The sequence below is a fragment of the Methanosphaera sp. genome (assembly GCF_022768985.1).
GTDB lineage: Archaea > Methanobacteriota > Methanobacteria > Methanobacteriales > Methanobacteriaceae > Methanosphaera.
In genome coordinates this window covers 1-57,671 of the sequence record NZ_JALEKL010000006.1, presented here as the reverse complement: position 1 = coordinate 57,671, position 57,671 = coordinate 1, and the positions used below count along the sequence as shown (strand labels likewise).

Below are 57,671 nucleotides of genomic sequence, written 5' to 3'. Positions count from 1 at the left end.
CACATTGTCCTAACTGTCTACATCGTGAATATAGTTATGGGTATGCACCTCATCTTCCAGAATGCTGTCCTGAATGTGGTGAAAAATACGACATTGCAGGTCCTCTATGGCTTGGAAGTATATGGGATAAAGACTTTATTAAAAGAACAATGGATTCACTCGTTGAGTTGAAATTAAATAAGAAAGATGAAGTACTTAAATTACTAGGTCAATGTTATGATGAAGCAGAAGGTCCTGTAAGTTTCTATGATATCCATAAAATATGTAAGAAGTTAAAGATCAGTTCACCAAAAATTAATGATGTAATGGATGAAATTGCAAATCGTGGATATTTCATATCAAGAACACACTTTAAATTAACAGGTATGCGTACAGATATGCCACTTGATGAACTTAAGCAGTTAATTAAAGATATTAAAGAAGAAAAACTCGGATCTGAAAATTAGAAATTAAATTTTACATCTCACCTTCTTCCACTTTTTTTTAAATTCTCTCTTTTTTTTAATAAAATTATAAAAATAGTATAATAAATTCTCTTTTTAGGTGTATAATTGCTAATTTAATATTCTATAAAAAAATAAAAATAAAAAAAAATTTTGGAGGTTAAAGTTCTTTTGTCCATACATAGAAAGATTTTATTCATAGTTTAACATGTTATGTGTGTAGTAGTATTGTAATTCTGGTGCATGTTCAATTTCATATGCACGGTATGGATTATTAAAGTATGGGAATATTGATCCTGTTGCAGCATGCATAATTCCACCTAAGTGTCCAAATTCTTTACAACATACCTGGTAGTATAATGGGAATCCACAACCCGGATTTATAAATACACTTCCTTGACGTACTGTTCCATGCCATACCATAGGAATAGGACCTTCCTGTCCACGTTCTTTTGCCATTTCAAGTACTCGTGCCCATGCATCATCAAAGTTGTCATAGATTTCTCCATCAACCTTATAATTCCATTTATCATCAGGAACACCATTAAGACCATAGTCAAGAACCTGATTCCAGTCAATATTAACTTGTGCACCTGCTGTATCCATAAATGCCATCTCAATAATATAGATATTACCATTCATGAAATTCCTATAATTTGAGCTTCCAGCATAATGAAGAACTATAGCACATTTAGATCCATGTTCTTGTGCATATTCAGAAAGTAGATTTGAATGAACATGATTAGGATACATGTCAGGATTTGCAATCTTTACAAATGCAAGACGACCTAATGGCTGAACATCATCAGATTTCTCACTACTTACAAATAAAAATGCAATTCCTATAAGAATAATGATGATAAATACTGTATACCATTTCATTAGTTTTCACCGTATCTTTTTTTTAAGAATTTATATAGTTATATATTATTTTTCTCATAGTATTATAATATTTATATGAATTATTTTTTAAATAAAACTTTTCAATAAAAAAGCTTAATTATTGTAAATAATCTATTTAAAAGTTAAAAATTTTTATATATTTTCAAAAACTATATAAATTAATATAAGTATAATCTAATTTAACTTAACTAGATTTTATATAACTTAAGTATAACATCCTTTTTTTTAAGGATAAGTTAATTTTGATAGGTAATTTCAAAAAGACAGAATAAAAAATTCTAAAAACATTAAAAAAAATATTATGTAAATTTTAAAAATAAAAAAATGATATGAAGGGACATGATTATGGTAAATGATGGATATTCACAATCTAAAAGTTTAGATATTATAGGTCTTGAAATGGATGATTTAGATAAAAAAATCCTAGAACTACTTAGTGATGATGGACGTAAATCTTATAGGAAAATATCAAGAGAACTTGGAGTTTCTGTTGGTACAGTACATAATCGTGTAGATAAACTTACAAAACATGGAATAATAACAAAATTTGTACCCGTAATTAACCATGAAAAACTAGGATATAATTTAACTGCAATTATAGGACTTGAAATTAAGGGTGGAACAGTAGATTTCCTAGTTGAAAATGATGTATATCAAGATAATATTCTTGCAGTATATGGTGTAACAGGACAATTTGATGGTATGGTAATAGCAAAATTTAGAAATACAAAAGAATTAGATATCTTCATTAAACAATTACTAAATGAAGAAACAGTGATAAAAACATATACTCAAACTGTACTTGACATTGTAAAAGAAGAATTAAATACATCAACAATATCATTTGAATAGATAATTTGGGGGAGAATTTAGATAATGACAGTTCCAGAATTTCCAGATACACAAGATAAAAATCCAGATGTGGCAATATCACTTACAAAGGTAGGGGTAACAGGAGTTAAGAAGTTATTAAAACTTCCACGTGGAGAAAATAAACGTCCAATAGTATTACTTCCAACATTTGATGCATTTGTAGATCTTCCATCAACACAAAAAGGAGTTCATATGTCAAGAAATCCTGAAGCAATAAGTGAAGTAATTGAGGAAGCTACAAATGAAAATGAAACACATATTGAAAATATCTGTGCAAATATTGTAAAAAGACTACTTCAAAAACATGAATATGCAAAAAATGCTGAAATTCATGCAAAAGGAGAATATGTTATACATAAAAAGTCACCTGTAACACAGAAAGATACACAGGAAACAACACAGATAATTGCAAAAGCAATAGCACATAAAGATGATGATGGAAATATAACAGTTAAAAAGATGATTGGTGCTGAAGTTGTTGGAATGACAGTATGTCCATGTGCACAAGAATCAGTAGAGGAAGCATCAAAAGAAAAACTAGAAAAATTCCTTGATGAACAAACACTTATGAAAGTTCTTGATGCTGTTACATTTGCATCACACAACCAGCGTGGTATTGGAACAATACTCCTTGAGGTAAATGAGGATCAACAAGTAAATGTTGATGATTTAATTGAAATTATACAAAATTCAATGAGCTCACAGGTATGTGAAATTCTTAAAAGACCTGATGAAAATAGAGTTGTAATGAATGCTCATGAAAATCCAGTGTTTGTAGAAGATTGTGTACGTAACATGGCACTTGGAATTCTTGAAGTTTATCCTGATCTTGATAGTGACTCACAAGTTACAATAAAACAGGTAAATCAGGAAAGTATACACCAGCATAATGCATTTGGTGAGAAAATTACAACATTTGGACAGCTTAAAAGTGAATATATGGGATGATAAAAGATGCATGTAATGGAAATATCAAGAGAAATAATGGATTATTTAAATGCTTTTAGAGGATCAAAACCTGTTGTACATAATTCAGATTCAATGATTATTAAGGGTATTTGTGGAGATAAAATTGCAGCTGATGCAAGAGAAGCAAAACTTAAAGAATTACTTGAACATATTGACTTTAAAGAAATTAGTGCTGAATCTGAACGTGCAAATACAATAACACAGAAAATAGATCAAGTATTTAGAAATACAACTGGTGTTTTTGATCAGTCAAATGGTATTGGTGGTATTGAAAGACTTAAACATACCTTTGAAATTACAGGATTTGCAATAGATTACATCATTGGTCTTAAGGATAATATTGCAGTGTTTGTTGCAATGTGGTCTGATAAGTCAGGTGTAGGACCTATGTTTGTTGAGGCAATGGTTGTAAATATAGATGCAGCAGATGATGAGAAAATTATGGTGTAGAATATAATTTCTACTCTAATTAATTTTTTAATTTTCAACTACTTTTTTTTAATATTTTAAATTTTTACTTATTTTAGTGTGATTAATTATGATTTCAAAAAATGAAGCACGAAAGATCCTAGATTATGATATAGTTGATATACTAGATTTACTTAAAAAAATTAACATTCAAAGATCAAGCCATGAAATTACATATTCAAAGAATGTATTTCTACCTTTAACACATATATGTCAAAATAATTGTGGATATTGTACATTTAAACAAACACCAGAGGATGCATCATATATTCTTATGAATGAGGATGAAACAAAAAATCTACTAACTCAAGCACAAAAATACAACTGTACAGAAGCACTATATACATTTGGAGAAAATGCAGATACAAACAACTATGTAAAAGCAAAACTAGATGAATATGGATATGAAACAATGGTCGACTATCTATACCATCTATGTGAGGTAACACTTAATAAATACAATATACTACCACATACAAACATGGGAATAATAGACTATGATGATCTATATAAACTATCACAAGTTAATGCATCAATGGGACTGATGCTTGAAACAACAAATCGTAAACTACTAAAAACAATAGTACACAAAGACAGTCCTGGAAAAGATCCAAAGAAACGCCTAAATTACATAGAAAATGCAGGAAAACTAAATATACCATTTACAACAGGATTACTTCTTGGAATAGGAGAAAGTAAAGATGATCATATCGACTCACTCTTTGAAATACGAAAACTACAAGATAAATATGGACATATTCAAGAGATAATACTTCAAAACTTCAAACCCAAAAAAGGAATTGCAATGGAAGATCATCCAGAACCTGAAATTGTAGATCTAATCAAGATTGTAATAGTTGCAAAACTACTATTTAATGATGTAAGTATACAAATACCACCAAATCTAAACAGACAACTATTGCCCATATTTATAACAACAGGAGCAGATGATGTTGGTGGAATATCACCAGTAACAGAAGACTTTGTAAATCCAGATGCACCATGGCCTGAAATTAATGAAATACAAAAACAAGTAGAAAGCCTAAATTACACACTCAAAGAAAGACTTCCAGTATATGATAAATATATAGATAGAAAATATCTAAGTAAGAAAGTATATGATAAAGCACTGAAATTACAAAAAAAGATATAAAAAAAAATAGTAAAAGTAGGGTGTTGATATAAATAATTTAGTTTACTTTTATATCAACAACTGTGTGATGAACACCAGGTGAGTATTTCTTAATACTGCGTTTATTAAGTACTTCAATTGTTCGTCCACAGTTTTTTGCTGCCTGTTTTACACGTTCAACAGGTCTTTTAAATAATATTGGCTCTGGTGTTGATTCATGATAATGAATAATTCCACCCTCTTTAAGATAACGCATAGCATCATCAAGGTAATGATGGGTTGTTCCAATATATCCCATCATAATTCTATCTGCAACATGATCAAAGTCCTGCTTTGCACAGTCACCAAGAATAGGTTCAACGATATCTTCAACCTTATTTAATTTAATATTTTCACAAAGAAAATTATGTGATACAGGATTTATTTCAATTGCATGAATCTTTTTGACATTTGAATGTACAGCCATAGGAATTGTGAAATATCCAATACCAGCAAACATGTCAATAATAGTTTCACCATCCTCAGGAAGTGTACTCATTCTCTGTCTTTCTGCTGTATTTCCCTTAGACCACATTACTTTTGCAACATCAATTTTAAATTTACAATGATTTTCCTTATGTATAGTTTCTGTTCCCTCACCATATATCATCTCAATTTCAGGTTCTCTTTTTTGTCCATGAATATGTCCAATTTTCACAACCCTATTAATATATGGAAGTTCTACTAGTTCATCTAAGTTTTCAGGAACATTTTTAACAACAAGTATATCTCCAATTAATTTACCTTTCATTATATTTAAACCTCAAAAAAATAATAAAATAAAAAAAATCTAATTTTTTATAGGTACTCCCATGTAATTTATAAGTTCAATAAGATCCTCAAATGCCATTAACTCCTGTTTTAGTACGTCAGTTTTTGATAATGTTCCACTCATTTCACCATCAGCTGTAAGCATGTCAGGACCTCTATGAATAAGACGGAAACGTCCATCACTACGTAAAATTTCCTCAGCAACAAGGTCATGAACAAAACAACGACCAGGAATAATAACAGTATCTTTAACTTCACTAAGATCAATAGCACGAAGATCATCAGGTCTTATAAGACATGCAATTTCCTGTTCTGTTGCAACAACATTTACATGATCTGCACATCCAAGATTTTCAAAGATCTTCTCAATATATGGTGCAGAAATTTTACTTGTAATAATTGTAGCTTCAGCTTTAACTTCTGTTAATACTTCAAGGTACTCCATGTTTTTATCCTTTGCAAGAGCATATGGAGTGTCATTTTGTGGATCACACACTGGTGTTCCTGTAACACGGAGACTGTATTCTTTTGCTGTATCTTCAACAAGTCTTCTGAATTCATCAACACTCTGCTGTTGAACTGATGGTATGATAGGTTCACTATTAAGTATAAGTCCCTGATTTTGAGAATTTGCAAAACGCATCAAGATAAGTGCCTTTGCACCCCAACTTTCAAGATCTTCACAAGTTTTTCTTAAAACTTCACCATCATTAACACCAGGTATTATAATAGATGCTGCATGAACATCACATGATTCACAAAATCTTTTAAGTCCCTCAATTGATGCTTCAGGTGTTGGATCATGCATCCACTTATATCTTAGCTGTGGATCTGTTGCAAATGCTGTGTATGTTGTCTCTGTAACATTATTATTAATAAGCTTATCAACAACATCTGCATCATCAAATCCCTTACCACTAGTATATCCAAGGTGTGTTTTAAGACCCATATTATTTATTGAATCTGTAAGTTCAAGAAGATGTGGATAACAACTCACATCACCATCACCTGTAATATTTATAAGAGTATCTTCTGGTATTTGTGTTTGAAAAATATTAGTTTGTAGTGAGGATAATACCTGGAATGGTGGTATAAAATCACGTGTCATATTTGTATCAGTTGTACAATGAGCACATCCAATCTGTCCAGGAGGACAGTTTTTACACCCTAGAACTGTTGTACCTTTAACATTTCTAAAATAGCAGTATTCACAAAATCCTCTGCAATTTTTACCAGGTATTCCTCCAACATCAGCCATTATCTGCATAAATATTATATTTATCTGTGTTATTTAATTAAGTTTTTTAAGAGCAGTGTTAAAAAAATGGCTGATTTTTAATTATAAAAAAAATAATTTTTATTATCAAAATTATTATCAGAGTCTTTTTAAAAGAAATATAAATTACTAAATCATATATATAATTAAATAATAGGAGGGATAATTTTATGGTACAAAGTAACTTATTTAATTATAATCAACCTTCTAAAATTATCAATACACAGTATGAATCATTTAAATTTCCATCTACAAGATATCAGGGAAGTAAATTAAAACTTTGTGATTGGAAAAATGAAACAAAAGATTTGAATTTTACAACAGTATTAGATGCATTTGGTGGTACTGGTTGTGTTTCATATACTTATAAAAAGATGGGAAAAAAAGTTACATATAATGATTTATTAAATTTTAATCATCAATTTGGAAAAGCTTTAATAGAAAATAATGAAATCACTTTAAATGAAGAAGACCTTAATTTTATATTAAAAAAACATGATGATATAGAATATAAAACAATAATTCAGGATAATTTTAAAGATACTTATTTTACAGATGAAGAAAATAAATGGTTAGATATTACTATAGCTAATATAAATGAATTAAATAATGAATATAAATTTGCTCTAGCATTTTTTGCTCTTTGCCAAGCATGTATTATAAAAAGACCATATAATTTATTCCATAGAAAAAATTTATACATGAGAACATCAGATGTTAAGAGATCTTTTGGAAATAAGAAAACATGGGATACACCTTTTCAAGATTGGTTTTTAAAATTTGTTAATGAGGCAAATAATAGTATTTTTGATAATGGACAACAGAATATGTCATTAAATCTTGATGTGATGGATATTACCAACTTATCTGAGTATGACTTAGTTTACATTGACACACCTTATATTTCAAGTAAAGGTTCAACAGTAGATTATTATGGATTTTACCACTTCTTAGAAGGAATGTTAATTTATGATGAATGGGAAGATAATATTGACTATAAATCAAAACATAACAGATTAATTCCTAAAAAAATGTATGGAATGATAAAAAAGCCATTACTAATGAGTTTGATAAACTTATTAACAAATACAAGATAATACATTAGTTATTTCATATCGTAGCGATGGAATTCCCTCTAAAGAAAAACTTGAGGAAATAATTAGTCAATATAAATCTAATGTTAGTGTTAAAACTTATGGAAATTACAGATATGCTTTATCAAAAAATAAAAAATCTGAAGAATTATTATTCATAGGTGAGTAAAAATGTTTCAAAAAGAAGAATTTAGAAAAGATCTACTTGGATATTTTGATGAATTCAAAAAAGTTATCACAACAGAAGATAATGAATGGGTTGTAAAAGGTTTCATAGATATTTATAAAAATATTTACACTATATCATTAGATACAAAAGTAATTTCTAAAATTATAGAGCTCATGCTTTTTCCTAGTATATTAAAATTTGCATCAGAACATAATTATAAAGTCTTACCTGCACAACATCAAAACCATTATCCTGATATTACACTTATCACAGAAGATGATGAAAAAATAGCTGTTGATTTAAAAAGTACATATTATAAAAATAAAAATTCAGTAAATGGATTTACACTAGGTTCATTTACAGGATATTTCAGAAATAGAACATCAACTAAAAAATATCTTGTTTCCTTACAATGATTATTCAGCTCATTTTGTTTTAGGAGTCATTTATAGGAGAAGCAAACAAGAAGTTAATGAATATAAAAAATATACTATTGATGATTTAGATAGTATAACTTCAGTTGCTAATGATTTCACATTTCTACTCCAAGAAAAATGGAAATTAGCAACAGATAAACCTGGAAGTGGAAATACTAAAAATATTGGATCTGTTAAAAATATAGATAAATTAATAAATGGTAAAGGATCATTTTCAAATCGTAGTGAAGAGGTCTTTGATAATTATTGGATGAATTATTATACTAAAGATATGGCAAGAGCAATAGATTCAAAACCTCCATATACTAACCTTCAAGAATACGATGAATGGGTAAGGAATCTTAAAATATAAAATAAATTAATTATCCATTTTTTTTTGATAGAGCTTTTTTTAATATAGTAAAATATAATCTATGTTATAAACAAAATAAATAATATATATTTATAATTTAATTTAAATAGGAAGTTAAGATTTATGATAGGAAGACGAACACACATTGTTGATTGTAGGGAAACACGTGGAATAGGTGAAGGTGGAGGAATTGCACAGCGTGGAACATATGCAAAAAGTGGAAGTGAACTTGTAGCTGTTGCAATGTCCCCTGGACGTAGACATATTACAAAACCTGTATGTGAAATTACATTTGCACTTCGTGAAGCAAATATTGAAACAAGTACACTTGTATTAAATGCAGGATCTGGAGTTCCAAAAGATGCACCTGGTGGAGGAAACTCAGGACTTTTCGGTGTAACACCAAAAGAAATAGCACAGATGGAACGTCATAATATTGTACTTTTCCACTTTGGTGGTGTAAAAAACCATATTATCTACAAGGCAAGACATGCTCTTAGAAATGTTGATAAACCTATCGTTATAATTGCACAGTATCCTCTTGACTTTGAAGACTTTGCAAAAATAGGAGTTAAAACAAGGGCTGTTATGCCAGAAAAACCAGAAACAGCTGGTACAATCGTTGAAATTATCACCGATGTTATACGTGGAGAATCCTGTTCACAGGAAAAACTTGATGAAATTATTGACAAAGTAAACTTTGCAATTACAGAATATGGAAATTAGATGGGAAAAAAGATGAGTATTTACTCTCTTTCTTTTTTTCTTTTAATTTATTTTTTTATTAATTTATTATTTTTTTAAAATTTTTGATTCTCTTTTTTTTATAGTGGGGGAAATACATGATGAACTTCGCATATAATCTAGGAATTATCATTATTGCAGTTGTTTTAGCATTTTTTACTGGAATGTTTTCAAATCTTGAATATGATAGTAAATCAGAAAATGTTAATAACTTAATTATTGATGCACCTAGAAGATCTAAAAAACATAAATTATTTTTTAAAACAACAACTTCAAATTCAATTCTTCTTGTAACAATAGTTACATTAACGGGAATTATATTTCAAACATTACAGCCAATAGTCGATACGATGCCGGCATTAGTTTTATCAGCACTTATTGCATCTGTTATATATACAATTATTACAATTGTTGCATATATGGCTAAAATTACAACTCAGGCATTGTATGATCAACCATTACATGTCGATGTTTTAGTTGAAAATAGTATGCAACTGGTTATATCTTCATTTATTTGTAGCTTTGCAATAACACTTATTTCATATATTCTCTTTGAAAATATGGCATTTAATATGAGTGTATTTATATTAAATTTAATACTTGCAGTTGCAATTGGATCAATATCCACTATTGTTGAAGATAGAGTAGTTTGTAAAATATATCATAATGATAATGATATAATTTTAAGAGAAGATAGTTTTAATCTTAAAATTTTACAACTTAAAGTACAGGGTTTAATTAAAGGTATAGTATTTTCTGTATTGATTCTACTATTTTTTGTATTATTTGCATTACTTGGCACATTTAATGCAATGGTAGTGGTTATTATTGTTGTAGTATTATTATTTATAGGTGGTGTATTAGCATGAATGATGACATAGTAGCATATGAATTTTTAAGATTTTCATGTGTTGGTATAAGTATTATTATGATGGCATTTGCCCTATTGCTTCCAAGTTTTAGTGGTGTATTTTCAATTATAGTAGCTCTTTGTGGTATATTATATATGACAAACACAATTCGCCGTACAGATGGTGGTTATTTATCTGATTGTATTGTAACATTTATCACAATTATATGTTCTATAATATCCTTAATAGTTGCCCTCAAAATTGGATACCTTTCAATGATAATTAGTATAATAATATCTGCAATTGTTGGAATAATAGTGGGTGTAATATTAAAACATATTTCAAATATAGAAGATACACATTACATGATGGATATTTCAGTTTCATCACAAATTGCAGTAATTGCAATGGCAACATTTATAGCATCAACATTTAACATAAATATAATAAATACAAACATGATAGAAAATGGAGTTATAATACTTCCTATACTAGCAGTAGCTCTAATATCACAACTAGCATATAACACATCAAAAGGACCAAATGAAGAACAAATAAGAACATTAAATGTAGCAGTAATATATACATTTCTAATAATGATAGCATTATCAATAATACAACAAAATACATACAACTACATTTACATGATAATATGCATAATATGTTTAATAGCTTCACTAAGTAAGTTTATAAAACATGTAAAACACCAGGCAGCATCAATACAATATTATAGTCTAACAGATGGAAGAAATAATAAATAATAAATGGATTAATTTAAGGTGGGATTTTAGGTAATGGATATGAATAATATAATTATTGATGATGAACTAATACTAGATACAAAAACATCAACAATAAGATCAAAAAATGATACACAGCAAAATAATATTATCAACAATAACATAGAAAAAATAGAACAAATACAAGCACAAGTAGATGAACTAGAAAAAATGACAGATAACATAGATAAAATAAATACAATAGAAAATATGTCACATAATCCTGGCATAATACTAAATATAGTTTTATCTATAATCTTCATACTAGTTGTAATACTTCTAGTAATATAATTAGGGGTGAATAGTATTGGTAGATAAAAAACAAGCAGCAGAAAATTGGCCACGAGAAACAGGAGACTATGATAGTGCAGATAGTGAAAGTTGTGTTGCTGTAGTATCACTAGGATCAAAGATGAATGAACCACTACTAGATGCTGGAGCTGCAATTGCAGGACCTCTACATACAGAAAATCTTGGAATAGAAAAGATGGTTGCAAACGTAGTTGCAAATCCAAATATACGTTATGTAATAGTATGTGGATCAGAAGTACAAGGACACATAACAGGACAGACAATCACAGCATTATATGAAAATGGTATAGAACCAGATACAAAGTCAATCATAGGATCAAAAGGAGCAATACCATTTGTTGAAAATCTAACAGAAGAATCAATAGCAAGATTCCAAGATCAAATAGAACTAGTTGACATGATAGATAATGAAAATCTGGATGAAATACAACAGAAAATAAAAGACTGTATAGCTAATGATCCTGGAGCATATCATGAAGAGGCAATGATTGTAAAACTTAATGAAAAACCAGAAGATGAAACAGATGATAACATAACAGATAATGACATACAAACAGTCACAACAACATCTGCAATGGTTGATGAAACATCAGTAAAAATTAATGAAATCCAAAATCATATCAAAGTTCTAGATATGCAGATAAAAAATACAACCACATATAAAAATCAAGAATCAGGATATGACATAGGAAAAATAGAAGGAATAGTTATAGGATTTATCTTAGCATTAATAATACTAGTACTAATATAAGAAGGTTAATTAAGATGTCAGATGATATAAATAAGAAAATAGATGAAATAAATGAACGTCTTAATATATTAGATGAAAAGCTTGATGAGAAAAATATACAATATTCACATAAAACATCAAGAAAAATGGGACGAGACATAGGAATATTATATGGAATAATAATAGCTCTAGTATTTATAATAATACTAATGAAATATGGAATAATCTAAAAAAGAATTGATGGGGAGTAGATTGGAAATGTTTAAATTTGAAAAAAAACAGGAAGTCTTTGATATTGGTGGAATAAAAGTTGGAGGACAACCTGGTGAATATCCAACAGTACTTGCAGGAACAATATTTTATGCAGGACATAACATAATATCTGATGAAAAAAAGGGAGAATTTGATAAACAAAAAGCAGAAGATCTTATAAATACAATGGATGAAATGACAGATACAACAGGAAATCCAAACATTGTACAGATATTTGGTGCAACAAGTGAGGCAATTGTAAAATATATAGACTTCATAGAATCAATAACAGATTCACCATTTCTTCTTGATTCAACATCAGCAGATGCAAGAATAACAGCAGCAAAATATGTAACAGAAAATGGGCTTGCTGAAAGATCAATATATAACTCAATAAATATGTCAATTGACTCAGATGAGATTGAAGCATTAACAGATTCAGATATTACATCATCAATAATTCTGGGATTTAATCCAACACAGCCAGGAGTAGAAGGAAAAATCAGTCTATGGGATGATGGAGCAGGAATACTAGAAAAAGGACTTCTTGAAATAGCACAAGATTGTGGAATATATAAACCATTAATGGATGTTGCAGTAACACCAATAGGACAAGGTGGAGGAAGTGCAATAAAAACCACAATAAATGAAAAAAGCAAATGGGGATATCCAGCAGGAAGTGGAGTACATAACGTACCATCAGCATGGAGTTGGGTAAAAGACTATAAAAAACAACATCCAGAAGTATGGCCTGTATGTGATGTTGGAGCAAATATAATTCAGCAAATGGCAGGAGGAGACTTTGTACTTTTCGGTCCTATTGAAAATACAAGAATGGCATTTAGTGCATGTGCAATGACAGATATGTTCATTGCAGAGGCAAATGAAGCAATAGGAATAGATGCCATAGATTCACATCCATATAAAAACCTACTATAAAAAAGGAGTTTATGATGCAGGAATATATTGAAATTGAAAATACTACAAAAGATGTTATAGTCGATAACTTCTACACAGTACTTTCTGTAGAACTTGGAAATACAACAATAAAATCATTTATCATAACAACAAATCTTAAGACAAATAAAAGCTATCTTATAAATAAATGTGTAAAACTAACACGTAACATACGAAGTCCCCTTGCTGGTGAAGAGGTATTTGGAAAAACAATCTGGCAAAAGCCATTATCAAAAGAGGCAATTGTAGATTCAATTTATGATATAATATGTGAATGTTTAAGTGGTGCACAGCTTGAAGTAGATGATCTTGACTTTGTTGTCAGATCAACTGGAATTGTTGCAGTAGCAGAACTTTCTGATATGATGGGAGTTATAATTAAAGCATTATCTGATGGATGTTTAAAATGTGGTATTACACCCTCACAGATGAAAGCACCATTTAAGCTTGATAATATTCCACAACATATACGTAGATATTCATTTTTCAATACAATAGAATTTGATGGATCAATTGTAAGTGTAAATCCAGCATATAAGGCATTAGTATCAAATCAGATGGAAAGTGAACTTGTAAATGCTGGTATAAAGCTTGCATCTAAAAATTCATTAGTTGACTTTAGAAATCCTGTTATGTCAATTGATATGGGAACAACACTTGCAGGATGTATAGTGGATAGTTCTACTCCCTATGCAAATACACTATGTTACTTTATTGGAGTTGCAGGTGCAATATCTGACATTCTACTTCGTGGATGTGAAATAATAAATGAATCAGACTCAGCAATAGATGTAGATGAAAGTGTATATAGTATTGAAAACTACGATGAAATAGGACAAAATACACAAAAAATTCATGAATATATCACAGTAGATGAAGTACCACCAGATGTTAGTGAATATGGTGGTGTAAAAGTTGATAGAAGTGAATATAATGATAGTTCAATTAAAGTTATAGGATCAAAAATTGATGATGAAAAAAAGTTAATTGAAACATTTAATAGATGTATCAAAAACTACAACAATGATGAGATAATGCTTCAAATTGATGATATTAATGCATACTTAATTAAAAGAATTGTATGTAAATGTAAGAAACTTAATCTTATATGTCAGGATATGTCTGTTGGAATTACTGGGCGTGCTGCAATTACAGGATGTAAAAGACAACTAACAACAGATTATATAAGTGATATTTTTGATGATATAATATTTATGCAAGATGGTCTTGCTCTTGGTGCTCTTATGATGGCACGTTGTATGAATTCACTTGGAAGTCCAATAAATCCTATAGGTGGACTTAAAAATGGTATGTGTATAATGCAGCAAAGAGTAGCATATAACAAGAAATAATATTCTCCACACCCACTTTTTTTACTTTTTTTTAAATAAATTAAAAATATTCAATAAAAAAAAGTGTCTAGTTTTATAATAAAAAAAATAGTTTTAAAAAAAAGATTAAAAAGATGAATTACGATTATATATCGTATTCACCTGTTACACTCATCTTTTCAAGACGTTTAATTCTGTCTTCTGTTGATGGGTGTGTTGAAAATAGATTAAGAAGTTTTTGACCTGCACCTTCAAATGGGTTTATAATAAACATATGTGCATCTGTAGGTTTTGCATCCATTGGTTGGTCTATAATTCCTGATTCTATTTTACGAAGTGCATCAGCAAGTGCAAGTGGATTTGATGTAATCATTGCACCTGTTGCATCTGCTTTATATTCACGTGAACGGCTAATTGCAAGTTGTATAATTGATGCAGCAATAGGTGCTATAATTGCAACAAGTATTGATGCAATTGCTCCACCACCATCTTCATCATCTGCAAAGAATACTGCATATCTTCCAAGATCTGCAACCATTGTTATCATACCAGCAACTGTTGCTGCAACTGAGCTTATGAGAATATCCCTATTTTTAATATGACCTATTTCGTGAGCTAAAACTCCTTTTATTTCATCATGTGTAAGTAAATTGAGAATTCCTGATGTTGCTGCTACTACTGCGTGATCTTCATTACGACCTGTTGCAAATGCATTAGGTTCATATGATGGTATTATTGCTACTTTTGGTTTTTTGATTCCTGCATTATTTGCAAGTTCTGTTACGATTTCATGTAATACTGGTGCTTCTTCTGGTGTTACAATCTTTGCATTATATGCACTTAGTGTAATTGAATCTGAATAGAAGTATGATATGAAGTTCATACCAACTGCAAGTACAAATCCAATAATAATTCCAAGAGATGCTAAGTGGAATATTGATCCTATAATTCCACCTATAACTATTAGAATTCCTGTAAGTGATCCGAGAAGAAGTACTGTTTTAAAATTTTCAAACATTTTCTTTCAAATCCTTTAAATTTTATAGATCATATATTAAAAAAAATATATTGATTTATATAGTTATTTTATTACATCTTATATAAAAACTTAGATAAAAAAGTTTATAAAAATTGAAATATATTCATAGATTTTTAATATTACTTTAGATAAAGTATTAACTAAATTAATTAACTTTAATAATTGAATTATTTTATATTAAAAATAGGGATGGTTTTTAAAAAAATGACTACTGCTTTAATAATGGCTGGTGGTAAAGGCACTAGGATGGACTTGGATTATGAAAAGCCAATGATTAAGGTAAATGGACGACCAATGATTAGCTATGTTATTGAAGCTTTAATTGAATCTGAATTTATTGATAAAATTCTAGTGGCAGTAAGTGATAATACTCCATATACATCTGAGTATGCAAAGAAGTTTCCAGTAAGAGTTATTCATACAGATGGTGAAGGATATATTGAGGATCTTGCAAGCATATTATCTAATCGTAAGTATGTAGAAGAAGATGAAGTTATTATGACCATTGTTGCTGATCTTCCATTTATCACTGGTGAACAGATTGATGATGTTTTAGATAACTACTATAAACGTGGTAAGCCTGCAATGTGTGTTAGTGTACCTGCTTCTTTATTTAAAAAGTATAGAATTACACCTACACTTGTTTATAAGGGTCTTGTACCTACTGGTGTTAATCTTCTTTTGGCAAATAATGAAGAGCAAGATCAAAGTATTTATGAATCACATAATGTTGAGCTTGCATTTAATATTAATACATTAAATGATTTGAATTTATCAGAGCATTATATTAAAAAATAAATAAATTTATATAAATTATCTATTCATAGATATATATTATAGTAAAAAAATATTTTTATTAATATTACCAACATGTTAATTTTTAATTTTAAAAACTAGAAATGGAATTTAGACCATTATTAGAAGACAAGTAAATAAAATGAAATAGATTGGGTGGAATTAATGACAGAACGCGAACTAATTAAAGGTGAAGAAAAATTATGGGCAGATATTTATGATTATCAAGTAGCAACAAGTAATGCTCGTATTCTTGGAACCTTACATGAACTTGAAATCGATGAAAAAACAGGTAAAATCACAGACATCATTGTAAAAACAGATCCAGAAAGAAACATATCTTTTAAAGGTGCTAAACGTAATGGAGATTTACTTGTTGTACCATTTAGTAAAGTAGAAAAAGTTGGTGAATTTATAATTATATCAGGGTAGTAATTAAGGAAATTATTTATTTCTTTTTTTATTATTTTAATTCTTTTTTTTTGAGTAATATATTGTCTTACTAACTTTTTTTATTATTACTTAGAATTTTCTTATTTTTTTATAATTTTTGAATTATTTTTATCAGAATTATATGTGTGGTTTAATTTTTTATAGATTTATTTAATATATTGATAAAATTAGTAGTTTTATTTAATTAAAATAGTAGTTTTATATAAAAAAAGGTGTTTGGAAGGGGAGGTATTGTAGTATCTTGGGTGATTACATTCCTTCCATACTTAAGTCAATTAATCTTTTTGTTTCTTTTGCAAGTTCATCAGGTAATCCTTTAATGTCTATGTCAAGGAATCCTCTTACAATCATTGATGCTGCTTCATCTTCTGTTAATCCTCTAGCCATTAGGTATTGGATTTCTTCTTCTGCGATTTTTCCTACTGCAGCTTCGTGTGATAATTCCATATCTGTACATTGTCCACCAAGTTCAGGTATTGAGTATATTTTTGATTCATCAGATAAAATTAATCCCATACATTCAAGGTGTCCACGTACATCTTTGGATAGTCCTACAAGATCTCCTCTTGTATATATTGTTGATTGATCTTCTGATATTGCACGTGTGATCATTTCTGTTTGTGAGTTTTCTCCTTTAAGTATTGTTCTTGATCCTTGATCTATGTTTGAATCTTCTTTTCCTGCAAGTATTGATTGGAAGAATACTTTTGTGTTTTTACCATTTGCATATGCTGTTGGGTATGATTGTAGGTTGTGTACAGGTTTTGCTAGGATGTAGTTTGATATGTATGTTGAGTCATCATCCATTATTACTCCTGTTCTTGGTCTTACATCTACATCTTGTGCCCAGTTGTGTACCATGGTAAATGTTATTTTTGCACCTTTTTTAAGGTAGAATTCTGATACTCCAATGTGTGCTGCTTTATCAACGTGTGCTGCTGTTGAACATCCTGTGATGATGTTTATTTCTGAGTTTTCTTCAGCTATAATTATGTTGTGTGCTGTTTGTTGTACATCTTCATTTTCAATGTACATACATGCTTGTACAGGTAGTTCTAGTTTTGTATTAGGTTGGCTTCTTATGAAGTATCCACTTCTTGCACCTAGTTCTGTGTTTGCTGTATATTTATCTGCATCTACTGCTACTGCTTTCCACATATAGTCTGGTAACCAGTCGTATTTATCAAGTGCTTGTTTAATTCCCATTACTTCTACGCCTGGATACATGTTTTGTACGAGTACTTCTGATTGATCCATTTGTAAAAATGATGCTGATCTTTCTTCTTCATCTGTTTCCATTCCTACACTTGCAAGTGTTTCAAGATCTACTTTGTCGAGATCTTCGAGTGAATCAATTCTTTCATGTTCAAATTCATCTGCTGCTTCAAATTCTGATAAGTCTACATCTGCTCCTATTGGTGCTTTTTTATCTGCTGCTTTTTCTGCTTTTTGTTTTAATGATACCATACTTATACACCTCCAAATCCTGATTCTCTTATTGTATCTAGTATTTCTTTAGGTTCTCCACTTGCTACTATTACACCGTCTTTTAGAACGTGTGCATCTGTTGCATTTACAAAGTCAAGTATGTATCCTAGGTGAGTGATGAGTAATCCACCTTTTTGACTATCTGAGTTGTCTTGGTCTAGTAGTGTTTTTATTTCTTTTGAAATAAGTTCTACATTTTCTATGTCTACTCCTGAGTCTGGTTCATCAAACATGATGAAGTCTGGTTTTTGTGCTAGTAGTTGGAGTAGTTCTGATCTTTTTACTTCTCCTCCTGAAAATCCTACATTTACATCACGATTTAGGAATGAGTCGTTGAGTTTTAGTCTTTCTCCTAGTTGTTTTACATCTTCTGTTAGTTCTTCATCTGTTTTGTATTCGTGTTTTGAATCTTCTATTTTAAGAAGATCTTCAAGTTTTACTCCACGTATTGCTGGTGGGTTTTGGAATGTTACACCTAGTCCTAGTTTTATTCTGTCTGGTGTTTCCATATTTGTTATGTCTTGACCTTTGTATATGATTTGTCCACCAGTTATGTTGTAGTTTGGAAATCCTAGTATTGTCATAAAGAGTGTACTTTTTCCTGCACCATTTGGTCCTAATAAAACGTGTGTTTCTCCTTCGTTGATTTTAAGGTTTACTCCTTTTAATATCTCTTTGCCTTCTACTTCTACTTTTAAATCTTTTATCTCAAGTAGCATTCAATCACCCTGTTAAAGTTTTATCTATATAATTAATTGTTTAAATTGAATAATTTTTTTCTTAAGAAAAATATATTTCCATATATAATATAATTTTTAATTTTATATTTGTTATCTTTTATAATTAACGCTTGTTATATTTTCTATATCTTTTTTATAAAGTGGTTATTTTAACATTGTTAAATTTTTACTTTTGTTATTATAATGTTGTTATATAGATTTTTTTTATTAAATTATTATTTTTTAATTTTCAATTTAATAATTTATCATAATTTATCATAGTTATTTTTTAAGCTAACCTAAAAATTTAATTATTTTTTCAAAAAAAAATAAAAAACACAAAAAAATTTAAAAAAATTCTATTTTAAAAAAGAAGCATTCTAAGGCGTTTTTTTATAAAATTTTTGTATACCAAAATATCCAAAAAACCAAGAAAATTTCATTCATTATATTTAAACTTAATGGTTGGTTTTATAAAACAACCTTTATAATAATAAGTAATATTATATAGTATTGTACATTATTATTTTAGTTTGTACATTTTTAAAGAATTGTACTTTTAACTGGTACAATTTGTGTTTAATATTATAAAATGCTCTAAGGAGCATTATTAGTTTACAGATTATTTAATAAAATAAATAATCATGTTTTTTTTTAATAGGAGGAAAAATAATGGCTAACGATGAAATTAAAATAATCGTTTTCAGTTGTAACTGGTGCTGCTACGGTGGAGCAGATACAGCAGGAACATCAAGAATGCAATACCCACCTAACATAAGAATGATAAGAGTAATGTGCTCAGGAAGAATTGAACCTCAATTTATCCTCAAAGCTCTAAGAGAAGGAGCAGACGGAGTATTCGTTGGTGGATGTCACATGGGAGACTGCCACTACAGTACAGGTAACTACAAATTCGACAGAAGAATGAGATTAATCTACAGATTATTAGATGAACTCGGACTCGAAAGAAGCAGAGTACAACACGACTGGATTTCAGCTTCTGAAGGTGAAAAATTCGCTACAACAATCAGAAGAGTAACAGCAGAAATCGAAGAACTCGGTCCATCCCCACTTAAAGATATATTAGCTCAGGAGGATTAAATATGGCAGAAAAAACAAAAATAGCAACAATGTGGTTAGGAGCATGTTCAGGATGTCACATTGCTTTAACAGATTTACACGAATTATTATTAGATGTATTAGACGTTGCTGAATTTGAATTCAGCCCAGTATTAATGGATGTAAAATACGACGAAATTCCAGATGATATTGATATAGTATTAATTGAAGGTGGAATCGTAAACGATGAAAACGAAGAACTTGCAAAAGTTTTAAGAGAAAAAGCAAAAATGGTTATCGCTTACGGAACATGTGCTGAATTCGGAGGAATTCCTGGATTAGGAAACTTATTCACAAGAGAAGAATTAGAAGAAGAAGCATACCTTAACTCAATATCTACAGTAAACCCTGACAAAATCATACCTAGCGAAGGTGTACCACACCTCAAAAGCAGAGTAAGACCATTATCAGACGTAATTAAAGTAGATGCAGCATTACCAGGATGCCCACCTAAATCAGAAGTAATTGCACAAGTAATTATCTCACTCGTAAAAGGTGAAGAATTAGAAATTCCTGATAACAACCTTTGTGATGTATGTGAAAGAGAAAAACCACCTACGTCAATGGCTATGGACACCATCAAAAGACCTTGGGAAGTTGGAGCAACAGACAAAGACTTATGTTTAATCCCACAAGGTATTATTTGTTTAGGTCCTGCAACACGTCCTTTATGTGGAGCACAATGTCCTTCAGTAGACACCCCATGTCGTGGATGTTACGGACCAACTGACAAAGTTATTGATGCAGGAGCAAAAATGATAAGTGCTATCGCATCAGACTTCGGTGTAGAAGAAGATACAACAGTAGATCCAGAACAAGTTGCAAACGAAATTGAAGATGTAGTAGGAACATTCTACACATACACATTACCAGCAGCTTTAATTCCTGTAAAACTTAGAAACTAGATTTGTTATTTTATTATATTAGGAGGAATATTTAAATGGTAGAATTAACATTAGAACCTGTTACAAGAATTGAAGGTCACGCAAAAATTACCGTAGACCTTGATGAAGAAGGAAATGTAAAAGATACAAAATTACACGTAATGGAATTCAGAGGATTTGAAAAATTCTTACAAGGAAGACCAATTGAAGAAGTACCTAGAATCGTACCAAGAATCTGTGGTATTTGTGATGTACAACACCACTTAGCAGCAGCTAAAGCATGTGACCAAATCTTCGGATTTAACGATGATGAAATATATCCAGCAGCTTACAAAATGAGAGAAATCATGAACTGGGCTTCTGTAATGCACTCACACACATTAAGTTTCTACTTCTTATCAGCTCCTGACTTTATTGCAGGATCAGACAGAAAAACAAGAAACGTATTCAAAATCATCGAAGACAAACCTGAATTAGCTAAAAAAGCTTTAGAACTAAGAAGAAACTCACAAGATATCGTAGCTGCTATCGGTGGAAGACCAATTCACCAAGTATCAAACACACCTGGTGGAATTACCACTGAATTAACAGACGAAGAACAAAAAGACAACTTAGTAAAAGCACAAAGAGCTCTTGAACTCTCACTCGATACCTGGGATGTAGCTCAACCTATCTTTGAAGAAAACATGGACTTAATCAAAACATTAGGAAATGTTGAAACATACCACTGTGGTCTTGTTGACAAAAAAGATGGAAGTTGGGATATGTACAACGGTAACGTAAGATTATGCGACAAAGAAGGTAAAAAATACGCAGAATTCGGATCAGAAGAATACCCTGACTACATGGCAGAATCTGTAAAACCATACTCCTGGTTAAAATTCCCATACATTAAAGATTTAGGATACCCAGAAGGTATCTACAGAGTAGCTCCTCTATCAAGAATTAACGTATGTACAAAAATGCCTGACCCAGCTGAAATGGCACAATCATACTTAAATGAATTCAGAGACAACTTCGGATACGCACAAGAACCTTTATTATTCCACCCTGCAAGATTAATAGAACTTGTAGCATCTGCTGAATTAGCAGTAGACGGACTTGAAGGAGACTTATCCGGACAAAAACGTCCTGAAGCAATCGACCGTGATCAAATCACAGGTAAAGGTGTAGGTATTGTAGAAGCATCAAGAGGTACCTTAACCCACCACTACGAAACTGATGAAAACGGTTTAGTAACAAAAGCAAACATTGTAGTAGCTACAGTACAAAACAACCCAGCTATGGAAATGGGAATTCAACAAGTAGCTAAAAACTACATTAAACCTGGTGTAGAAGTAGATGACAAAATCTTCAACTTAATGGAAATGGTTATTCGTGCATACGACCCATGTCTATCATGTGCAACCCACCAGTTAGATACCCAAATGCAACTTTCCACAGTGGAAATTTACGACCACATGGGTAACTTAGTTAAAAAAATGTAAGTAAAAATCTAAAAATACAATCTTTCTTATATTAGATAAGAAAGTGGGTAATTACATTATAAAATAAGTAAAAGATGGAGCAGAACTTTTCTGTTTTTTCTCCTTATTTATTTTATTTCAAATAATCAAAAATAATCAAAATATTTTATTAGTTTATCTTTTATTCTAATTAGATATTGTATTTAATATATTGTTTGTAGCATTCTTTAAACAATTATGACTAAAATAATACAAATTAGGGAACATGAATTTATTAGTATAAAAAAAATTAGCTTTTGACTAAATGAATCATGTTTTTTTATTTTTTTTTAAAATCAAATTTCTTTTTTTTAATTTAGAGCTTTATTTAATTTTAAATTCTATTTTTATCAAATTATATATACTTGGAGTTTATGCTTTTTTTGTGAAAATTTAACAACCTTTATATATTACAAAATAAGAGATATTTTAAATGTAGTTAAGAGTGTTAAATTATTTAATTAATGCTCCTTCTATAAAACATTTTAGAATCATTTTTTTAGAAAAAATTCATTCCATAAAGGATATGTAACATTTCATATTTTTTTGGAGAATAATTCAATTAGAGAAACGCGAAAGAAAAATTAAATTTAGACCTAAATCTTATATCCACATATAGGATCGGTTTATTCTTTAATTTTTTTTTAAAATGTGAAAATCTTATTTTATTAGCTTATTTTTATATTATTAATTTTATTATATTCATCTGTGTATTTTATAATTTTATCAGCATTGAATTGTTTGCTTGTTTTATCAGGATATATTCCAGTTATGCAATTTAGTGCAACTTTCATATTTTCGGTGATATTATTGTTGTTATTTGTTGCATATTGAAGTTTTATTTTTACATCAGGTAGTATAACTCTCAGTATTGCAAGCATTTTTTGCAGGTAATCTTTTTTATATTGTGGATGATATTCACCAGGTGTATCACAGAAGGGATCATATCCTATAACTTGTATTGTTTTTGGATTAATTTTAATAAGATTATTTAATGTATTTGTGATATCATGGTATGATTCATTATAATTTATCATTAATTCATATACTATGTTAATTTTATCATTAGTTGTTGTTATTTCATCAACTTTAGCTTTGTTGTTTTTGAATTCTTTAAGAGGATTTACATTTGAAGGTAGGTATGTTGTATTCATATAATCAATAATAATAGAATCAACAACATCATTATTATTAATTTCAAAATAATCATCAATACTTGAAAATTTAACATTAACATCAACACCATATTTTGAAACAATACCAAGAAGATGTTCAAGTTCATAAAACTTACAATCACTCTTAGAAAAACAATTAATTCCACCAATATTATACTTACTAATATCTCGAAGTTTATATTCTATAATATTTTGAATATATAATGGATTATACTGACGTTTAGATTCATCACGTCTAAAACCACAACTTGGACAGTTATCAACAACAGCATAACTGAAAGGTTGATAAAGATCACATTCAAATGATAGTGGCAAATTACAATTTCTTTGATTTTTAGCAGCCTTATTATATAATATATTAAGATTCTCACCATCTTGATGATCAAATATATTCGTTATAAATTCTTGTGTTATTTTTCTATTTCCTAAAATATCATCCATAAAAATCCCATACTCTCTTATTTAACATTTAATTTAAAATTACTTGATTTTCATTTACCTAAATTTAAAATATAAATTTTATAATAATTATAAATCATGATAATTAATTCTTTATTATCTATTTATAATTTAACTTAAAAATAAGCATTTTAGCTATAACTAAATTTTTACTGAAATTATAAAAACTTTTATATGTAAATTTTATTAAATATTTCAAATGTAAGAATATTTCATTACAAATACAAATAAATGTATTACAAAATATTCAACTAATGTATACTTTTGTATTACTTCATGATTGAATACTACAATGAATACAGTTATTACTAAAATCAATGAATTCTAAAATCACAACTTCAATTACAAGTTGTTTCCTTTTATGAATTGCTATGCTTTGTATGATATATTTGAACACAATTATGGAAATGTATTTTTAGATAATAGTTGGAGGGATGTTTTTCAATTATTTAAGTTTAACAAAAAAGATAAATTAGTCTTTTTATAAGCTGAATCTTTTTTCACAAACTACATTATTATGTATGAAATGTTTATAATTTTTATTTCATTAATTATTTTTACCAACTAAATAAACAATGAGCAAAATATGATTATAGCAGTGAAAATAAGAAAATAATAAAGAAAATATCAGACCCGGAATGAATATGATAATTTCATTTCTTAATGAATATGAATTTAAGAGGTGTACATATAAATGCCAACATATGACGATAAAATAGATTTGTATGGGGTAGACGGAAAACTTTTAGAAGAACAAGTACCTCTAGAAGCAGTAAGTCCTGTAATTAACCCAACAATAAAAAACATTATACAAGAAATTAAGCGTTCAGTAGCTATTAACTTAGCAGGTATTGAAAAATCTTTAGCAAACGGAGCTTACGGTGGAAAAGCTAATTTTGTTCCTGGAAGAGAATTAGAATTAGACATCGTAGATAACGCAGCTGTTATTGCTGAAAAAATAGAAAAAATATTAAAAGTTGAAGAAGACGACGACTTAAATGTTGAACTATTAAACGGTGGAAAACAGTTATTAGTACAAGTTCCTTCAGTAAGATTAGCAACTTCAGGTGACTACTCAGTAGCACCATTAGCATCAGGAGCAGCTTTAGTACAAGCTATTCTCGATACTTTCGATGTAAACAAATTCAATGCTTCTGAAATTAAAACAGCAGCAATGGGTGGATATCCTCATAACGTAAAATTAGGTGGAGCAGTAACCACATTACTCGGTCAAACAACTCACCTTGAAGGTTTAGGATACAGTTTAAGAAACATTGGAGTAAACCACGTAGTAGCAATTACTAAGAAAAACACACTCAACGCAGTAGCATTATCATCAATCCTCGAACAAAGTGCAACCTTTGAAATGGGTGACGCTATCGGTGCATTCGAAAGAAGCCACCTTTTAGGATTAGCATACCAAGGATTAAACGCAAACAATATGGTTTATGAATTAGTAAAAGAAAATGGTAAAGCAACACTCGGTGACGTAGTTGAAGCAACAATCTCCAGAGCATTAGATGATGGAGTAATCAGAGTAAAAGAAACATTAGCATCCGGATACAAAGTTTACGAACCAGTTGACTGGGCTTTATGGAATGCATACGCAGCATCAGGTCTCGTAGCATCAACAATCGTAAACGTAGGTGCAGCAAGAGCAGCACAAGGTGTAGCATCTTCAATCTTATACTTTAACGATATCTTAGAATACGAATCAGGATTACCTGGTGTAGACTTCGGTAAAGTAATGGGTACAGGTGTAGGTATGAGTTTCTTCTCACACGGTATTTACGGTGGTGGAGGACCTGGTATTTTCAACGGTAACCACGTAGTAACAAGACACAGTAAAGGATACGCAATACCATGTAACGCAGCTGCTATGTCATTAGATGCAGGAACACAGATGTTCTCTGTAGAATCAACATCAGCACTCGTTGGAGAAGTATACGGTAGTGTAGACCAATTAAGAGAACCAGTTAAATATGTGGCTGAAGGAGCAGGTCAAGTAAAAGATAAAATCTAAATTAGGAGGAAATTAGTATGACAACAGAAGCAAATCAACAAGAAGAAGTAGATGTTATCAAAGCAACAGATGTTAAAATATTTCCAGATAGAATATTAAAACCAAAAACAGCAGAGAAGATACTTAATGAATTAATGGACTTTGATGGAGTTTTACGAGTTTTACTAAATGGAGAAAAATTACCCACAGTAGTTACTATGGGTCCTGCAAAAGGAACACCTGTAAATCATACAGATAGAACTACTATCAATGTTAAAGGTAATGACGTACCATTACAAGTTTCTGTTGGTGAGATCATATTAACAGTCCAATTAGATAAGCTTGAAGATTTTGTGGAAAAAACTAATGAAGTTTTAGATGAAGTTCTTAACTTTGGATACACAGTAAAAACTGGAGTATTTACAAAAACCACAACAACAGTTTCAGATTACATGAAATATGGAAAAGGTTTTGAAGGAAGAATTGATTCAAGACTCATAGGATTAGTTGATCCAAATACAAAATCATCAGAAACCATAAGATATATTAGGTGATTGTAAATGGCATATGACGTACAATATTATCCTGGTGAAAGTGTTATTGCAGAAAACCGTAAAAAACACATGAACAAGGATTATGAACTTAAAAAACTTAGAAATATTGCAGATGACGATATAGTAAAACTCTTAAGTCACAGAAACCCAGGAGAAGGTTACAAAACAGTACACCCACCTCTTGACGAAATGGACTTTGAAGAAGACGATATGAAAGATTTCGTAGAACCAATCGACGGTGCTAAAAAAGGAATCCGTATCAGATACATCCAATTTGCTGACTCAATGTACAACGCTCCTGCTCAACCTTACGACAGAGCAAGATCATACATGAGAAGATACAGAGGAGTAGATACAGGTACACTCTCAGGAAGACAAGTTATCGAAATGAGAGAATCTGACTTAGAAAAAGTATCAAAAGAATTACTCGAATCCGAATTCTTCGATACAGCAAAAACAGGATTAAGAGGAGCAACAGTACACGGACACTCCTTAAGACTTGACGAAAATGGTTTAATGTTCGACGCATTACAAAGATACGTATACGACGAAGAAAAAGATCACGTAGTTTACGTAAAAGATCAAGTAGGAGTAGAACTTGATGAACCTATCGATGTAGGAGAACCATTACCAGAAGACGAACTTAAAAACATTACCACAATCTACAGATACGATAACGTAAGTCTCAGAGACGACCCAGAAGTTATTAAAGTAGTAGAAGATGTTCACTTCGCAAGAACATTCGGTGGATATGGATTAGACGTATTCGATAAAGATTTACAAAGTAAATTAGGTGGTAACCAATGAATACAGAAAAAAAATTATTCTTAAAGGCTTTACAAGAAAAATTTGATGAAGACCCTGCAGAAGAAAACACTAAATTTTATTGTTACGGTGGATGGGAACAATCCGCTAGAAAAAAAGAGTTCAATGAAGAAGCTCAAAAAGCTATTAACGAAAAACGTGGAGGACTTCCATTCTACAACCCAGATATAGGAGTACCTCTCGGACAGAGAAAATTAATGGCTTACCAAGTATCTGGAACAGACACATACGTTGAAGGAGACGACCTTCACTTCTGTAACAACTCAGCTATCCAACAATTAACAGACGATATTAAAAGAACAATTATCGTAGGTATGGATACAGCTCACGGTGTACTTGAACAGAGATTAGGAGTAGAAGTAACTCCTGAAACAATCAACGAATACCTTGAAACAATCAACCACGCACTCCCTGGAGGAGCAGTTGTACAAGAACACATGGTAGAAGTTGACCCTGGACTTGTAGCAGATTCATACGCAAAAATCTTCTCAGGTGACGATGAATTAATCGACCAAATCGATTCAAGATTTGTAATTGATATTAACAAACAGTTCCCTGAAGAACAAGCTGAAATGCTCAAAAAATACATAGGTAAAAAAACCTACCAAGTAAGTAGAGTACCTACACTTGTAGTACGTGCTTGTGACGGAGGTACAACCTCAAGATGGTCTGCTATGCAGATCGGTATGAGTTTCATTTCTGCATACAAATTATGTGCAGGAGAAGCAGCTATTGCTGATTTCTCATACGCAGCAAAACACGCAGATGTTATCTCAATGGCAAGTGCTATGCCAGCAAGAAGAGCAAGAGGACCAAACGAACCTGGAGGAGTAACCTTCGGTGCATTCTCTGATATGGTACAAACCAGCAGAGTAAGTGAAGATCCAGCAGAAATCACCTTAGAAGTAATCGGTGGAGCAGCACCACTTTACGACCAAGTATGGTTAGGTTCATACATGTCAGGTGGAGTAGGATTTACACAATATGCTACAGCAGCATACACAGATGAAATCTTAGATGACTTCATATACTACGGTAAAGATTACGTAGAAACAAAATACGGCGGATTAGCACAAACCGAATCCAGCACAGATGTAGTAAGAGACATTGCTTCAGAAGTAACCTTATACGGACTTGAACAATACGAAATCCCTGCAGCACTCGAAGACCACTTTGGTGGATCACAGAGAGCAGCTGTACTTGCAGCAGGTGCAGGTTGTTCAGTAGCATTCGCAACCGGTAACTCAAACGCAGGTCTTAACGGATGGTACTTAAGTCAATTATTACACAAAGAAGGACACAGCAGATTAGGATTCTACGGTTACGATTTACAAGATCAATGTGGATCATCCAACACACTTTCAATTAGAAGTGATGAAGGACTTATTCACGAACTAAGAGGACCTAACTACCCTAACTACGCAATGAACGTAGGTCACCAACCTGAATACGCAGGTATTGCACAAGCACCTCACGCAGCAAGAGGAGACGCATTTGCACTCAACCCACTTATAAAAGTTGCATTCGCAGATGAGATGCTTGACTTCGATTGGGCACACCCAAGAAAATGTATCGCAAAAGGTGCAGTAAGAGAGTTCATGCCTAGTGGAGAACGTGACTTAATCAACCCAGCTTTATAAGTTGAGTTACTGTAATAAGTTATAAATTCAAAAATGCTTTAGAAAAACAAAGAGTAATATTAGGTTACATTTAATAGTAATGACTATGAAATATTATTACGTGAAACTTAGTTGTTTCATATATTAATATGGCATTAAATCTTACGACATACTTATGATCTGACAGGTTTAATTCATTTAGTATACAAAAAAAGATTTTTATAAGTAAAAGTAGGCAAGATACGGACCTGTATTACCTCAGGTAGACAAGGAATCGGTCTGCACTGCTTATCTAATATAGAAACTTTACGTAGTTATAGATCACATGATTTATGAATTAGATAAAATCTATTCATACTCTTTTTTCTTTAAAACATTTTTTTAAAAATAAAAATAATTCTTTTTCTAAATAAATTTTAAAACTAATTTTTCAATATTTAATTTTCTAATTTTTAATAAAATTCTTTCTAAAATAATTTCTACTTTATAATAATACTTAATCTACTAAATAAAAAAAAGATAAATAGTAAAAAGGGTGTTATGTAGGGTGGGGAATTTAAGTTCTAGTTTTAGTAGATGTATTTTGCATCATATTTATAGACATCTTGCATATCTGCTATTATGTTTCCACGATTTATTGTCATAATATTTGATCCAGTATATTCTCTATTTTCAAATGGTGTGTATTTTCCCATTGTTTTAAATTCATCTACATCTATTTTTCCAGATTTTTTCATATCTACTATAGTGAAGTCTGCATCATATCCTGTTTTTATTTCTCCCTTATTTTTCATGTTAAATATCTTTGCAGGATTTGTACTTGTCTTTTCAACTACATCTTTTAGTGTGATATTTCCATTATTTACCTCTGTTAGTAGAAGTTTAAGTGTTACTTCAAGTCCTGGTATTCCTGATGCTGTAGTCCATGTATTTTTATCTTTTTCCTCTAGTGTGTGTGGTGCATGATCTGTTCCTATTGAATCTATATCAGGTAAATTAGTTAGTGTTATGTTATGATTTTTATCACGAAGTGGAGGATTTGTTTTTGCACGCATTCCATATGTGTTGTATGTTTCATTATCTAAAAATAGATGATGTGGTGTTGCTTCAACTGTTATGTTAATCTTACTTTTTGCCTCATTTACTAGTTCAAATGTGTCACGACAACTTAGATGACAGATGTGAAGTTGTATGTTATATTTCTTTGCAAGTTCTATTGCACGATTTACTGCTATGAATTCTGCCATTGCACTTCTTGCATAGGAGTATGTTGTAAGTTTCATATCATTTTTAGCATCTGCACTTAGTGTTTTTATGTTATAGTCAACTAGTGTTTTATCTTCACAGTGAAGTAGTAGTGGCTTATTTGTATCTTGAATGTAGCTAAACATTTCATCAAGCTGACTGTTGTCATGTAAGTCCATAAATATTTTATATGCTGCAGGTTTTAGTGTTAGTATTTCATCTACATCTTTTTTTGTTTTTACACCAGCATTTAGTGCAAAGTCTGTATATGAATGTTTTAATGCATTTTCTTGTTTATCTTTAAATGCCTTATATGTATCTGTTTTTGGTATTGTATTTGGCATATCTACAATTGTTGTATATCCACCATTTGCTGCTGCTTGTGATCCTGTAGTCCATGTTTCTTTATGTGTTAGTCCTGGATCTCTTAGGTGTACATGTGTATCTATAAGTCCTGGTATTATGATGTTTTCTTTTATATCTATTATGTTATCTGTTGTTGTATCTGATGTTTTTAATGTTTTTTTAATTGAACTTATTTTTCCATCATCTACTATGATATTTACAACTTCATTATCTATCATTTTACAGTTTTTAAGTATGATATTTCCCATTTCTATCCACAACCCCATTTGTTATTTCTAGGTATTTGTTGTTATTATGATATTTTTTCTTATTTTTATAAGTTATTTATTATAATTACTTCTAACTAATAGTATTGTATAGTATCATTTTTGATAATTTATATTTATAATTTAGGAGTTATTAGGAAAAATGGATATTTCAGATTTTGCTGAGAAGATAATTTTAGAAGATATGGAAACTTTTTATAAGGATTTAAATTCTGAGAAGATAGAATATACATCAAATAAGAATATATATCCTGTTATTGCAGATTTTACAGAGTATTCTCCTATGCATAATGGACATATGTATTGTATGAATGAATCAAAACGACTTCATCCTGAAGCTTTATTTGTAGCTGTTATTCCAGGTCTTTTTGAAAGAAATGGTCGTGGTCTTCCATACATACTTACACGCCAGAAGAGGGCTGAAATTGCAGTTTCGCTTGGTGCAGATATTGTAGTTGAAGGTCCACCTATGGGGGTTATGGGATCTGGTCAATATTCACTTTGTCTTGCTAAGATGTTTAAGGCATTAAATGCTGATTATATTCCAAGAGGATATATTAGTAATGACCCTAAATTTAAAATAATACTTGATACCATAAATAATGGTATAGCAGTTGCACCAAAACCATATAAGATAATTCGAATGGAAGATAAAAAGGTGTTGCTTGAGGGAAAACTACATAATGATGATTATGTTATTGTTTCTCTTTCAAAATCATTAACAAAGGTTGACTTTGATTATAAAAACAAATTTATTTTTATTCCTAGATTAGAAAATGTAAGTGGAACAATTATACGTCAGAAAGTATCAGAAAATCGATTTGATGAACTTAGTGACATGCTTCCAGATGAAACAATCAATGTTTTAAAATCTGAAGTAGAAGAAAATAGAGCACCTCTACATGATGTAAGATGTGAGAAATTAATTTTAGATGTTGCAAATAATTATGATGAGGCAAAATTATCTCAACTTACACTAATGGATGATGTGACTGTGAAAAATATCATGGAAAACAGACCATTTAGTAGTATAGATGCACTAAATGAATGTATAACATATGGTTTTAGTAAGCATAGAAAACAGAGAATTTTAAGTGTATTAGAGGCACCTATTTTAAAGAATGAAATACATAAATATATTAATAATTATCCACAAAAAATACGAGTTTTAGGATATAAAAACAAAGATGTTTTAAATAAGTTCAAACTTAATTTAAAAAATAATAATTTAATAGGAGCAATAGAATGCCAATAGATGAAAACGATTTTATAAAATTAAATTACACAGGAAGAGTAAAAGCTACAGGAGATGTATTTGATACAACATACGAAGAAGTAGCAGAAGAAGCAGGAATTAAAAACGAACAAAAAGACTACCATCCAATGGTTCTTGCTGTAGGTTCAACACAACTTATTGCAAAACTCCACGATGAAATCAAAAAACTTGATGTAGGAGATAAAAAAACAGTAGAAATACCAGCAGAAGAAGCATTCGGTAAAAGAGACCCAAGTCTTATTCAATTAATTCCAATGAGAGAATTTAAAAAACAAAACATCAGACCATTTGTTGGTATGCCAATCAGCCTCCAAGGAAACACAGGTGTTGTAAGAACAATCGATGGTGGACGTGTAAGAGTAGACTTCAACCATGAACTTGCAGGTAAAGATATTGAATATGAAATTGAAATTGTAGACACAATTGATGATGATGAAGAAAAAATCAAAGGATTAATTGAAGTATACTACGGAAATCCAAACCTTGATTTAGAAAAAACAGAAATCACAATTGAAGATGGAGTAGCAAAAATTAAACTCGATCAACTCGCAGGATTTGAACAAAGATCAGTTCAAGATGTAACATTATCCAAATTTAGAGTTGCAAGAGAAGCATACACAAACATCGAAGGTGTAGACAAAGTTCAATTCGTAGATGAATACGAAGAACCTAAAGAAGAAGAAGCAGATGCTGAAGCAGCAGAAGATGTTCCTGAAAAATTAGCAGACGAAGAATAGATACACAAGCTTTTATAAAAAAAGGGGGAAAAATAAGATAGATTGGTGGTTAAAGACCAATTTATTTGGATCTTCTTTTTTTTTGAATTATTATACAATTTCTGATGTCATTTCCACAACTTTTTCACAGTGGATGAGATCTTCAATTGTATTTAGCACAGTTGTTATTTTCTCATTTTCAATGTAGCATATTAGCTTATTTTTATCAACATGTGCATCAAGAAAACCTTCATTATCAGGATAAAGACTATCATATGCAATTTTAGCATATTTTTCATTGTTATATGTGAATGTTATTTTAGTTTTTATTTTCATATACTTAGTGTATTTTTTTCTAGATAGATAAATTTTATTTTTAATATCTATGTGAAAATATTAAGGTAATTTTTTAGTAATTATTTTAAAAATTAACACTATTTTTATATAATATCTAAAACATAACATAAACTAGTATATTATAATTTCATGAATTATTGTTTTCATGTTCAAATTATATTTAAAAAAATCTTTTTCAAATATTAAAAGAGAAGAAAGAAAAGTTTTTTTTACCTTAAGATAAAATTAATAGATTACATCATTTGATGTTGATACATTAGGAAAGGTTTTTTTTATATTATTTTTTATTAATCAGGAGGAAAAATCAATGGTAAGACCATACACAAGAAAAGATTATATTAGAAAAATCCCATCATCAAAAATTGTACAATACGATATGGGAAATTTATCAGAAGACTTCCCATTAGAAGTTACATTAGAAGTTAAAGAACACACCCACTTATCACACAATTCTTTAGAAGCAGCAAGGATTGCAGCTAACAGATACTTACAAAGAACAACAGGTAAAATGGGATACAGATTAAAAATCAGAACATACCCACACCACATTGTACGTGAAAACCCAATGGCAACCGGTGCAGGTGCAGATAGGGTACAGAGCGGAATGAGAGGAGCTTTCGGTAAAGCTGTAAGTTCAGAAGCTTTAGTACGTGCAAACCAAAAAATTATCACAGCTTATGTTAATGCAAAAGACTTTGAAAAAGCAAAAGTTGCACTTAACAGAGCAGGTATGAAATTACCTGTAAGCTGCAGAATAGTTGTAGACAAAGGACAAGATCTTGTTCAATTCTAAATATAAGAAAATTATTTAATTATAATTTTTCTTTTAGAAATTATATAAAAAGAAGATAATGGATTATCATAGCATATACGAAGATTAAATATTATTTTCTATATTAAAAGAATTTTGAATAAGATTTTAACTCTAAATTCACCTTCTTTTTTTATATAATCCATTTTACTACTTTTTTTTAATATATTTTCTATGAAATTTAATAAATGATATAAACTCCATAAATACAATTACAGAATTAAAAATATAGTATATAATATTATACAACAAAAAAATAATGAAGAAGAGTGTTATCAATGAACTATGTTGAATTTTTTAGAAATTTAGGTAAGGATGATATTCCTGTAGCAGGAGGTAAAGGTGCAAACCTTGGAGAATTAACAAATGCTGGAATTCCAGTACCACCAGGTTTTGTAATTACCTCTGAAACCTATCATAAATTCATAACAAAAACAGGAATTGAAGATAAAATTATTGAAATGTTAGATGGTCTTGACATCAATGATACACAACAACTTAACAAAGTATCAGATGATATTAAAGAATTAATCATAACAACAGAAATTCCTGATGATTTACAACGTGTAATTATCGAAGCATACAATGCATTATGTCTTGATGTAGATATTGAAGATGCAGTTGTAGCTATCAGATCATCTGCTACAGCAGAAGATTTACCAGATGCTTCATTTGCAGGACAACAAGAAACATACCTTAACATTGCTGGTGTTGAAGATGTTCTTATTAATGTACGTAAATGTTGGGCATCACTTTTTGAAGCAAGAGCAATATTTTACAGAGTAGAAAATGACTTTGATCATTCTGAAGTATTAATTGCAGTTGTAGTACAACAAATGGTAGATTCAGAAAAAGCAGGTGTAATGTTTACAGCAGAACCATCAACTGGTGAAGAACAAATGCTCATAGAAGGAGCATGGGGACTTGGAGAAGGAGTTGTATCAGGAACAGTTACACCAGATACATGTCGTTATGACAAAGAATCTGATGAAATACTTTCATATAAAATAAACTCTAAAAAGACCATGTTTAAAAAAGATCCAGAAACTGGTGCAACAGTACAAGTTGAAGTTCCAGAAGATATGGTTGATAAAAGAGTATTAAGTAACAGTGATATTGATAAACTCACAAATCTTGGACGTAAAATCCAGAAACACTACAATGCTCCAATGGATACAGAATGGGGTATTGAAGGTGGAAATGTTTACATGTTACAAGCAAGACCTATTACAACACTTGATAATATAGATGAAGAACTCAACAACCAATCATTAGATGATTCAGAAAGAGTAATTATTACAAGAGGTCTTGGAGCAAGTCCAGGTTTAGTATCAGGTACAGTTAAAATAATTAAAGAACTTGATGAACTTGACAAAATCCTTGATGGTGATATACTAGTAACAACCATGACAACACCTGATATGGTACCAGCTATGAAAAGAGCAAATGGAATCATAACAGATGAAGGTGGAGTAACATGTCACGCAGCAATTATCTCACGTGAACTTGGAATTCCATGTGTATCAGGAACAGGAGAAGCAACATCAGTTCTTGAAGAAAACACAAAAGTAACAATTGATGGTAAAAAAGGACTTGTATATGAAGGAGAACTTTCAGCATCAAAAGAAGAACAAACACAAAATGCAGCACCAGTTGCAGCAGCAGCACCACTAGTTACAGTTACAGATGTAAAAGTAAATGTAAGTATGGCAGAAGCAGCACAAAAAGCATATGCAACAGGAGCAGATGGAGTAGGACTTCTCAGAACAGAACACATGATGCTTGCAACAGGAACAGTACCATACAAATACATAGATGAAGGACGTGAAGATGAACTTGTAAACATCCTCGTTGAAAACATCCTCAAAGTAGTAGATGTATTCTATCCAAAAACAGTATGGTACAGAACACTTGATGCACCAACAGATGAATTCAAAACACTTGAAGGTGGAGAAAACGAACCTGATGAAGCAAACCCAATGCTTGGATGGAGAGGAATTAGACGTGAACTTGATCAGCCAGATATTCTAAAAGCAGAATTCAAAGCAATCAAAAAACTCCACGAAGAAGGATATACAAATATAGGAGTAATGCTTCCATTACTACACAAACCAGAAGAACTTCGTCAAGCAAAAGAAATTGCAAGATCTGTAGGACTTGAACCACACAAAGATGTAGACTTTGGTATGATGGTAGAAACACCAGCAGCAGCAATAATCATCGAAGACTTCATAGAAGAAGGACTTGACTTTGTAAGCTTCGGAACAAACGATCTAACACAATACACATTAGCATTAGACCGTAATAATGAATTAGTAGCAAAACACTACACAGAAGCACACCCTGCAGTACTCAAATTACTAGTAAGTGTAATTGAAAAATGTAACAAAGCAGGAGTAACAACAAGTATCTGTGGACAAGCAGGAAGTAAACCTGAAATAGTTGAAAAACTAGTAGAAGCAGGAATAGACAGTATCTCAGCAAACACAGATGCAGTAGAAACAATCAGAAAACTTGTAGCAAAAGTAGAAAAGAAAATTATGCTTAACGCTGCAAAAAAAGCACTAAGAAATGAATAAGTACACAAACACTCTTCACCACCCATTTTTTTTAATTTTTCATTATTTTTTTTCAAACAACATAATTTTAAAAACTCTTATTTTAATAGCTCTAATTTAGCTATAAATTAATTAAAATTACTAATTTTTATAAATACTTCAAATAATAAAAATATTATATAACAATTAAACTAAAAAATAGGGGAAATAGAATTATGCGTGAAAAGAACATTCTAGGACTCATAGTAATAGTTGCAGTAATAATTGTTGCATCAATAGCTGGAATATTCTACATTACATCATCAAACAGCTACAAAAACGTCACAATTGATGGAGTAGTATGTGAAGTACCAGATAATGGAGAAAATATAACAGTAAAAGAAGTAGCATCAAACTACCACATCTATGAAGATCCAAAAAATAACCTAACAATAATAGTATATAATCAAATAGAAAACCAAACACAAACAGATGATAACAACACAACAAACACTACAAATTATGAAGATCAATTCATACAACAGAAAAACTCAGTACAAACAGGAAGTTCCATGTCAAAAGAAGGAATGTCATTTAACAAAACAAACAATGACATATATAGCTACTATGGAAACTACTCAGGCAAAAATGTACTTATAAAAACAGCAAATGAAAATGTAATAGTACACATACTAAAATCACTACAAGTAACACCACTACAACCACAAATAGCAGCAAATGATACAAACGATACCAACAACACAACAACCACAGATACAAAAGTTGTAACAAAAACAAAAGTAGTACATGTAAAAGATTCTGATAATGATAAAAAAGATAATGATACTCCAAAACCTGAACCACCAGAACCACCAGAACCACCAGAACCTGTTGATGAAGATTGGTGGTAAATAATTCTTCACCTTTTACCTTTTTTTAATATCTAAGGAGGAATAGAAATTCGTGAGAAAAATATTGTAGCTTTGATAGTTATTGTTGCAGTTATTGCTGTTGCATCAGTTGCTGTGGTATTTTCAATGGGTGATCATACATCATATAAAAATGTTACAATTGATGGTGTTGTATGTGAAGTTCCTGATGAAAATGTAACAGTTAAGGAAGTATCACCTAATTATCATATCTATGAGGATTCAAAAAATAATCTAACAATAATGGTATATAATCAAGTAAGTAGTGATGAAAATACAACAGATAATACTACTGCATCTGATTATGATACATTTATACAACAGAAAAATTCTATACAAACAGGAAGTATGAAATCAAAAGATGGATTTTCATATAATTGTTCAAATTCTGAAGTGTATAGTTTTTATGGAAATTATTCAGGAAAAAATGTTCTTATTAAAACAGCAAATGAAAATGTAATAGGACATATTCTTAAATCATTAAATGTCACACCACTAAAACAACAACTAGTAGTTGATGATTCAAATAATACTACAGCAGATAATGAAACAACAACACAAGTAAATACTGTTACAAAAACAAAAGTTGTAACAAAACAAGTATCAACATCTAATTCAGAAGATAATAATAAACAAAGTACTAGTAGTAGTAAAAAGTCTAGTTCTAGCAGTAGTGGTAAATCATCTGGTAGATCTTCAAGTGGTGGAAATTCTTCTGGTGGAGGTAATTCTTCTAATTGATTTTATTTGGAATAATTAGTATATATAATTTTTTCACCATCTTTTTCTTTTTTTTATGGAAATTATAATAATGCTTTTTTATTAATAGTTATAGATATTTTATTATAATGGTAGATTTTTTTCTATTTTTTTATGATTCATTAATAAACTTTTATTTTTTTTTAGTAGTAATTTTTGGAGGGTTGATTTGTTTATGGATTTTAATGGAAAGTGTATTGATGATGTTTTTTCAGATCTTGAGGAGTTTAAGGAGTTGGATATGGATTATTCCTCTGGTCGTATTTTAGGTTCTATGTGTACTGAGCCTGATAGTGTTGGTATGCGTGCTTATCGTATGTTTAGTGAATCTAATCTTGGTGATCCTGGATTGTTTAAAGGCACTACTTTACTTGAAGGTGAGGTTATTAATATGATAGGTAATCTTCTTCACCTTAATGATGCTTGTGGACATATTGTAACTGGTGGAACTGAGGCAAATATTACAGCAATGTGTGCTGCGAAATATATATTTGAAGAGAAACATCCAGGTGTTAAACCTGAAATTATACTGCCTAAGTCTGCTCATTTTTCATTTAAAAAGATCATATCTATGCTTTCACTTAAGCCTGTATATGTTCCATTAAATGAGGATTATAAAATTGATACATCAAAGCTTGAAGAATTAATTACAGAAAATACCATGGCTATTGTTGCAATTGCTGGTACTACTGAGTTAGGTTATGTAGATGATATAGAAGAAATATCTGAAATTGCATATAGAAACAATGTATATCTTCATGTTGATGCAGCATTTGGTGGTTTTGTTATTCCATTTCTAAATTATGATAGGGATGATGAAATATTATTTGACTTTAAATGTCGTGGTGTATCATCAATTACTATTGATCCACACAAGATGGGTCTTGCACCAATACCTTCTGGTGGAATAATATTTAGAAATAAAGAACACCTTAAAAAGCTTGCTGTTAAAACTCCATATCTTACAAAAGATGAACAGACAACAATTGTTGGTACACGTAGTGGTGCATCAACAGCTGCAATATGGAGTCTTCTTAAGTATTATGGATTTAGTGGATATAAAGAAATTGTAGATAATGCAATGGAACTTACAAAATACACATATGAAAAACTAGATTCAATTGAAGGTGTCATTGTACGAAAACCAGAACTTAACTTAATATCATTTTATGTAGAACACCTTGATGTTGACATATTACAAAAACAGCTTGAGGATATGGGATGGAATATTTCAGTATCTGAATATCCACATGCACTACGTATAGTTTTAATGCCACATGTAAAAGAAGAACATATTAATGATTTTATATCAGATCTTAAAAAATTAATATAATAATAAAAAAAATAGGTATAAAATAAATTCTAAAAAATAAGAGAAGGTCATTCTATAAAAAAAGGGTTCTTATGGAGAGAAAATATTTATCCTCCATATATTACTTTTATTATTTCCATTTCATCATTATCTGATAATACTTCATCTTCTGTAACAGTTTGTCCATTTACTTTTACTACAACTGTTTCTATAGGAATTTCCTCAGATTTTAGTACATCTTTAACTTGTGTATTTTCATCTACTTCTAATTGTTTTACATCTTTTTTATTTACTAGTTTTATCTGCATTTTATTGTTCATCTCCGAGTTGTTCATATATTTCATCTAGGAATTTGCATGATTTACAAATATCTGCTGATGATGGTTCTCCACATTTTTTACATGTTTTATTTGCACTGCCTTTTTGTTGTTGTAGATATTCTTTTTTAATTGCAGGTTTTATTTTCTCAAATCCATTAAGTGTTGAATACATTATTGTTGGATGTTTAAGTGTTGCTTCACGAATAAAGTCACCTATCTCCATTCTGAATGATTCATGTGCATATGGACATCCATCAAAGTGCACTTCAAATCCACTTTCAAGTACATAGAGTCCTATTTCTTTTTCAGGAATCTTACGTAGTGGCTTAATTTTCTGTGTAAATCTTTCATCTGATGATTCTGTTTTATATCCTATACGTACCATGTTATTTATGTTACCTTCAAGGTAGTTCATAACAATACTTTGTACTTCATCATCAAGATTATGTCCTGTTGCAAGTTTTGTTGCTCCAATATCACGTGCTATCTGGTTAAATATTTGACGTCTGAAAACTCCACAATAAGTACATGCATGTTGTGGGTTATCACTCTTTTTTTGTAACTCCATAATCTTATCAATTGTAAAGTTATATTTATCTTCAAATGATACAATGTGATGTTTTATTCCAAGTTTAGCAGTGGTTTCTTTTGCAATACGTACACCTTCTTGTCTGTATCCTGCAATACCTTCATCTATAGTTAATGCTTCAAGTTCTATGATATTTTTCTCCTTTAGAATATTAAGTATCTTAAGGAGTGCAACACTATCTTTTCCACCAGATAGGGCAACTAGTACTTTATCATTTTTTGTTACTAGTTTTTCTTTTTTCACTGTTTTTAGAACTTGTTTTTCTATTGATTTTCTAAAACAACTACTGCAAAGTTTCTGTCCATTGTATTTTCTATTAATTACAACATGTTTACTTCCACATTGTGTGCAAACAATTTCTGTCAATTTATTTATTTCCCCTTTTTATGTTAAATTTAAAAAAAACATTTTTCTTTTAGAAGTTTTAAGTTAATTATTCTAAAACTATTATATACTGTTTTATATTTCTATAATTTGTTATATTTCAATTTTTATAAATATCAGTCAAATAATGGAAAATCCTGGATGTATTGTTTTTTAAGCTTAAGTGCATATTCTGCCTTTTGAAGTTCCATTCCAAGGTATGCTGCATGTTCAATACGACTTATAAGGTCACGCCTTAGAATCTCTTCATATATTGCTTGTGCTGTTGTAGCTGTTATTACAGCAGACTTTTCATAATCTTTAAATAGTACTGCTTTTATGAGGTTATCTTCAACTATTATCTTAAAACTTCCCTTATAGTCTGGAATAAATTTACCATCAGCTACAGCTTTTATCTCTGGAATATCTGTTGTATCAATTTGAAGATCATCTTTTTTATATGAATCCTTATATTTTATGAGATTAATTCCAACATCTTTTGGTATGGTGTTTTTCTCTTTTGCAACATACATCATATTTGATGCTACTTTAAGTTCACATATACTTGATTTTGTCTTAAGACTTGCCTCTGGTGTAAAAAGAATTGACACACCAAGTTCCATTGCAATACCACCAAGTACTGCATTTGCACCATTACTATCACAGTCAAGTAGTTCTGTTACATTTCCAACACCAAAAAATAGTAATTTCTCTGGGTTTTGTCGTCTGTATTCATAGCATGTAACTATTGATTCACTAAGTGATGGACTATTTATAGGATCAAGTAGGGGATCTGCAATCGTTGTAATATCACTACATAACATGTCAAGTTTATTTAATGAGTCAATTTTCTCTTTTGGTGTTTTTGGTATGATATTTTTTGAATAATTTGTTGGAAGTATCACAGCCTTCACATTATGTGCTTTTATTTCATCTTTTATCTTCATATAATTTCCATGATCAAGACTAAGTACTAGGTCTGCTTCAGCATCAAGTGCTCTTTTTATCTCAGATGGATTTAGTGTATCAATACTTACTGTAACATCATCATTGAAGTTATCCTTAATTGTCTTAACTAGATGATATGCCATTTCAGGATCGTTTCCACCTGCATGTAATCCTACATCTATCATGTCAGCACCACTATCTATGTAGTATGCAACACGATCTAGTAGTTCATTATCACTTAGTGTTGGTGCATTTGCAATTTCACCAAGTATACGCATTGGAAAATCAAGTCCTGTTGGAATATTTCCTATCATTGTATTTGCACTAGATTTAAGAAGTTCTATGTGTTTTTCAATATTATTTGCATCTTCTATTAGTTGCATTGATCTTTCATATTGTCTTTGTCGTATGAGTATATTTGCAGGTTTTTTTGTTGAAAGTTCAACATCACCTATTATGTCGAGTGTAAATTCTATGTCTGCTGCATTTGTTGGACCTTTATATGTTTCAATTGATATTAATTCATTAAGTAATGCTACATCTTCTTGTATAAGTCCTGGTGTTATGATCATGTCAACATCTGTATATATAATATCTTCACATCCATTAATTGAATGAAGTATTTTTTCATTATCTAGGTAGTATTTTATTTGTTTGACTGTTATAAATGCTGCAATTTGCATTGGTAGAGTTTTAATGTATATGTCATGTTTTTCATAGTTTTTTAGATTTTCTTTAATAATTGGTGTTGCAAGTTGTCCTGTTATTATAAGTATTTTCATATGATATTCCACCTTTTTTAGTATTTTATTTTTCACAGCATTAGAAATTCAATTTTTACTTATTAATATTTTATTTAAATTTTCTAAATTAAAAATTATACTACTAATATAAATATAATATAACATAGAAAGTATAATATAAAACATAATGATTTAACATTATTAATTAAAAAGGTAATGATTTAACATTATTAATTATTAGTATGTATTAAAAAATTATTACATCAAAAGAGACTTTTTATATATAAGATGGTATAAATTATTATACTTATTATAATAATATAAAAAGATGAGTTTTTGGAGGAAAAAAGTTAATGATTGAAATAAGATTTCATGGGCGTGGGGGTCAAGGATCCGTTACAGCTGCTGAAATATTAGCAAAAGCAGTTTTTGAGGAAGGTAAATACACTCAAGCATTCCCATCATTCGGAGTAGAAAGAAGAGGTGCACCAGTAACAGCATTTGCAAGAATTAGTGATGAACCTATCAGAAGACGATATCAAATCTACAACCCACAATATGTTGTAGTACTTGATGAAACATTAGCAAATGTAGTAAACTTAACATCAGGAATTCAAAAAGACAATGGTGCAGTATTAGTAAACACAAAAAGAGATGCAATTGATTCCATAACTGATGTAGACGTACACACAGTAGATGCAACAGGAATAGCACTTGATATATTAGGAAGAGACATTGTAAATACAACAATGTTAGGATTCTTATCTGCAAAAACAGGTGTAGTATCAATAGATTCACTTGTTAAAATCGTAAAAGATACATTTAAAGGAAAAGTAGCAGATAAAAACGTAAAAGCTGTTGAATACATCTATGAAAAATGTATAGAATAAGGAGATAGAGAAAATGGTATCAGTAGGCGCAGCTGTAAAAGAACCAGGAAGCACAAGAAAAAATAAAACTGGAAGTTGGAGAACATTTAAACCAGTAGCAGACAAAGATAAATGTATTTCATGTGGTATTTGTTACCTATTTTGTCCAGATGGATGTATAGATACAAACTTTGACTCAGATTATGACTACTGTAAAGGATGCGGAATTTGTGCAGAAGAATGTCCAGTAAAAGCAATTGAAATGGTGAGGGAATAAAATGGTAGTAAAAGTTATATCATCTGCAGAAGCAGTATCAGAAGCAGTAAAAAAAGCACAACCTAGTGTTATCCCAGTATATCCAATTACACCACAAACTAAAATATCTGAAAAATTAGCAGATTATGTTGCAGATGGAGAATTAGATGCAAACTACATAAGAGTAGAATCAGAACACAGTGCAATGAGTGCAGCAATAGGAGCAGCAGCAACAGGTGTACGTGTATTTACAGCAACATCAAGTCAAGGTCTTGCATACATGCATGAACCAGTATTTGCAGCAGCAGGTATGAGAGTACCTATTGTAATGGCAGATGCAAACCGTGCATTATCATCACCAATTAACATCTGGAACGATCAACAAGATTCAATCTCAGAAAGAGATTCAGGATGGATCCAACTTTATGCAGAAACAGGACAAGAAGCATTCGATACAATCCTACAAGCATATAAAATTGCAGAAAATACAAAAGTATCATTACCTGTAATGGTATGTATTGATGGATTTATCCTTACACACACAGTAGATCCTGTAGAAGTATTATCACAAGAAGAAGTAGATTCATTCCTACCAAAATATGAAATTACACACTTTTCACTTGACCCTGAAAATCCAATGTCACAGGGTACACTTGCAGATTCTGACTACTATCTTGAATTAAGATATGCAGTTGAAGAAGCAATGGAAAATGCAAAAGAAGTAATTACAGAAGTAGGTGCAGAATACGGAGAAAAATTCGGAAGAACATATGGTCTTATTGAAGAATATAAATCAGACGATGCAGAAATAATTCTCCTTGCAATGGGTTCAATTTGTGGAACAATTAAAGATGTAATTGATGAACAAAGAGAAAAAGGAAACAAAGTAGGTCTTATACGTGTAAGATCATACAGACCATTCCCAAAAGAAGCATTAAAAGCAGCAGTTGGAGATGCAAGACTTGCAGTTCTTGATAAAGATATATCATTCTCAGCAGGTGGAGCATTATACACAGATGTAAAAGCTGCAGTTGACAATGAAACATACGGATATATTATTGGATTAGGTGGACGTGACATAAAACCTTCAGACATTGAAGAAATTATAACAAAAACAGAAAATCCAACAAAAGATATAGAATGGATAGGTTTAAAAGAGTAGATAGATATGATGATTGATGATATAGATAAAACAGAATATTTAGCATCAGGACACAGAGCATGTGCTGGATGTGGAGCAACAATAGCAGCAAGACTTGCTCTTAAAGCATTAGGAAAAAACACAGTAGCAGTATCAGCTACAGGATGTCTTGAAGTAATTACATCACCTTATCCTGAAACTTCCTGGGAAATTCCATGGATACACGTAGCATTTGAAAATGCTCCTGCTGTAGCAAGTGGAGTAGAAGAAGCATTAAAAGCTCAAGGAAAAGAAGATACAACAGTTGTAGTTTTCGGTGGAGACGGTGGTACAACTGATATTGGTATGCAATCATTATCAGGTGCTATGGAAAGACAACAAAATATCATATACATATGTTATGATAACGAAGCATACATGAACACAGGTATTCAAAGAAGTAGTTCAACACCATTTGGTGCATCTACAACAACAACACCTGCAGGTAAACAGAGCTTCGGTGAAGATAAACCTAAAAAGAACATGGCAATGATCATGGCAGCACACGGAATTCCATACGTTGCAACAGCATGTGTATCACACCCACAAGATTTAATGGCTAAAGTTAAAAAAGCATCAGAAATCAAAGGTCCTGCATACATACACGTATTACAACCATGTGCAACAGGATGGGGTTATGCTCCTGAAAAAACAATTAAATTAGGAAAACTTGCAGTAGATACACATTCATGGATCTTATATGAAATTGATCATGGAATGCTTAACATCACTGTAAAACCTAAAGATAAAAAACCAGTAGAAGAATACTTAAAAGTACAAAAACGTTTCAAACACTTAGGTGACGCAGAAATTGCTTTCATTCAACAATTTGTTGATGAACAAAGTCGTGAACTAGGTTTACTTGATGATGAAGAAGATGAATGTGACTGCCATTGTGGTTGTTAAGGAAATATAGATAATATTTTTTTCTCTACATTCTCTTTCTTCTCTTTTACTTTTTTTTCTTTTTTTTAATATGAATTTACTTTTTTTTAGAATATTTTTTTTTATATAAATTATTTTAGTTTTAAATTATAAAGATACATAATAGTATAAAAAAATAATTATTATAATAATACTTAATCTACTTTTTCGGAGGTATTAATTTTAGATGATAAAACAAGAAGTTATTACAAACACAGTATATGAATTATACAAACAAGCTGCATTAATTCTACCAGATGACATTAAAAATGCACTTCAAAATGCATATGAAATTGAAGAAGATGAAATAGCAAAATTAAATATTGAATCTGTACTAAAAAATATAGATATTGCTGAGGAAAATTCAATTCCTATGTGTCAAGATACAGGACTTCCAATAGTTTTCATAAAACTTGGAAATGTAGAAGTTGAAAACTTACAACAGGCAATTATTGATGGTGTAAAAAAGGCAACAGCAGAAACACCACTAAGACCAAATGTTGTAGATCCATTTACACGTAAAAACAGTGGTATAAATATTGGTAAAGATATTCCACAGATAAATGTTGAATTATCAGATAAACCAGAACTTGAAATTACAATATTCCCTAAAGGATTTGGTTCAGAAAACAACAATAAACTTGCAATGTTACTTCCTGGTGATGGAGTAGAAGGAATTAAGGAATTCTTTAAAGATACAATAGTTGCAGCAGGTGGTAAACCTTGTCCACCTACAGTTATTGGTGTAGGTATTGGTGGATCATCAGATATGGCTATGAAACTTGCAAAAAAAGCATTACTTAAACCTATTGATGAGATAAATCCTGATGAACGTCTTGCAACACTTGAAGATGAACTTCTAGATATTGCAAATGCTACAGGTATTGGTCCTATGGGACTTGGTGGTAAAACAACTACTCTTGGTGTTAATATTGAACTTGCAGACACACATACAGCAGGTCTTCCTGTTGGAATTTGTGTTCAATGTTGGGCTGCAAGACGTGCAACAGCAATACTTAAAGATGAATAAAACACTAAATTATTAACCTCCTTACTTTTTTTTAAAATAATCTTTTATTATTTAATAAGTTATATGTAAAACTACTAATTTAATCAATGATCTAGTTAAATATTATGGGTTATATTGTATCTTAGAAAAAGTATAATATTAATATAAAGAAAAAATTATCAAATATAGAAAAAATAGATTCAATATTAAAAAAAAGGAAATATCTACAATTAATATTTTTTCTAAGAGAAACTAATCTATTATAAAAAAAAGAAATTAGTAGTGGTGGATTATTTTTAAGAATTAATTACCAATCATATTATTTTTATTATTTTTTTACCTTTCCAACTAAAAGAATAAAACTATCCACCACAAAAAAGGGTATAATGCGTTACTTATTTAAATTATATATATTTTGGATTGAATTTTTTGTATTTATTAATTTTTTTTATGAATTTTGATATTCTAGATTACAAATCTATACTTCAATTTCAAGTGATAGTAATGCCATATCTTCTGATCTATCAGCAATTCTTTCAAGATATCTTCCAATTAATAAGAATTGTACAAGAGCATTAATTGTTGATGAGTCTTCTTTCATTGCATCACTTACATCAACTATGAATTGATCAAAGTATTCATCTACAACATCATCGTTGCTTTTAATTTTAAGGTACTCATCCTTATTTTTGTTAAGGAATGGGTTAATACTGTTTTTTAACATATTCTCAACGTTCTGGGCCATCACCTTAAATGTTGATAATGGCCCAGCAGGAATAACTTCTACATCAATATCATTTGCAATTTGTGCAATGTTATGTGTAAGTTTTGCTATACGTTTAAAGTTATCTGCAAGTTTGATGCAGTTTTCAATGTATATTAAATCACAAGCAAGTGGTTGTTGTGTTGCAAGAAGTTCTACTGCAACAAGATTTATTTGAGCAGTTTTATCAATAATTACCTCAATATTTTTTTCAATCTTGTTATATTTTGCATCATCATAGTTTTCAAAGAGATTTATTGCATCAAGGTAATCTTCATTAACTTGATCTTTAATTTCTACAATATCTGTGTATATTTTATCCATTTTATTACGATAGTTTTGACGTGATTCCATTTGTTATTTCTCCTAAAATGTGTGTTGTATATTTTTTCAGTGTTCTATTTTTTATTAAAAAAAATATAAAAAGTGGATTTGGAGTTTTATACTTAACCAAATCTTCCTGTAATATAGTTTTGAGTTTGTTCTTCTTTTGGATGGAGGAACATTTCATCAGTAAGTGATGTTTCAATAACTTCACCATTTAAGAAGAATGATGTGTATTTAGATACACGTGATGCTTGTTGCATGTTGTGAGTTACAATTACAATTGTATAATTCTTTTTAAGTTCATTCATAAGATCTTCAATTTTAATTGTAGATACAGGGTCAAGTGCAGAACATGGTTCATCCATAAGAATTATTTCAGGTGATACTGCAATTGTTCTTGCAATACAAAGTCTTTGCTGCTGACCACCTGATAAGTTAAATGCTGATCTTTCAAGATCATCTTCTACTTCATCCCATAAAGCTACAGCCTTAAGAGTTTTTTTAACAATTTTTTCTATTTTATCTTCATCTTCTTCTCCATGAACTCTAAGACCATATGCTACGTTTTCATAAATTGATTTAGGGAAAGGGTTAGCTTTCTGGAAAACCATACCCACATTTTTTCTAAGATCTACAACATCAACATTAGGATCATAAATGTCACGATCATCTATGATGATGTCTCCTTCTTTTCTAAATCCTGGTACAAGGTCGTTCATACGGTTAAGTGTACGTAGGAATGTTGATTTTCCACAACCTGATGGACCTATAAGGGAGGTGATTGTATTTTTCTCAAAGGAAATATTGATGTCTTTGAGAACTTGCTTGTTACTAAAATATGTATTTAAATTTCTTACATCTATTGCATTTTGCATTTTATTGTGCTCCTGTTATTTTTTTAGAGTATCTTTCAACAAAGTAGTTTGTAGTGATTGTTATAATTAATATTAATATTATAAGTACAGCTGCTGTTGCATATGTATTATCAAGTGATATTGATTCTGTTGCAAGCATGTAAAGGTGAAGTGGTAGTGGTCTTGCAGGATCAAATACTGTGATTGGTACACCTGTTGATGAACCTACTGTATACATAATTGCTGCTGTTTCTTCTATTGCTCTTGCCATTCCAAGAACAACTCCTGTTACAATTCCAGGGATTGCTGCTGGAATTATTACTTTTATAATTGTTTGAAGTTTTGTTGCACCCATTCCAAGACTTGCTTCTTTGTATGTCTGTGGAATACTATCAAGTGCATTTTCTGTTGTTCTGATTATTGTTGGTATTGCCATAAGTGCAAGTGTAAGGGATGCTGAAAGTACACACCATCCAAGGTTTAAGAATTCTACAAAGAATGCAAGACCAAATAACCCGAAGATAATTGATGGTAATGATGCAAGAAGTTCAAGTGAATATCTAATTACTTGTGTTACTTTTCCATTGTTTGTGTATTCGTGAAGATATACAGCTACAGCTAGTGCAAATGGAGTTGCAATCAATACTGCAAAGAATGTTACATAGATAGTTGACACTATCATAGGGAAGATTCCACCTTCTGCTCCGAAATCTCTTGGTGATTGTGTTAAGAATTCTATTGATATGTGTGGAAGTCCATTTATAAGTATGAATCCAATTATTGTAATTAATATAACTATTGTAAGTGCTCCAATTCCCCAGAAGACATATTTTGCTATGTCATCTGTTTTTCTTCTATCTATTAAATTCATAAGTCTCCACTTCCTTGGATTTTAGTTTTCTTTTGTACATAATCTGCTATGAGTATTAATACCATGATTATTACAAGAAGTATTGCTGCTGTTGCAAAGAGTGCATTGTAGTGTAGGTCTATTGCATATCCCATTTCAAGTGCAATATTTGATGTTAATGAACGTACTGGGTCAAATATTGATGATGGTATTTGTGCTACGTTTCCTGCAATCATAATTACAGCCATTGTTTCTCCTATTGCACGTCCCATAGCAAGTATGATTGCTGTCATTATTCCTGGAAGTGCTGTTGGAATTATTACTTTTTTAATTGTTTGCCATTTTGTTGCACCAAGAGCTGTTGATATTTCATTGTATGATCCTGGCACAGCTTTTATTGAATCTTCAGATATGGTGATGATTGTTGGAAGAATCATTATTGCAAGTATGATTGATGCTGCAATTAATGAAAATCCTGTTGTGTTAAATGTTGTTCTGATAAATGGAACAACTACTACAAGTGCAAAGAAACCATATATTACAGATGGTATTGCTGCAAGTGTTTGAATTGTAGGTTTAATAATTTTCTGCATTGTGTTGTTTGCATATTGTGTTGTAAATATTGCACATCCTACAGCTAGTGGTATTGCAATGATAAGTGATATTGCAATCATCTCAAGTGATGATATTATCATTGTAAATACTCCGTATTGGTCAGCTTTTGGGTTCCATACTGTTCCAAATATGAAGTTAACAAGTCCAACTTGCTGTATTGCTGGTGCTGCTTCAACTAATATAAATCCTATAATTAAAAGGATAATTATAATTGATATTACAGATACTATCTGTAATCCTCTTTCTGCTATTTTTTCTTTAAATTCATGATCCATTAGTTATCCCTTTCCCTTTAGTTTATTGGTATTAATCCTTGATCTCTAACATATTGTTGACCTTCACTTGAAAGTACCCAGTCTATAAATTCTTGTGTTGAATTTGATGGTGTTGTATTTGTTAGGAATAAGAATGGTCTTTGAAGTACATAATCTCCAGATTTAATTGATTCTTCTGAAGCATTTACACCATTAACTTCAAGTTTGTTAATATCGTCATCTTTGATATCTGCAAGTGATGCATATCCTATTGCATTTGGATCTGATTGTACTGTTTTTATTACTGATCCTGTTGAACTTTGTACAATTGCATCTTTTTTGAAGTCATCGCCTTTTAGAACAAGTTTTTCTACAGCGTCACGAGTTCCTGAACCATCTTCACGTGTTACGATGTTTATGTTTCCATCTTCTCCACCTACATCTTTCCAGTTTGTTATTTTTCCTGTGAAGATATCTTTTAGTTGTTCAGAACTTAGGTCTGTAAGTTTGTTTGCTTTATTTGTGATTATAATAATTGCATCTGTTGCAATTTTTGTTTGTTTTATGTTTGGATTTTTGTTTGCGTCGAGTTTTGTTGAGTAGGTTCCTATCTGTGCTGAGCCTTTTTTGATACTGTTAAGACCCATTGTAGATCCTCCACCTTGTACTGTAATTTCAAATTGTGGATGAGCATCATCATATGTTTCTGCTAGTTTTTCAGCTATTGGCTGTACAGATGATGATCCTACTACTGCTATGTTTTCATGTTTTGCTACTCCTGGTGCAAATACCATGAATAATGCTATTAGACATACAATAGCAAGAAGTATTGTTAATTTATATTTTTGTTTCATTTTCATTGTACCTTTTTAATCTAGTTTTTTTTCATAAATAAATTTAAATAAATTAGGGGGGGGGAGGTGATGGGATGGGTGATATTCAAAGTGGGTGGTGAGTGCTTTTTTTTGTTTAATAATTTTATATGGGGAGGGAGGTTATTGTATATAGGTAGGGGGGTTAGGTAGGTATGTTTATTTGATATTTAGATATGAGTATTTAAAGGTAGTGAATATGGGAACAAAAGTTCATATATTAGGAACTTATATTTATTTTAGTTCATATTTAGTGAAATAATACATATTTTGTGAATTCACAAAATAAGAACATAGAAAAAACCTTGTTCATAAAATAGGAATTTATGTGTACCAAAAAGTGAACATTTTAAAAAGTAGCATATCCTATAATGTGAACAAAAGCTCTAAAACTAATTAAAAAGCTTAAAAAAATCTAAAAAAATATAAAAAAAACTTAAAAAAGAAAACAAACAAAAAATAATGAAATATAATAAAAAATAAAGTTAAATAAATTCACATAAAAATAACAAAATATCATAAAATGAGAACAAAATATATACTATTAAAAAACAATCTAAAAACAAAAAAAGAAACAATAAAAAATTAAAAATAAAAAATAACTAAAAAATAGGGGAGATTAAGAGAAATAAACAAATATTACATATGTTTATTTTCAAGATAAAATTGACTTGCAGCTTCGGTAATTTCAATAGAAATATCACCAATTCTTTCAAATGACTTAACAACTCTAAATAAAACAAGGAAATAAGTAGAATTATTCTTATTAATATCATCACTTGCCATCTGATTTGTTATCTTCTTAGTTGCAAGTTTCTGATAATTAGTAAGTTCACTTTCATAACGATCCATCTTCTCTTTAACATTCAAATCATGACGAATAAAACTTTTAACAGCCTTCTTAAACATACGATTTGAAATATCATACATCTGCTCAAGAGCCTCCATAACAGGTTCACTAACAGGCTTATTTTCCTCAAGAACAAACTTAGGAATATGACAAATATGATCACCAATACGTTCCATATCATATGCAATCTCATTAAACATAATAGTATTATTAAATTCAAAATAAGGATCAAGAGAAATAACAGTATCAGTAGAAGATTTAATCTTACTATACATCTGGTTTGTATTTAAATCCTCATCAAGAGCTTTCTGGGCAAGTTCAAGATCATTATTTTTAAGAGCATTAAATGACCATTCAAACTGTTTTGTAATCTGCTCACCCATATCCTTAAGCATTTCCTTAATGAAGTATTCACCAGAATATTCAGGAACAGAATTTTCAGTTTCATAATTTTCAGATATTTCATTAAATTTCTTAAGATCAACAACATAAGCTTTCTTAACAATATCCTCATCAATAAGAGGTTTAAGAAGCTTTGTAACATAACGTCTACTAATATTTAATTTATCTGCAATTTCATCTTGTGTCGATGGTGCTTCATATAAAATAATATCTAGGATCTCTTTAAGTGTATTGTTTTTTATATTCTTAGGCATAAGATTTCACTTTTTGATTATATAATAAATTAAAAATTTTGTTAAAATATTTTTTTTTGATTTACATTCTTTAAGTACTACTATTTATATTAATTTAATATATTTCTAAATTTTTATATAATAATCAACAAAAATATCCACATAAACAAAAAAAAAGTTACAGATAAAAATAAAATTTACTAATCATTAATTAAAACTTAACAATAAAAACAATAGGAGAATTCTAAAAAAATGCAAAAAGAACTACTTGCAGGAAAACTAGTTGATAGAAAATCAAAATTCTATGCACACCTTTACAAAATTGATAATCTTGATGATGATGTAGCAGAAATTCAGAAAATTCATAATAAGAAATATAAAAAAGCAGCACATCACTGTTATGCAGCACTTATAGGTGATAATGAAGATTCAAGAAATGATGGAGAAGTAGGATCACCAGGACGTGTACTTCTTGAACTTCTTCATGAATATAAACTTGATGGATATATGATAATGGTTTCACGTATATTTGGTGGAATAAAACTAGGTCAAGGTGGAGTTGCACGAGCATTTAGAAATAGTGGTCGTGGAGTAATAAAAGCATACCTTGAAAATCAATAAAATTATCTGTATAATAAAAATAAAAAAAATTAGGGTGGTGAGGTGTAGATGATAAAACTTCACTACTATTAAATATTTTTAAATTAAATCTATAAATCCCATTATAAAATTTAACTCTCTTTTTTTTCTAATTTCTAGAAGTAATAATCATCTTCATCATAATATTCATCAATTGTATCTCTACGATTTTGTGGTTGTTGATTATTTCCTGGATGTCTACGTCTTTGATTTGTAAATTTATTGTTATGATTTTGGATGTGATCATTACTATAGTGATTATTATTGTATCTGTTGTTGTTATATTGTTGATTGTTGTTGTATTGATAGTTATCTCTTGGTGGTCTTGGACTATAAGTTTGTGTAGTAGTTTGTGTTTGTGCTTTTTCATCTGGTACTGTAAGGATAATATATAGAATCATTATTATAATTGCAATGTTAAGGTAATCTTTTAGTGAACCTGTTAACATGTAAAGAAGTGGTATGTTAAATGTATCACCATATCCAAACATTAACTCTATAAGTCCTACAATAATAAGAAGTACACCATGTTTTGAGCTGAGATTTTTTGTAAAGAATGGATATAATCCCATAATTATAAGTGCATATCCTATTGTTTTTAGTAGTTGCCAGTTTGCTATTGATTCAATTGAGTAGAATATATCAATTGGTATGATTCCAACTTTTCCAAGGAAGTGAATTAATTCAATAATTAAGATAACAACAAGAGGGAATAAAAATAATACTTTTGTTGTAATTATTGATGAAGATCCTTGTTTTTGTGTTGGTGTATTATATGAGTAATTGTTTTTTACTGTTTCATATTCATTTTGATATCCATATTGTCCATAGTTCTTATTCTGGTTTTCTTCATATTCAGAAATTTTATCTGTTACAGGATCTTTAAAGTATCTTTTAAGTACTTCTGCGATAATAGATGAAAATACTGATCCTATAATAGTACCACTTACACCAAGAAGTGATGTAAGGAGGGCAACTATTCCTGAAATAACACCCAGTATAAGAATATCTGTTATCTGCGATGATTTTGCCATAATTTCAACTTTCCTATAAATTTTATATTTATCTTTTAATAGTTTATGTAATTCATAAAAAATAAAGATTATTATTGTTTATATTTATTCGAAGTTAATATAATAAAATAATTAATGTAAAATAAGTTTTTAATAAATAGTGCAGGGGATGGGATTCGAACCCACGTAGGCCTACGCCAGAGGATCTTAAGTCCACCCCCTTTGGCCAGCTCGGGCACCCCTGCATGTAAAAAATAATAATTTAAACAATATTATTATTTGTTGTTTTAAAATAGTACAATATAATATATTTACAACTTTATATTTATACTTTACGGTTCATATTTTAAAAAATAATAAGTATTCGAAAAAAATCTTCAAAATTAAAAATAAAATAGTAAAAAAAAGAGAGGTGTATAGAAAAATTAAAATTTTAAACTAATACTTTTTCCATATGAATAGTTCCAGCATCATCATGAGTATCATATGTTATTTCAAAATTATTATACTGCCAAAATGATAATGCACCATAACTTTTCTCTGATGTATGTAGATAGATTTCATTATAATGTTTTTCAATACAGAAATTTTCAAGTTTTTCTACAAGTTCAGATCCAATCTTACAATGTCTATAATCTGGGTGAACAAATACTCTATGGAAACTTGCTGTATGTTCTCTTGAATAAGTTCTATTTTTAACATTGTAGTCACGATCATAACTACGTATAGCTGATGTTGCAACAACTTTATCTTCATCAGTATCTATTGCAATAAAGAAGTTACATTTTTCAGGATCAATATAATATTTTTCAAGTTCAACAATATCATAGTGGTATTCTGGAACATAATCCAGATCATAACATTTTTTTACCATATCAAAAAGAAATTCTTTAACATTATATCTTTCAATGTCACTTTTTTTAAGTTCAATAATTTCAATGTTCATACTTTTAGCCCCACAATCATTAAAAATGTATTACTTTTATTATATATCTTATTACTAATAGTTAATATAAAAGTAATATATAAAGGTATCAAAAGTATTACTAAAAATTATAAAAAAATAAAAAAATTAATACAAAATACAAAAAATAAAATTGTAATAAAATCTAAAAAAATAGTAGAAAAAATAGAAAATTTCAAATTATATACATTTTCATAAAAAACAATAAAAAACTGAAAAATGTTCAAAAAAATAACAAATTTTCTAAACTCACATAATTTTCATAAAAAATTCCAACAAAAACAAAGATAATTTTCAAAAATTTTTGGCATATTTCATATCTCTATATATTATATAGGAAAAAAATTCCATGAAAATCTCATTACTCTATATATTATATAGTAATTTTTTTTGTGTAAAAATTTGGTTAATTTCAACATAAAATATTATGCAATATTTTCTAATTAAATTGTTAAGGATGATGTGATGGTAATAGTATGTGCTACAAAAAGCGAGACACATGAACAAAAACATTAAGTTGTTTTGTTATGATTGATTGTTTTTCCAAGTGTAGCAATATGAATTTTATTGAATTATGAAAACTAAAGTAAAGTTTAGTTCATGCAACTGCAGAGCTAAATGATTTAGTTTGATGTACGTTAAGCGAATGTATAACAATACATGATGTGGTAAAGAGTATATATTAATATACACTGCCAATAAATAATTATGAATTATTTATAATCCTTTATTTTGTTTACTTATTATACTTCTATAACTTATAGAAACAGTGTGTAAATTATTACAATCTGCTTTGATTGACTGGTTTACAATTTAATCGTGTAAATCCGTTTGATCCTGGCGGAAGCTACTGCTATTGGGATTCGATTAAGCCATGCAAGTCGAATGAATTTATATTCATGGCATACGGCTCAGTAACACGTGGATAACTTACCCTTAGGACTGGGATAACTTTGGGAAACTGAAGATAATACCGGATATTAAGCTATGCCTGCAATGGTTTGCTTATGAAATGTTCTTCGCCTAAGGATAGATCTGCGGCTGATTAGGTCGTTGGTGGGGTAAAGGCCCACCAAGCCGATGATCGGTACGGGTTGTGAGAGCAAGAGCCCGGAGATGGAACCTGAGACAAGGTTCCAGACCCTACGGGGTGCAGCAGGCGCGAAACCTCCACAATGTACGAAAGTGCGATGGGGGGATCCCAAGTGCTATTCTTAACAGAATAGCTTTTCATTAGTGTAAAAAGCTTTTAGAATAAGAGCTGGGCAAGACCGGTGCCAGCCGCCGCGGTAATACCGGCAGCTCAAGTGGTAGCTGTTTTTATTGGGCCTAAAGCGTTCGTAGCCGGTTTAATAAGTCTTTGGTGAAAGCTTGTAGCTTAACTATAAGAATTGCTGGAGATACTATTAGACTTGAAGTCGGGAGAGGTTAGAGGTACTACCGGGGTAGGGGTGAAATCCTATAATCCTGGGAGGACCACCTGTGGCGAAGGCGTCTAACTAGAACGATCTTGACGGTGAGTAACGAAAGCCAGGGGCGCGAACCGGATTAGATACCCGGGTAGTCCTGGCCGTAAACGATGTGGACTTGGTGTTGGAATGGCTTCGAGTTGTTCCAGTGCCGAAGGGAAGCTGTTAAGTCCACCGCCTGGGAAGTACGGTCGCAAGACTGAAACTTAAAGGAATTGGCGGGGGAGCACCACAACGCGTGGAGCCTGCGGTTTAATTGGATTCAACGCCGGA

Annotated in this window: 58 protein-coding genes, 1 tRNA gene and 1 rRNA gene (1 of these 60 running past the window's edge); 39 read left to right on the top strand and 21 right to left on the bottom strand. The window is 30.3% G+C overall.

The annotated features are described in order from the left end of the window. A protein-coding gene (locus tag MRZ80_RS02845) for a tRNA (guanine(10)-N(2))-dimethyltransferase (RefSeq protein ID WP_292535993.1) crosses the window boundary here: on the top strand, positions 1–446 show its final stretch. Its footprint begins 727 nt before the window's first position; 446 of the gene's 1,173 nt are visible here — the last part of the coding sequence; its start codon lies beyond the left edge, outside the window; its stop codon occupies positions 444–446. Positions 447–635: 189 nt separating this feature from the next. Here the strand turns inward: MRZ80_RS02845 and MRZ80_RS02840 are convergent, their stop codons facing one another. Then, the gene (locus MRZ80_RS02840; RefSeq protein ID WP_292535991.1) at positions 636–1,325 is read right to left on the bottom strand and encodes a hypothetical protein; all 690 of its coding nucleotides are present in this window, start codon (positions 1,323–1,325) and stop codon (positions 636–638) included. Between the two features lie 366 nt (positions 1,326–1,691). On the opposite strand from MRZ80_RS02840, the gene MRZ80_RS02835 reads away from it, so the two are divergent. The 4 genes from MRZ80_RS02835 to cofG all read left to right on the top strand — a co-directional run bounded on the left by MRZ80_RS02835 (position 1,692) and on the right by cofG (position 4,809). Then, positions 1,692–2,198, top strand: coding sequence for an Lrp/AsnC family transcriptional regulator (locus MRZ80_RS02835; RefSeq protein WP_292535989.1), 507 nt, complete (start codon positions 1,692–1,694; stop codon positions 2,196–2,198). Positions 2,199–2,222: 24 nt separating this feature from the next. After that, positions 2,223–3,167, top strand: a complete 945-nt coding sequence (gene mptA, locus MRZ80_RS02830; protein ID WP_292535987.1) for a GTP cyclohydrolase MptA — start codon at positions 2,223–2,225, stop codon at positions 3,165–3,167. Positions 3,168–3,173: 6 nt separating this feature from the next. After that, positions 3,174–3,638, top strand: coding sequence for a DUF2120 family protein (locus MRZ80_RS02825; RefSeq protein WP_292535985.1), 465 nt, complete (start codon positions 3,174–3,176; stop codon positions 3,636–3,638). Between the two features lie 88 nt (positions 3,639–3,726). Then, positions 3,727–4,809 carry a 7,8-didemethyl-8-hydroxy-5-deazariboflavin synthase subunit CofG gene (cofG, locus tag MRZ80_RS02820; protein WP_292535983.1) on the top strand — a complete coding sequence of 361 codons (1,083 nt, stop codon included), beginning with the start codon at positions 3,727–3,729 and terminating at the stop codon, positions 4,807–4,809. 37 nt (positions 4,810–4,846) lie between these two features. On the opposite strand, the gene MRZ80_RS02815 is transcribed toward cofG, so the two are convergent. Further along, positions 4,847–5,578 (bottom strand): class I SAM-dependent methyltransferase family protein, encoded by a 732-nt coding sequence (locus MRZ80_RS02815; protein ID WP_292535981.1) that lies wholly within the window; start codon positions 5,576–5,578, stop codon positions 4,847–4,849. A 39-nt stretch (positions 5,579–5,617) separates the two neighbouring features. Beyond that, positions 5,618–6,865: a methyl coenzyme M reductase-arginine methyltransferase Mmp10 gene (mmp10, locus tag MRZ80_RS02810; RefSeq protein WP_292535979.1), complete on the bottom strand. Its 1,248-nt coding sequence runs from the start codon at positions 6,863–6,865 to the stop codon at positions 5,618–5,620. Positions 6,866–7,044: 179 nt separating this feature from the next. Here mmp10 and MRZ80_RS02805 point away from each other — a divergent pair, with 179 nt between their 5' ends. From MRZ80_RS02805 to MRZ80_RS02755, 11 genes are all read left to right on the top strand, one after another. After that, on the top strand, positions 7,045–7,971 hold the full coding sequence (locus tag MRZ80_RS02805; protein WP_292535977.1) for a DNA adenine methylase: 927 nt from the start codon (positions 7,045–7,047) through the stop codon (positions 7,969–7,971). 168 nt (positions 7,972–8,139) lie between these two features. Beyond that, positions 8,140–8,553, top strand: coding sequence for a type II restriction endonuclease (locus MRZ80_RS02800; RefSeq protein WP_292535975.1), 414 nt, complete (start codon positions 8,140–8,142; stop codon positions 8,551–8,553). Then, positions 8,537–8,926 (top strand): type II restriction endonuclease, encoded by a 390-nt coding sequence (locus MRZ80_RS02795; RefSeq protein WP_292535973.1) that lies wholly within the window; start codon positions 8,537–8,539, stop codon positions 8,924–8,926. The genes MRZ80_RS02800 and MRZ80_RS02795 overlap by 17 nt, the downstream gene beginning before the upstream one ends. Before the next feature lie 123 nt (positions 8,927–9,049). After that, positions 9,050–9,652, top strand: coding sequence for a methyl-coenzyme M reductase I operon protein C (mcrC, locus tag MRZ80_RS02790; protein WP_292535971.1), 603 nt, complete (start codon positions 9,050–9,052; stop codon positions 9,650–9,652). Between the two features lie 116 nt (positions 9,653–9,768). Continuing rightward, entirely contained in the window at positions 9,769–10,539 is a 771-nt protein-coding gene (locus tag MRZ80_RS02785) for a tetrahydromethanopterin S-methyltransferase subunit E (RefSeq protein WP_292535970.1), read from the top strand. Then, positions 10,536–11,282 (top strand): tetrahydromethanopterin S-methyltransferase subunit C, encoded by a 747-nt coding sequence (locus tag MRZ80_RS02780; RefSeq protein WP_292535969.1) that lies wholly within the window; start codon positions 10,536–10,538, stop codon positions 11,280–11,282. Before MRZ80_RS02785 ends, MRZ80_RS02780 begins: the two co-directional genes overlap by 4 nt. A gap of 33 nt (positions 11,283–11,315) precedes the next feature. After that, entirely contained in the window at positions 11,316–11,591 is a 276-nt protein-coding gene (locus MRZ80_RS02775; protein ID WP_292535966.1) for a hypothetical protein, read from the top strand. A 16-nt stretch (positions 11,592–11,607) separates the two neighbouring features. Beyond that, on the top strand, positions 11,608–12,363 hold the full coding sequence (gene mtrA, locus MRZ80_RS02770) for a tetrahydromethanopterin S-methyltransferase subunit A (protein WP_292535964.1): 756 nt from the start codon (positions 11,608–11,610) through the stop codon (positions 12,361–12,363). Positions 12,364–12,377: 14 nt separating this feature from the next. After that, complete coding sequence (gene mtrG, locus MRZ80_RS02765; protein WP_292535963.1) at positions 12,378–12,572, top strand: tetrahydromethanopterin S-methyltransferase subunit G; 195 nt, start codon at positions 12,378–12,380, stop codon at positions 12,570–12,572. Between the two features lie 28 nt (positions 12,573–12,600). Next, entirely contained in the window at positions 12,601–13,533 is a 933-nt protein-coding gene (gene mtrH / locus MRZ80_RS02760) for a tetrahydromethanopterin S-methyltransferase subunit H (protein WP_292535961.1), read from the top strand. A gap of 11 nt (positions 13,534–13,544) precedes the next feature. Further along, a complete protein-coding gene (locus MRZ80_RS02755) occupies positions 13,545–14,903 on the top strand; it encodes a methanogenesis marker 14 protein (protein WP_292535960.1) in 1,359 nt (452 codons plus the stop codon). A 124-nt stretch (positions 14,904–15,027) separates the two neighbouring features. Here MRZ80_RS02755 and MRZ80_RS02750 read toward each other — a convergent pair whose 3' ends face one another. Further along, positions 15,028–15,900: a zinc metalloprotease HtpX gene (locus tag MRZ80_RS02750; RefSeq protein ID WP_292535958.1), complete on the bottom strand. Its 873-nt coding sequence runs from the start codon at positions 15,898–15,900 to the stop codon at positions 15,028–15,030. A 225-nt stretch (positions 15,901–16,125) separates the two neighbouring features. Here MRZ80_RS02750 and MRZ80_RS02745 point away from each other — a divergent pair, with 225 nt between their 5' ends. After that, the gene (locus MRZ80_RS02745; RefSeq protein ID WP_292535957.1) at positions 16,126–16,719 is read left to right on the top strand and encodes an NTP transferase domain-containing protein; all 594 of its coding nucleotides are present in this window, start codon (positions 16,126–16,128) and stop codon (positions 16,717–16,719) included. A gap of 162 nt (positions 16,720–16,881) precedes the next feature. Beyond that, positions 16,882–17,148 carry a PRC-barrel domain-containing protein gene (locus tag MRZ80_RS02740; protein ID WP_292535955.1) on the top strand — a complete coding sequence of 89 codons (267 nt, stop codon included), beginning with the start codon at positions 16,882–16,884 and terminating at the stop codon, positions 17,146–17,148. A 270-nt stretch (positions 17,149–17,418) separates the two neighbouring features. Here MRZ80_RS02740 and MRZ80_RS02735 read toward each other — a convergent pair whose 3' ends face one another. Together MRZ80_RS02735 and sufC are read right to left on the bottom strand one after the other, a co-directional pair. Then, a complete protein-coding gene (locus tag MRZ80_RS02735) occupies positions 17,419–18,636 on the bottom strand; it encodes a SufD family Fe-S cluster assembly protein (RefSeq protein ID WP_292535953.1) in 1,218 nt (405 codons plus the stop codon). Between the two features lie 2 nt (positions 18,637–18,638). Then, complete coding sequence (sufC, locus tag MRZ80_RS02730) at positions 18,639–19,376, bottom strand: Fe-S cluster assembly ATPase SufC (RefSeq protein WP_292535951.1); 738 nt, start codon at positions 19,374–19,376, stop codon at positions 18,639–18,641. Between the two features lie 672 nt (positions 19,377–20,048). Between sufC and MRZ80_RS02725 the strand changes: the two genes are divergently transcribed. From MRZ80_RS02725 to MRZ80_RS02715, 3 genes are read left to right on the top strand one after another with little or no spacing between them, the layout of a single operon-like run. Then, positions 20,049–20,477 carry a hydrogenase iron-sulfur subunit gene (locus MRZ80_RS02725; RefSeq protein ID WP_292535950.1) on the top strand — a complete coding sequence of 143 codons (429 nt, stop codon included), beginning with the start codon at positions 20,049–20,051 and terminating at the stop codon, positions 20,475–20,477. A gap of 2 nt (positions 20,478–20,479) precedes the next feature. Next, positions 20,480–21,400 (top strand): F420-nonreducing hydrogenase, encoded by a 921-nt coding sequence (locus tag MRZ80_RS02720; protein ID WP_292535948.1) that lies wholly within the window; start codon positions 20,480–20,482, stop codon positions 21,398–21,400. 35 nt (positions 21,401–21,435) lie between these two features. Further along, the gene (locus MRZ80_RS02715) at positions 21,436–22,866 is read left to right on the top strand and encodes a Ni/Fe hydrogenase subunit alpha (protein ID WP_292535946.1); all 1,431 of its coding nucleotides are present in this window, start codon (positions 21,436–21,438) and stop codon (positions 22,864–22,866) included. Between the two features lie 686 nt (positions 22,867–23,552). On the opposite strand, the gene MRZ80_RS02710 is transcribed toward MRZ80_RS02715, so the two are convergent. Next, positions 23,553–24,500: a hypothetical protein gene (locus MRZ80_RS02710; protein ID WP_292535944.1), complete on the bottom strand. Its 948-nt coding sequence runs from the start codon at positions 24,498–24,500 to the stop codon at positions 23,553–23,555. Between the two features lie 712 nt (positions 24,501–25,212). On the opposite strand from MRZ80_RS02710, the gene mcrB reads away from it, so the two are divergent. Genes mcrB through mcrA form a run of 4 tightly spaced genes read left to right on the top strand, consistent with a single transcriptional unit; the run spans position 25,213 to position 29,539 of the window. Continuing rightward, positions 25,213–26,541: a coenzyme-B sulfoethylthiotransferase subunit beta gene (gene mcrB / locus MRZ80_RS02705; RefSeq protein ID WP_292535942.1), complete on the top strand. Its 1,329-nt coding sequence runs from the start codon at positions 25,213–25,215 to the stop codon at positions 26,539–26,541. A 17-nt stretch (positions 26,542–26,558) separates the two neighbouring features. Next, positions 26,559–27,074 (top strand): methyl-coenzyme M reductase operon protein D, encoded by a 516-nt coding sequence (gene mcrD / locus MRZ80_RS02700; RefSeq protein ID WP_292535940.1) that lies wholly within the window; start codon positions 26,559–26,561, stop codon positions 27,072–27,074. 6 nt (positions 27,075–27,080) lie between these two features. Then, on the top strand, positions 27,081–27,881 hold the full coding sequence (mcrG, locus tag MRZ80_RS02695) for a coenzyme-B sulfoethylthiotransferase subunit gamma (protein ID WP_292535939.1): 801 nt from the start codon (positions 27,081–27,083) through the stop codon (positions 27,879–27,881). Beyond that, positions 27,878–29,539, top strand: a complete 1,662-nt coding sequence (gene mcrA, locus MRZ80_RS02690; RefSeq protein WP_292535937.1) for a coenzyme-B sulfoethylthiotransferase subunit alpha — start codon at positions 27,878–27,880, stop codon at positions 29,537–29,539. The genes mcrG and mcrA overlap by 4 nt, the downstream gene beginning before the upstream one ends. 548 nt (positions 29,540–30,087) lie before the next feature. On the opposite strand, the gene MRZ80_RS02685 is transcribed toward mcrA, so the two are convergent. After that, positions 30,088–31,377 carry a dihydroorotase family protein gene (locus MRZ80_RS02685; protein ID WP_292535935.1) on the bottom strand — a complete coding sequence of 430 codons (1,290 nt, stop codon included), beginning with the start codon at positions 31,375–31,377 and terminating at the stop codon, positions 30,088–30,090. 160 nt (positions 31,378–31,537) lie between these two features. On the opposite strand from MRZ80_RS02685, the gene MRZ80_RS02680 reads away from it, so the two are divergent. After that, positions 31,538–32,650: a nucleotidyltransferase family protein gene (locus MRZ80_RS02680; protein WP_292535933.1), complete on the top strand. Its 1,113-nt coding sequence runs from the start codon at positions 31,538–31,540 to the stop codon at positions 32,648–32,650. After that, positions 32,641–33,408, top strand: a complete 768-nt coding sequence (locus MRZ80_RS02675; RefSeq protein ID WP_292535931.1) for a peptidylprolyl isomerase — start codon at positions 32,641–32,643, stop codon at positions 33,406–33,408. Before MRZ80_RS02680 ends, MRZ80_RS02675 begins: the two co-directional genes overlap by 10 nt. Before the next feature lie 90 nt (positions 33,409–33,498). Here the strand turns inward: MRZ80_RS02675 and MRZ80_RS02670 are convergent, their stop codons facing one another. Beyond that, entirely contained in the window at positions 33,499–33,723 is a 225-nt protein-coding gene (locus MRZ80_RS02670) for a KEOPS complex subunit Pcc1 (protein WP_292535929.1), read from the bottom strand. 328 nt (positions 33,724–34,051) lie between these two features. On the opposite strand from MRZ80_RS02670, the gene rplJ reads away from it, so the two are divergent. The 5 genes from rplJ to mfnA all read left to right on the top strand — a co-directional run bounded on the left by rplJ (position 34,052) and on the right by mfnA (position 40,113). After that, positions 34,052–34,537 carry a 50S ribosomal protein L16 gene (rplJ, locus tag MRZ80_RS02665; protein WP_292535928.1) on the top strand — a complete coding sequence of 162 codons (486 nt, stop codon included), beginning with the start codon at positions 34,052–34,054 and terminating at the stop codon, positions 34,535–34,537. A gap of 296 nt (positions 34,538–34,833) precedes the next feature. Continuing rightward, positions 34,834–37,134, top strand: a complete 2,301-nt coding sequence (gene ppsA, locus MRZ80_RS02660; protein WP_292535926.1) for a phosphoenolpyruvate synthase — start codon at positions 34,834–34,836, stop codon at positions 37,132–37,134. 194 nt (positions 37,135–37,328) lie between these two features. After that, a complete protein-coding gene (locus MRZ80_RS02655) occupies positions 37,329–38,003 on the top strand; it encodes a hypothetical protein (RefSeq protein WP_292535925.1) in 675 nt (224 codons plus the stop codon). Positions 38,004–38,075: 72 nt separating this feature from the next. Then, positions 38,076–38,762: a hypothetical protein gene (locus MRZ80_RS02650; RefSeq protein WP_292535923.1), complete on the top strand. Its 687-nt coding sequence runs from the start codon at positions 38,076–38,078 to the stop codon at positions 38,760–38,762. A gap of 193 nt (positions 38,763–38,955) precedes the next feature. Beyond that, entirely contained in the window at positions 38,956–40,113 is a 1,158-nt protein-coding gene (gene mfnA, locus MRZ80_RS02645) for a tyrosine decarboxylase MfnA (protein WP_292535921.1), read from the top strand. 86 nt (positions 40,114–40,199) lie between these two features. Here mfnA and MRZ80_RS02640 read toward each other — a convergent pair whose 3' ends face one another. From MRZ80_RS02640 to MRZ80_RS02630, 3 genes are all read right to left on the bottom strand, one after another. Continuing rightward, entirely contained in the window at positions 40,200–40,400 is a 201-nt protein-coding gene (locus MRZ80_RS02640; protein WP_292535919.1) for a MoaD/ThiS family protein, read from the bottom strand. Position 40,401: 1 nt separating this feature from the next. Beyond that, on the bottom strand, positions 40,402–41,358 hold the full coding sequence (locus MRZ80_RS02635) for a TIGR00269 family protein (RefSeq protein WP_292536019.1): 957 nt from the start codon (positions 41,356–41,358) through the stop codon (positions 40,402–40,404). Between the two features lie 143 nt (positions 41,359–41,501). Further along, positions 41,502–43,094, bottom strand: coding sequence for a dihydropteroate synthase-like protein (locus MRZ80_RS02630; RefSeq protein WP_292535917.1), 1,593 nt, complete (start codon positions 43,092–43,094; stop codon positions 41,502–41,504). A gap of 314 nt (positions 43,095–43,408) precedes the next feature. On the opposite strand from MRZ80_RS02630, the gene MRZ80_RS02625 reads away from it, so the two are divergent. From MRZ80_RS02625 to MRZ80_RS02605, 5 genes are all read left to right on the top strand, one after another. Further along, a complete protein-coding gene (locus MRZ80_RS02625) occupies positions 43,409–43,945 on the top strand; it encodes a pyruvate ferredoxin oxidoreductase subunit gamma (protein ID WP_292535915.1) in 537 nt (178 codons plus the stop codon). A 13-nt stretch (positions 43,946–43,958) separates the two neighbouring features. Then, positions 43,959–44,201, top strand: a complete 243-nt coding sequence (porD, locus tag MRZ80_RS02620; protein ID WP_292535913.1) for a pyruvate synthase subunit PorD — start codon at positions 43,959–43,961, stop codon at positions 44,199–44,201. A gap of 1 nt (position 44,202) precedes the next feature. Then, positions 44,203–45,342: a pyruvate synthase subunit PorA gene (porA, locus tag MRZ80_RS02615; protein ID WP_292535912.1), complete on the top strand. Its 1,140-nt coding sequence runs from the start codon at positions 44,203–44,205 to the stop codon at positions 45,340–45,342. 9 nt (positions 45,343–45,351) lie between these two features. After that, positions 45,352–46,266 (top strand): pyruvate synthase subunit PorB, encoded by a 915-nt coding sequence (gene porB, locus MRZ80_RS02610; protein ID WP_292536017.1) that lies wholly within the window; start codon positions 45,352–45,354, stop codon positions 46,264–46,266. A 205-nt stretch (positions 46,267–46,471) separates the two neighbouring features. Then, complete coding sequence (locus MRZ80_RS02605; protein ID WP_292535910.1) at positions 46,472–47,314, top strand: fumarate hydratase; 843 nt, start codon at positions 46,472–46,474, stop codon at positions 47,312–47,314. A gap of 457 nt (positions 47,315–47,771) precedes the next feature. Here the strand turns inward: MRZ80_RS02605 and MRZ80_RS02600 are convergent, their stop codons facing one another. The 6 genes from MRZ80_RS02600 to MRZ80_RS02575 all read right to left on the bottom strand — a co-directional run bounded on the left by MRZ80_RS02600 (position 47,772) and on the right by MRZ80_RS02575 (position 53,334). Further along, positions 47,772–48,410 (bottom strand): PhoU domain-containing protein, encoded by a 639-nt coding sequence (locus MRZ80_RS02600; protein ID WP_292535907.1) that lies wholly within the window; start codon positions 48,408–48,410, stop codon positions 47,772–47,774. 92 nt (positions 48,411–48,502) lie between these two features. Then, a complete protein-coding gene (gene pstB / locus MRZ80_RS02595) occupies positions 48,503–49,258 on the bottom strand; it encodes a phosphate ABC transporter ATP-binding protein PstB (RefSeq protein WP_292535905.1) in 756 nt (251 codons plus the stop codon). 1 nt (position 49,259) lies between these two features. Further along, positions 49,260–50,108 (bottom strand): phosphate ABC transporter permease PstA, encoded by an 849-nt coding sequence (gene pstA / locus MRZ80_RS02590; RefSeq protein ID WP_292535903.1) that lies wholly within the window; start codon positions 50,106–50,108, stop codon positions 49,260–49,262. Further along, positions 50,105–50,977 carry a phosphate ABC transporter permease subunit PstC gene (pstC, locus tag MRZ80_RS02585; protein ID WP_292535901.1) on the bottom strand — a complete coding sequence of 291 codons (873 nt, stop codon included), beginning with the start codon at positions 50,975–50,977 and terminating at the stop codon, positions 50,105–50,107. Before pstC ends, pstA begins: the two co-directional genes overlap by 4 nt. Before the next feature lie 17 nt (positions 50,978–50,994). Beyond that, entirely contained in the window at positions 50,995–51,816 is an 822-nt protein-coding gene (locus MRZ80_RS02580) for a phosphate ABC transporter substrate-binding protein (RefSeq protein ID WP_292535899.1), read from the bottom strand. A 651-nt stretch (positions 51,817–52,467) separates the two neighbouring features. Further along, complete coding sequence (locus MRZ80_RS02575) at positions 52,468–53,334, bottom strand: PhoU domain-containing protein (RefSeq protein WP_292535897.1); 867 nt, start codon at positions 53,332–53,334, stop codon at positions 52,468–52,470. A gap of 231 nt (positions 53,335–53,565) precedes the next feature. Here MRZ80_RS02575 and MRZ80_RS02570 point away from each other — a divergent pair, with 231 nt between their 5' ends. Beyond that, positions 53,566–53,934 (top strand): YigZ family protein, encoded by a 369-nt coding sequence (locus MRZ80_RS02570; protein WP_292535895.1) that lies wholly within the window; start codon positions 53,566–53,568, stop codon positions 53,932–53,934. Between the two features lie 134 nt (positions 53,935–54,068). Here the strand turns inward: MRZ80_RS02570 and MRZ80_RS02565 are convergent, their stop codons facing one another. From MRZ80_RS02565 to MRZ80_RS02555, 3 genes are all read right to left on the bottom strand, one after another. Next, the gene (locus MRZ80_RS02565; RefSeq protein ID WP_292535893.1) at positions 54,069–54,986 is read right to left on the bottom strand and encodes a hypothetical protein; all 918 of its coding nucleotides are present in this window, start codon (positions 54,984–54,986) and stop codon (positions 54,069–54,071) included. Positions 54,987–55,126: 140 nt separating this feature from the next. Next, positions 55,127–55,210 (bottom strand) — tRNA-Leu (locus MRZ80_RS02560). Between the two features lie 188 nt (positions 55,211–55,398). Further along, positions 55,399–55,911 (bottom strand): GNAT family N-acetyltransferase, encoded by a 513-nt coding sequence (locus tag MRZ80_RS02555; RefSeq protein WP_292535891.1) that lies wholly within the window; start codon positions 55,909–55,911, stop codon positions 55,399–55,401. 842 nt (positions 55,912–56,753) lie between these two features. On the opposite strand from MRZ80_RS02555, the gene MRZ80_RS02550 reads away from it, so the two are divergent. Then, positions 56,754–57,671: ribosomal RNA gene (locus tag MRZ80_RS02550) — 16S ribosomal RNA — on the top strand; the annotation flags it as partial.

Coding starts and splice junctions, on each gene's coding strand:
- MRZ80_RS02840 (WP_292535991.1), bottom strand. CDS start 1,325: ATGAAATGGTATACAGTATTTATCATCATTATTCTTATAGGAATTGCA.
- MRZ80_RS02835 (WP_292535989.1), top strand. CDS start 1,692: ATGGTAAATGATGGATATTCACAATCTAAAAGTTTAGATATTATAGGT.
- mptA (WP_292535987.1), top strand. CDS start 2,223: ATGACAGTTCCAGAATTTCCAGATACACAAGATAAAAATCCAGATGTG.
- MRZ80_RS02825 (WP_292535985.1), top strand. CDS start 3,174: ATGCATGTAATGGAAATATCAAGAGAAATAATGGATTATTTAAATGCT.
- cofG (WP_292535983.1), top strand. CDS start 3,727: ATGATTTCAAAAAATGAAGCACGAAAGATCCTAGATTATGATATAGTT.
- MRZ80_RS02815 (WP_292535981.1), bottom strand. CDS start 5,578: ATGAAAGGTAAATTAATTGGAGATATACTTGTTGTTAAAAATGTTCCT.
- mmp10 (WP_292535979.1), bottom strand. CDS start 6,865: ATGCAGATAATGGCTGATGTTGGAGGAATACCTGGTAAAAATTGCAGA.
- MRZ80_RS02805 (WP_292535977.1), top strand. CDS start 7,045: ATGGTACAAAGTAACTTATTTAATTATAATCAACCTTCTAAAATTATC.
- MRZ80_RS02800 (WP_292535975.1), top strand. CDS start 8,140: ATGTTTCAAAAAGAAGAATTTAGAAAAGATCTACTTGGATATTTTGAT.
- mcrC (WP_292535971.1), top strand. CDS start 9,050: ATGATAGGAAGACGAACACACATTGTTGATTGTAGGGAAACACGTGGA.
- MRZ80_RS02785 (WP_292535970.1), top strand. CDS start 9,769: ATGATGAACTTCGCATATAATCTAGGAATTATCATTATTGCAGTTGTT.
- MRZ80_RS02780 (WP_292535969.1), top strand. CDS start 10,536: ATGAATGATGACATAGTAGCATATGAATTTTTAAGATTTTCATGTGTT.
- MRZ80_RS02775 (WP_292535966.1), top strand. CDS start 11,316: ATGGATATGAATAATATAATTATTGATGATGAACTAATACTAGATACA.
- mtrG (WP_292535963.1), top strand. CDS start 12,378: ATGTCAGATGATATAAATAAGAAAATAGATGAAATAAATGAACGTCTT.
- mtrH (WP_292535961.1), top strand. CDS start 12,601: ATGTTTAAATTTGAAAAAAAACAGGAAGTCTTTGATATTGGTGGAATA.
- MRZ80_RS02755 (WP_292535960.1), top strand. CDS start 13,545: ATGATGCAGGAATATATTGAAATTGAAAATACTACAAAAGATGTTATA.
- MRZ80_RS02750 (WP_292535958.1), bottom strand. CDS start 15,900: ATGTTTGAAAATTTTAAAACAGTACTTCTTCTCGGATCACTTACAGGA.
- MRZ80_RS02745 (WP_292535957.1), top strand. CDS start 16,126: ATGACTACTGCTTTAATAATGGCTGGTGGTAAAGGCACTAGGATGGAC.
- MRZ80_RS02740 (WP_292535955.1), top strand. CDS start 16,882: ATGACAGAACGCGAACTAATTAAAGGTGAAGAAAAATTATGGGCAGAT.
- MRZ80_RS02735 (WP_292535953.1), bottom strand. CDS start 18,636: ATGGTATCATTAAAACAAAAAGCAGAAAAAGCAGCAGATAAAAAAGCA.
- sufC (WP_292535951.1), bottom strand. CDS start 19,376: ATGCTACTTGAGATAAAAGATTTAAAAGTAGAAGTAGAAGGCAAAGAG.
- MRZ80_RS02725 (WP_292535950.1), top strand. CDS start 20,049: ATGGCTAACGATGAAATTAAAATAATCGTTTTCAGTTGTAACTGGTGC.
- MRZ80_RS02720 (WP_292535948.1), top strand. CDS start 20,480: ATGGCAGAAAAAACAAAAATAGCAACAATGTGGTTAGGAGCATGTTCA.
- MRZ80_RS02715 (WP_292535946.1), top strand. CDS start 21,436: ATGGTAGAATTAACATTAGAACCTGTTACAAGAATTGAAGGTCACGCA.
- MRZ80_RS02710 (WP_292535944.1), bottom strand. CDS start 24,500: ATGGATGATATTTTAGGAAATAGAAAAATAACACAAGAATTTATAACG.
- mcrB (WP_292535942.1), top strand. CDS start 25,213: ATGCCAACATATGACGATAAAATAGATTTGTATGGGGTAGACGGAAAA.
- mcrD (WP_292535940.1), top strand. CDS start 26,559: ATGACAACAGAAGCAAATCAACAAGAAGAAGTAGATGTTATCAAAGCA.
- mcrG (WP_292535939.1), top strand. CDS start 27,081: ATGGCATATGACGTACAATATTATCCTGGTGAAAGTGTTATTGCAGAA.
- mcrA (WP_292535937.1), top strand. CDS start 27,878: ATGAATACAGAAAAAAAATTATTCTTAAAGGCTTTACAAGAAAAATTT.
- MRZ80_RS02685 (WP_292535935.1), bottom strand. CDS start 31,377: ATGGGAAATATCATACTTAAAAACTGTAAAATGATAGATAATGAAGTT.
- MRZ80_RS02680 (WP_292535933.1), top strand. CDS start 31,538: ATGGATATTTCAGATTTTGCTGAGAAGATAATTTTAGAAGATATGGAA.
- MRZ80_RS02675 (WP_292535931.1), top strand. CDS start 32,641: ATGCCAATAGATGAAAACGATTTTATAAAATTAAATTACACAGGAAGA.
- MRZ80_RS02670 (WP_292535929.1), bottom strand. CDS start 33,723: ATGAAAATAAAAACTAAAATAACATTCACATATAACAATGAAAAATAT.
- rplJ (WP_292535928.1), top strand. CDS start 34,052: ATGGTAAGACCATACACAAGAAAAGATTATATTAGAAAAATCCCATCA.
- ppsA (WP_292535926.1), top strand. CDS start 34,834: ATGAACTATGTTGAATTTTTTAGAAATTTAGGTAAGGATGATATTCCT.
- MRZ80_RS02655 (WP_292535925.1), top strand. CDS start 37,329: ATGCGTGAAAAGAACATTCTAGGACTCATAGTAATAGTTGCAGTAATA.
- mfnA (WP_292535921.1), top strand. CDS start 38,956: ATGGATTTTAATGGAAAGTGTATTGATGATGTTTTTTCAGATCTTGAG.
- MRZ80_RS02640 (WP_292535919.1), bottom strand. CDS start 40,400: ATGCAGATAAAACTAGTAAATAAAAAAGATGTAAAACAATTAGAAGTA.
- MRZ80_RS02630 (WP_292535917.1), bottom strand. CDS start 43,094: ATGAAAATACTTATAATAACAGGACAACTTGCAACACCAATTATTAAA.
- MRZ80_RS02625 (WP_292535915.1), top strand. CDS start 43,409: ATGATTGAAATAAGATTTCATGGGCGTGGGGGTCAAGGATCCGTTACA.
- porD (WP_292535913.1), top strand. CDS start 43,959: ATGGTATCAGTAGGCGCAGCTGTAAAAGAACCAGGAAGCACAAGAAAA.
- porA (WP_292535912.1), top strand. CDS start 44,203: ATGGTAGTAAAAGTTATATCATCTGCAGAAGCAGTATCAGAAGCAGTA.
- porB (WP_292536017.1), top strand. CDS start 45,352: ATGATTGATGATATAGATAAAACAGAATATTTAGCATCAGGACACAGA.
- MRZ80_RS02605 (WP_292535910.1), top strand. CDS start 46,472: ATGATAAAACAAGAAGTTATTACAAACACAGTATATGAATTATACAAA.
- MRZ80_RS02600 (WP_292535907.1), bottom strand. CDS start 48,410: ATGGAATCACGTCAAAACTATCGTAATAAAATGGATAAAATATACACA.
- pstB (WP_292535905.1), bottom strand. CDS start 49,258: ATGCAAAATGCAATAGATGTAAGAAATTTAAATACATATTTTAGTAAC.
- pstA (WP_292535903.1), bottom strand. CDS start 50,108: ATGAATTTAATAGATAGAAGAAAAACAGATGACATAGCAAAATATGTC.
- pstC (WP_292535901.1), bottom strand. CDS start 50,977: ATGGATCATGAATTTAAAGAAAAAATAGCAGAAAGAGGATTACAGATA.
- MRZ80_RS02580 (WP_292535899.1), bottom strand. CDS start 51,816: ATGAAAATGAAACAAAAATATAAATTAACAATACTTCTTGCTATTGTA.
- MRZ80_RS02575 (WP_292535897.1), bottom strand. CDS start 53,334: ATGCCTAAGAATATAAAAAACAATACACTTAAAGAGATCCTAGATATT.
- MRZ80_RS02570 (WP_292535895.1), top strand. CDS start 53,566: ATGCAAAAAGAACTACTTGCAGGAAAACTAGTTGATAGAAAATCAAAA.
- MRZ80_RS02565 (WP_292535893.1), bottom strand. CDS start 54,986: ATGGCAAAATCATCGCAGATAACAGATATTCTTATACTGGGTGTTATT.
- MRZ80_RS02555 (WP_292535891.1), bottom strand. CDS start 55,911: ATGAACATTGAAATTATTGAACTTAAAAAAAGTGACATTGAAAGATAT.